The sequence below is a fragment of the Haloarcula sp. 1CSR25-25 genome (assembly GCF_032027985.1).
Classification (GTDB): Archaea; Halobacteriota; Halobacteria; order Halobacteriales; family Haloarculaceae; genus Haloarcula.
Genome location: NZ_JAHYBW010000003.1, coordinates 1 through 54496, shown reverse-complemented (window position 1 = coordinate 54496; position 54496 = coordinate 1). Strand labels below are relative to the sequence as shown.

General features: G+C 65.9%; 58 protein-coding genes. 29 read left to right on the top strand and 29 right to left on the bottom strand.

All coding sequences use genetic code 11. The annotated features are described in order from the left end of the window. Positions 1 to 20 precede the first annotated feature (20 nt). The 3 genes from KZ498_RS10050 (at position 21) to KZ498_RS10040 (ending at position 1348) form a co-directional block, all read left to right on the top strand. Entirely contained in the window at positions 21 to 569 is a 549-nt protein-coding gene (locus KZ498_RS10050) for a hypothetical protein (protein WP_312618579.1), read from the top strand. Beyond that, a complete protein-coding gene (locus KZ498_RS10045; RefSeq protein WP_312618578.1) occupies positions 569 to 1051 on the top strand; it encodes a metal-dependent hydrolase in 483 nt (160 codons plus the stop codon). The genes KZ498_RS10050 and KZ498_RS10045 overlap by 1 nt, the downstream gene beginning before the upstream one ends. An 87-nt stretch (positions 1052 to 1138) precedes the next feature. Continuing rightward, the gene (locus tag KZ498_RS10040) at positions 1139 to 1348 is read left to right on the top strand and encodes a TOBE domain-containing protein (RefSeq protein ID WP_312618577.1); all 210 of its coding nucleotides are present in this window, start codon (positions 1139 to 1141) and stop codon (positions 1346 to 1348) included. A gap of 29 nt (positions 1349 to 1377) precedes the next feature. Here the strand turns inward: KZ498_RS10040 and KZ498_RS10035 are convergent, their stop codons facing one another. From KZ498_RS10035 to KZ498_RS10025, 3 genes are all read right to left on the bottom strand, one after another. After that, on the bottom strand, positions 1378 to 2748 hold the full coding sequence (locus KZ498_RS10035) for a deoxyribodipyrimidine photo-lyase (RefSeq protein WP_312618576.1): 1371 nt from the start codon (positions 2746 to 2748) through the stop codon (positions 1378 to 1380). 293 nt (positions 2749 to 3041) lie between these two features. Continuing rightward, on the bottom strand, positions 3042 to 3905 hold the full coding sequence (locus KZ498_RS10030; RefSeq protein WP_312618575.1) for a 2-oxoacid:ferredoxin oxidoreductase subunit beta: 864 nt from the start codon (positions 3903 to 3905) through the stop codon (positions 3042 to 3044). After that, positions 3902 to 5662 carry a 2-oxoacid:acceptor oxidoreductase subunit alpha gene (locus tag KZ498_RS10025; protein WP_312618574.1) on the bottom strand — a complete coding sequence of 587 codons (1761 nt, stop codon included), beginning with the start codon at positions 5660 to 5662 and terminating at the stop codon, positions 3902 to 3904. The genes KZ498_RS10030 and KZ498_RS10025 overlap by 4 nt, the downstream gene beginning before the upstream one ends. A gap of 203 nt (positions 5663 to 5865) precedes the next feature. Here KZ498_RS10025 and KZ498_RS10020 point away from each other — a divergent pair, with 203 nt between their 5' ends. After that, the gene (locus KZ498_RS10020; protein ID WP_312618573.1) at positions 5866 to 6501 is read left to right on the top strand and encodes an FAD-dependent oxidoreductase; all 636 of its coding nucleotides are present in this window, start codon (positions 5866 to 5868) and stop codon (positions 6499 to 6501) included. A 59-nt stretch (positions 6502 to 6560) separates the two neighbouring features. On the opposite strand, the gene KZ498_RS10015 is transcribed toward KZ498_RS10020, so the two are convergent. Then, positions 6561 to 7430, bottom strand: coding sequence for a universal stress protein (locus KZ498_RS10015; RefSeq protein WP_312618572.1), 870 nt, complete (start codon positions 7428 to 7430; stop codon positions 6561 to 6563). Positions 7431 to 7561: 131 nt separating this feature from the next. On the opposite strand from KZ498_RS10015, the gene KZ498_RS10010 reads away from it, so the two are divergent. After that, positions 7562 to 7852, top strand: coding sequence for a transcriptional regulator (locus KZ498_RS10010; RefSeq protein WP_312618571.1), 291 nt, complete (start codon positions 7562 to 7564; stop codon positions 7850 to 7852). A gap of 37 nt (positions 7853 to 7889) precedes the next feature. On the opposite strand, the gene KZ498_RS10005 is transcribed toward KZ498_RS10010, so the two are convergent. From KZ498_RS10005 to KZ498_RS09980, 6 genes are all read right to left on the bottom strand, one after another. Continuing rightward, positions 7890 to 8306 carry a Rieske 2Fe-2S domain-containing protein gene (locus tag KZ498_RS10005; protein WP_312618569.1) on the bottom strand — a complete coding sequence of 139 codons (417 nt, stop codon included), beginning with the start codon at positions 8304 to 8306 and terminating at the stop codon, positions 7890 to 7892. A gap of 77 nt (positions 8307 to 8383) precedes the next feature. Then, positions 8384 to 9259 carry an aminotransferase class IV gene (locus KZ498_RS10000; RefSeq protein WP_312618567.1) on the bottom strand — a complete coding sequence of 292 codons (876 nt, stop codon included), beginning with the start codon at positions 9257 to 9259 and terminating at the stop codon, positions 8384 to 8386. Further along, positions 9244 to 9960: an aminodeoxychorismate/anthranilate synthase component II gene (locus KZ498_RS09995; RefSeq protein WP_312618565.1), complete on the bottom strand. Its 717-nt coding sequence runs from the start codon at positions 9958 to 9960 to the stop codon at positions 9244 to 9246. Before KZ498_RS09995 ends, KZ498_RS10000 begins: the two co-directional genes overlap by 16 nt. Next, positions 9957 to 11426: an aminodeoxychorismate synthase, component I gene (gene pabB, locus KZ498_RS09990; protein ID WP_312618563.1), complete on the bottom strand. Its 1470-nt coding sequence runs from the start codon at positions 11424 to 11426 to the stop codon at positions 9957 to 9959. Before pabB ends, KZ498_RS09995 begins: the two co-directional genes overlap by 4 nt. A gap of 103 nt (positions 11427 to 11529) precedes the next feature. Then, positions 11530 to 12150, bottom strand: coding sequence for a helix-hairpin-helix domain-containing protein (locus KZ498_RS09985; protein WP_312618561.1), 621 nt, complete (start codon positions 12148 to 12150; stop codon positions 11530 to 11532). A 50-nt stretch (positions 12151 to 12200) separates the two neighbouring features. Beyond that, positions 12201 to 12998, bottom strand: coding sequence for a shikimate dehydrogenase (locus KZ498_RS09980; RefSeq protein ID WP_312618559.1), 798 nt, complete (start codon positions 12996 to 12998; stop codon positions 12201 to 12203). Between the two features lie 129 nt (positions 12999 to 13127). Between KZ498_RS09980 and KZ498_RS09975 the strand changes: the two genes are divergently transcribed. From KZ498_RS09975 to KZ498_RS09955, 5 genes are all read left to right on the top strand, one after another. Continuing rightward, entirely contained in the window at positions 13128 to 14489 is a 1362-nt protein-coding gene (locus KZ498_RS09975) for a sodium:calcium antiporter (RefSeq protein ID WP_312619311.1), read from the top strand. Beyond that, a complete protein-coding gene (locus KZ498_RS09970; RefSeq protein ID WP_312618558.1) occupies positions 14489 to 15844 on the top strand; it encodes a D-aminoacyl-tRNA deacylase in 1356 nt (451 codons plus the stop codon). Before KZ498_RS09975 ends, KZ498_RS09970 begins: the two co-directional genes overlap by 1 nt. Before the next feature lie 103 nt (positions 15845 to 15947). After that, positions 15948 to 17108, top strand: a complete 1161-nt coding sequence (gene ftsZ / locus KZ498_RS09965; RefSeq protein WP_312618557.1) for a cell division protein FtsZ — start codon at positions 15948 to 15950, stop codon at positions 17106 to 17108. Between the two features lie 197 nt (positions 17109 to 17305). Next, complete coding sequence (locus KZ498_RS09960; protein WP_004592944.1) at positions 17306 to 17485, top strand: protein translocase SEC61 complex subunit gamma; 180 nt, start codon at positions 17306 to 17308, stop codon at positions 17483 to 17485. Positions 17486 to 17489: 4 nt separating this feature from the next. Next, positions 17490 to 17927, top strand: a complete 438-nt coding sequence (locus tag KZ498_RS09955) for a transcription elongation factor Spt5 (protein ID WP_312618556.1) — start codon at positions 17490 to 17492, stop codon at positions 17925 to 17927. 193 nt (positions 17928 to 18120) lie between these two features. Here the strand turns inward: KZ498_RS09955 and KZ498_RS09950 are convergent, their stop codons facing one another. Continuing rightward, the gene (locus KZ498_RS09950; RefSeq protein WP_004516837.1) at positions 18121 to 18420 is read right to left on the bottom strand and encodes a hypothetical protein; all 300 of its coding nucleotides are present in this window, start codon (positions 18418 to 18420) and stop codon (positions 18121 to 18123) included. 115 nt (positions 18421 to 18535) lie between these two features. Here KZ498_RS09950 and KZ498_RS09945 point away from each other — a divergent pair, with 115 nt between their 5' ends. Further along, a complete protein-coding gene (locus KZ498_RS09945; RefSeq protein ID WP_312618555.1) occupies positions 18536 to 19297 on the top strand; it encodes a PHP-associated domain-containing protein in 762 nt (253 codons plus the stop codon). Here the strand turns inward: KZ498_RS09945 and KZ498_RS09940 are convergent. Both KZ498_RS09940 and KZ498_RS09935 read right to left on the bottom strand, forming a co-directional pair. Beyond that, entirely contained in the window at positions 19294 to 19800 is a 507-nt protein-coding gene (locus tag KZ498_RS09940; RefSeq protein ID WP_312618554.1) for a metal-dependent hydrolase, read from the bottom strand. The genes KZ498_RS09945 and KZ498_RS09940 overlap by 4 nt on opposite strands. A gap of 36 nt (positions 19801 to 19836) precedes the next feature. Further along, entirely contained in the window at positions 19837 to 20346 is a 510-nt protein-coding gene (locus KZ498_RS09935) for a CinA family protein (RefSeq protein ID WP_312618553.1), read from the bottom strand. Positions 20347 to 20424: 78 nt separating this feature from the next. Between KZ498_RS09935 and KZ498_RS09930 the strand changes: the two genes are divergently transcribed. Both KZ498_RS09930 and KZ498_RS09925 read left to right on the top strand, forming a co-directional pair. Continuing rightward, positions 20425 to 20568, top strand: a complete 144-nt coding sequence (locus KZ498_RS09930; RefSeq protein WP_312618552.1) for a hypothetical protein — start codon at positions 20425 to 20427, stop codon at positions 20566 to 20568. 38 nt (positions 20569 to 20606) lie between these two features. Continuing rightward, positions 20607 to 21725, top strand: a complete 1119-nt coding sequence (locus tag KZ498_RS09925; RefSeq protein ID WP_312618551.1) for a pyridoxal phosphate-dependent aminotransferase — start codon at positions 20607 to 20609, stop codon at positions 21723 to 21725. Positions 21726 to 21740: 15 nt separating this feature from the next. Here the strand turns inward: KZ498_RS09925 and citE are convergent, their stop codons facing one another. Genes citE through glmS form a run of 5 tightly spaced genes read right to left on the bottom strand, consistent with a single transcriptional unit; the run spans position 21741 to position 27011 of the window. Further along, entirely contained in the window at positions 21741 to 22781 is a 1041-nt protein-coding gene (gene citE, locus KZ498_RS09920; protein ID WP_312618550.1) for an L-malyl-CoA/beta-methylmalyl-CoA lyase, read from the bottom strand. Beyond that, positions 22778 to 23854 (bottom strand): 2-methylfumaryl-CoA hydratase, encoded by a 1077-nt coding sequence (gene mch, locus KZ498_RS09915; protein ID WP_312618549.1) that lies wholly within the window; start codon positions 23852 to 23854, stop codon positions 22778 to 22780. The genes citE and mch overlap by 4 nt, the downstream gene beginning before the upstream one ends. Beyond that, positions 23847 to 25115 (bottom strand): methylaspartate ammonia-lyase, encoded by a 1269-nt coding sequence (locus KZ498_RS09910; protein ID WP_312618548.1) that lies wholly within the window; start codon positions 25113 to 25115, stop codon positions 23847 to 23849. The genes mch and KZ498_RS09910 overlap by 8 nt, the downstream gene beginning before the upstream one ends. After that, a complete protein-coding gene (locus tag KZ498_RS09905) occupies positions 25105 to 26568 on the bottom strand; it encodes a methylaspartate mutase subunit E (protein ID WP_312618547.1) in 1464 nt (487 codons plus the stop codon). Before KZ498_RS09905 ends, KZ498_RS09910 begins: the two co-directional genes overlap by 11 nt. A gap of 2 nt (positions 26569 to 26570) precedes the next feature. Further along, the gene (gene glmS, locus KZ498_RS09900) at positions 26571 to 27011 is read right to left on the bottom strand and encodes a methylaspartate mutase subunit S (protein WP_312618546.1); all 441 of its coding nucleotides are present in this window, start codon (positions 27009 to 27011) and stop codon (positions 26571 to 26573) included. A 121-nt stretch (positions 27012 to 27132) separates the two neighbouring features. On the opposite strand from glmS, the gene mct reads away from it, so the two are divergent. From mct to KZ498_RS09870, 6 genes are all read left to right on the top strand, one after another. Next, on the top strand, positions 27133 to 28323 hold the full coding sequence (gene mct, locus KZ498_RS09895) for a succinyl-CoA:mesaconate CoA-transferase (protein WP_312618545.1): 1191 nt from the start codon (positions 27133 to 27135) through the stop codon (positions 28321 to 28323). Between the two features lie 70 nt (positions 28324 to 28393). Continuing rightward, positions 28394 to 28834 carry a TRAM domain-containing protein gene (locus KZ498_RS09890; RefSeq protein WP_312618544.1) on the top strand — a complete coding sequence of 147 codons (441 nt, stop codon included), beginning with the start codon at positions 28394 to 28396 and terminating at the stop codon, positions 28832 to 28834. Between the two features lie 200 nt (positions 28835 to 29034). Further along, on the top strand, positions 29035 to 29595 hold the full coding sequence (locus tag KZ498_RS09885; protein ID WP_004516850.1) for a TATA-box-binding protein: 561 nt from the start codon (positions 29035 to 29037) through the stop codon (positions 29593 to 29595). Positions 29596 to 29735: 140 nt separating this feature from the next. After that, the gene (locus KZ498_RS09880) at positions 29736 to 32183 is read left to right on the top strand and encodes an ATP-dependent DNA helicase (RefSeq protein WP_312618543.1); all 2448 of its coding nucleotides are present in this window, start codon (positions 29736 to 29738) and stop codon (positions 32181 to 32183) included. Between the two features lie 75 nt (positions 32184 to 32258). After that, the gene (locus KZ498_RS09875; protein WP_004516852.1) at positions 32259 to 32420 is read left to right on the top strand and encodes a hypothetical protein; all 162 of its coding nucleotides are present in this window, start codon (positions 32259 to 32261) and stop codon (positions 32418 to 32420) included. Positions 32421 to 32471: 51 nt separating this feature from the next. Then, positions 32472 to 33551, top strand: coding sequence for a TRC40/GET3/ArsA family transport-energizing ATPase (locus tag KZ498_RS09870; RefSeq protein ID WP_312618542.1), 1080 nt, complete (start codon positions 32472 to 32474; stop codon positions 33549 to 33551). Positions 33552 to 33570: 19 nt separating this feature from the next. On the opposite strand, the gene KZ498_RS09865 is transcribed toward KZ498_RS09870, so the two are convergent. The 5 genes from KZ498_RS09865 to KZ498_RS09845 all read right to left on the bottom strand — a co-directional run bounded on the left by KZ498_RS09865 (position 33571) and on the right by KZ498_RS09845 (position 39993). After that, a complete protein-coding gene (locus KZ498_RS09865; RefSeq protein WP_312618541.1) occupies positions 33571 to 34395 on the bottom strand; it encodes an SDR family oxidoreductase in 825 nt (274 codons plus the stop codon). Between the two features lie 54 nt (positions 34396 to 34449). Then, positions 34450 to 35262 carry an endonuclease V gene (locus KZ498_RS09860; RefSeq protein WP_312618540.1) on the bottom strand — a complete coding sequence of 271 codons (813 nt, stop codon included), beginning with the start codon at positions 35260 to 35262 and terminating at the stop codon, positions 34450 to 34452. Between the two features lie 2 nt (positions 35263 to 35264). After that, complete coding sequence (locus KZ498_RS09855; RefSeq protein ID WP_312618539.1) at positions 35265 to 36200, bottom strand: rhomboid family intramembrane serine protease; 936 nt, start codon at positions 36198 to 36200, stop codon at positions 35265 to 35267. 131 nt (positions 36201 to 36331) lie between these two features. Further along, the gene (locus KZ498_RS09850; RefSeq protein WP_312618538.1) at positions 36332 to 37276 is read right to left on the bottom strand and encodes a response regulator; all 945 of its coding nucleotides are present in this window, start codon (positions 37274 to 37276) and stop codon (positions 36332 to 36334) included. 632 nt (positions 37277 to 37908) lie between these two features. Beyond that, positions 37909 to 39993, bottom strand: a complete 2085-nt coding sequence (locus KZ498_RS09845; protein WP_312618537.1) for a hypothetical protein — start codon at positions 39991 to 39993, stop codon at positions 37909 to 37911. A 225-nt stretch (positions 39994 to 40218) separates the two neighbouring features. On the opposite strand from KZ498_RS09845, the gene KZ498_RS09840 reads away from it, so the two are divergent. Genes KZ498_RS09840 through KZ498_RS09830 form a run of 3 tightly spaced genes read left to right on the top strand, consistent with a single transcriptional unit; the run spans position 40219 to position 42866 of the window. Then, positions 40219 to 40671 (top strand): DUF5788 family protein, encoded by a 453-nt coding sequence (locus tag KZ498_RS09840; protein ID WP_312618536.1) that lies wholly within the window; start codon positions 40219 to 40221, stop codon positions 40669 to 40671. Between the two features lies 1 nt (position 40672). Beyond that, complete coding sequence (polX, locus tag KZ498_RS09835) at positions 40673 to 42409, top strand: DNA polymerase/3'-5' exonuclease PolX (protein ID WP_312618535.1); 1737 nt, start codon at positions 40673 to 40675, stop codon at positions 42407 to 42409. Continuing rightward, positions 42402 to 42866, top strand: a complete 465-nt coding sequence (locus tag KZ498_RS09830; protein WP_312618534.1) for a Mut7-C RNAse domain-containing protein — start codon at positions 42402 to 42404, stop codon at positions 42864 to 42866. The genes polX and KZ498_RS09830 overlap by 8 nt, the downstream gene beginning before the upstream one ends. Before the next feature lie 24 nt (positions 42867 to 42890). Here the strand turns inward: KZ498_RS09830 and KZ498_RS09825 are convergent, their stop codons facing one another. After that, the gene (locus KZ498_RS09825; RefSeq protein ID WP_312618533.1) at positions 42891 to 43910 is read right to left on the bottom strand and encodes an outer membrane lipoprotein carrier protein LolA; all 1020 of its coding nucleotides are present in this window, start codon (positions 43908 to 43910) and stop codon (positions 42891 to 42893) included. A 116-nt stretch (positions 43911 to 44026) separates the two neighbouring features. On the opposite strand from KZ498_RS09825, the gene KZ498_RS09820 reads away from it, so the two are divergent. From KZ498_RS09820 to KZ498_RS09810, 3 genes are read left to right on the top strand one after another with little or no spacing between them, the layout of a single operon-like run. Further along, positions 44027 to 44734, top strand: a complete 708-nt coding sequence (locus tag KZ498_RS09820) for an ABC transporter ATP-binding protein (protein ID WP_312618532.1) — start codon at positions 44027 to 44029, stop codon at positions 44732 to 44734. After that, complete coding sequence (locus tag KZ498_RS09815) at positions 44734 to 45969, top strand: ABC transporter permease (protein ID WP_312618531.1); 1236 nt, start codon at positions 44734 to 44736, stop codon at positions 45967 to 45969. The genes KZ498_RS09820 and KZ498_RS09815 overlap by 1 nt, the downstream gene beginning before the upstream one ends. Positions 45970 to 46016: 47 nt before the next feature. Then, positions 46017 to 46496: a DUF5797 family protein gene (locus KZ498_RS09810; protein ID WP_312618530.1), complete on the top strand. Its 480-nt coding sequence runs from the start codon at positions 46017 to 46019 to the stop codon at positions 46494 to 46496. Between the two features lie 23 nt (positions 46497 to 46519). Here the strand turns inward: KZ498_RS09810 and KZ498_RS09805 are convergent, their stop codons facing one another. From KZ498_RS09805 to KZ498_RS09795, 3 genes are all read right to left on the bottom strand, one after another. Then, a complete protein-coding gene (locus KZ498_RS09805; RefSeq protein ID WP_312618529.1) occupies positions 46520 to 47566 on the bottom strand; it encodes a DUF5787 family protein in 1047 nt (348 codons plus the stop codon). A gap of 40 nt (positions 47567 to 47606) precedes the next feature. Then, a complete protein-coding gene (locus KZ498_RS09800) occupies positions 47607 to 48272 on the bottom strand; it encodes a DUF4013 domain-containing protein (protein WP_312618528.1) in 666 nt (221 codons plus the stop codon). 367 nt (positions 48273 to 48639) lie between these two features. After that, positions 48640 to 49071, bottom strand: coding sequence for an NUDIX domain-containing protein (locus KZ498_RS09795; protein WP_312618527.1), 432 nt, complete (start codon positions 49069 to 49071; stop codon positions 48640 to 48642). A gap of 95 nt (positions 49072 to 49166) precedes the next feature. Between KZ498_RS09795 and KZ498_RS09790 the strand changes: the two genes are divergently transcribed. Next, positions 49167 to 49499 (top strand): uS10/mL48 family ribosomal protein, encoded by a 333-nt coding sequence (locus KZ498_RS09790; protein WP_312618526.1) that lies wholly within the window; start codon positions 49167 to 49169, stop codon positions 49497 to 49499. 55 nt (positions 49500 to 49554) lie between these two features. Then, positions 49555 to 50826, top strand: coding sequence for an amidohydrolase (locus tag KZ498_RS09785; protein ID WP_312618525.1), 1272 nt, complete (start codon positions 49555 to 49557; stop codon positions 50824 to 50826). Between the two features lies 1 nt (position 50827). Here the strand turns inward: KZ498_RS09785 and KZ498_RS09780 are convergent, their stop codons facing one another. After that, positions 50828 to 51283, bottom strand: a complete 456-nt coding sequence (locus KZ498_RS09780; protein ID WP_312618524.1) for a type IV pilin N-terminal domain-containing protein — start codon at positions 51281 to 51283, stop codon at positions 50828 to 50830. 243 nt (positions 51284 to 51526) lie between these two features. Next, positions 51527 to 52945: a geranylgeranyl reductase family protein gene (locus KZ498_RS09775; RefSeq protein ID WP_312618523.1), complete on the bottom strand. Its 1419-nt coding sequence runs from the start codon at positions 52943 to 52945 to the stop codon at positions 51527 to 51529. A gap of 186 nt (positions 52946 to 53131) precedes the next feature. Between KZ498_RS09775 and KZ498_RS09770 the strand changes: the two genes are divergently transcribed. Together KZ498_RS09770 and KZ498_RS09765 are read left to right on the top strand one after the other, a co-directional pair. Further along, positions 53132 to 53464 (top strand): 2Fe-2S iron-sulfur cluster-binding protein, encoded by a 333-nt coding sequence (locus KZ498_RS09770; RefSeq protein WP_312618522.1) that lies wholly within the window; start codon positions 53132 to 53134, stop codon positions 53462 to 53464. 195 nt (positions 53465 to 53659) lie between these two features. Continuing rightward, the gene (locus tag KZ498_RS09765; protein ID WP_004516874.1) at positions 53660 to 54262 is read left to right on the top strand and encodes a hypothetical protein; all 603 of its coding nucleotides are present in this window, start codon (positions 53660 to 53662) and stop codon (positions 54260 to 54262) included. Positions 54263 to 54496 lie beyond the last annotated feature (234 nt).

The following is a 54496-nucleotide window of genomic DNA, read 5'->3' as shown; positions in this document are numbered from 1 at the left end:
CCGCCCGCACCGAGATTTGAATGCTTCACTCGTGGGTGGGCAGGGTCGCAGCAATCTGTGGCTTGCTGGCTGTGCTGTTCGCGCTCATGGTCGGGTTCGGGGCGGCCACGCCGGACCCCGAACTGGGAGACTACCCCGGCGGGGACGCGCTGGCCGAGGACCGCGACAGGTACGTCGGCGATTCCGTCCAGGTGACCGGCACGGTGACTGCGACTGAGCCCGTCGAGATTGCCGTCGAATACGAGTACGTTGCCGGCGGCGAGCGCCACGGCGGCACGTTCACGGTCACGGTCCGGAACGTCGACACACCCGTCGCCGAGGGCCAGTCGCTGCAGGTGTATGGCACGCTCGGCCCGGACCTGACCATCTCCGCGGAGAACAGCGTGAGCGTGCCGGCGGTGAACTACACCGCGATGTACCTCGTGTCCGCGCTCGCCGGCCTGTGGACCCTCACACGAGTGGTCTGTGGCTGGCGGCTGGACCCGCAGACTGGCGCGCTATGTCGGCGTGACGAGCCACTCCAGCCGGCACAGGCACTCCTCGGCAGGGTCCGGGAGGTGGGTTCCTGATGCCGGACCTGCTGTCACACGCCTTCATCGCCTTCACTATCTGTACTATCCTGTCACACCGGTACGACTGGCTCACCGGCGAGTACGTCACCGTGGGGATGGCCGGCGCGTTCATCCCGGATATGGCGAAGATCAAGCTTCTCGTCGATTCCGCGACCGTCGAGGCGGCACTGGGCGTACCCTTCGACTGGCTGGGCGTCCACACGCTCGGCGGCGCGTTCGTCGCCGTCCTCGTGGGCGCGGTGGTCGTGAACCGCTCCGACCGACTGCGCGTGTTCGGTCTCCTGTCGCTCGGGGCCGCCAGCCACCTGTTTGCCGATGCACTCCTGCTGAAGGCCGCTGGGCGGTCTTACGAAGTGCTGTGGCCGCTGACGCAGTACCACCCCCCATCGCCGGGGCTGTATCTGAGCACGGATATCTGGCTCACCGGCGTCACCGGGGCCGTCGCGGTGTCGACGTGGCTGGTCACTTCCAGGTCGTGACTACGCGGGAGTCCCCAGTCTGTCAGCCTTCCGGTCACACTTCCCGGGACACGAACTGTATTACTGTTAACATTCCAATTAGTTCCCATGGCACTCAGTGCTCGGAACAATCTTAGCGGGACGGTTCGCTCAGTGACGACGGACGAAGTGATGGCCGAGGTCGTCATCGAACTGGACGGCGGCGAGACGGTCACGTCGACAATCACCCGCGGGTCCGCCGACCGGCTCGACCTCTCCGAAGGCGACGAGGTGGCGGCGGTGATCAAGGCCAGCGAAGTGATGGTCGAGAAGGACTGAGAACGGCCTCGACGACGCGACCGGCCGGACTACCGCTTCCCGAGCGCCGTCTCGAACACGCGCTGGGCCCGCTCGTAGGCGGCGTTCCGGTCGACGATTGGACGTGGGTACTCAGGTGCCAGCTCCTCGCGTTCGCTATCCGAGAGGGTCGGCCAGTCGACGATCTTGTTTGCCGGAACGTCGCGAAGCTCCGGCACGTACTCGGTGACGTAGTCGGCCCCGCTGTCGTACTTGCTCATCTGTGCGACCGGGTCGAAGATACGCACGTCCACGGAGTCGGTCCCGGTCGAGGCCGTCCACTGCCAGTTCGCGGCGTTGCTGGCGGGGTCGTGGTCGACGAGCTGCCGACGGAAATAGCGCGCCCCCGTCCGCCAGTCGACGAGCAGGTGCTTCGTGAGAAACGAGGCGACGTTCTGGCGCGGGCGGTTGTGGATGTACCCCTCCTGTTCGAGCTGGCGCATCCCCGCGTCGACCAGCGGATAGCCGGTCTCGCCGCGCTTCCAGGCGTCGACGTGGGACTCCTCGTTCTCCCACTCGATAGGGTTCGGGAACGTCTTGTAGTTCTCCGACAGCAGCGTGGGGTTGTAGTACAGCAGGTGGTAGTTCTGCTCGCGCCAGGAGAGTTCGTAGCGGTACTTCTGGACGTTCCGCTGGGCGTCGCCGATGGCTCTCGTGTGTCGGTCGGACGCGTCGCCCCACATCTCGCGGATGCCGATCATCCCCGCGGCGAGATACGGCGACATGCGCGAGACAGCGCTGGTCGGCCGCTCGACGGCGGCCCGCATGTCGTCGCGGGTATCGCTGTACGTCTCGATACCCGCATCGAGAAAGCCGTCGTACCGCTGCCGTGCGCCCTCGTAGCCGGGCGTGGGCAGGTCGATGTCCGTCTCGATACTCGGGGCCGTCGTCGAGTCCGAGGCGTCGACGAGCGAGTCCGCCTCCGGCCGGCCCACGGGCGGTAGCTTGTGGTGGGCCTGCCAGTCGTCGTAGAAGCGACTGTGGTTCTCGTACCGGCTATCGAGCCCTGCCGGGTCGACGAGCACGAGGTCGGTCAGCGATTTCGTCGGGAGCGCCTCGTCGACGCGGCGCTGTCGGTTCCGCCGTGCGGGCCGGTAGTGCTCGTTGTAGTACACCCGGTCGGCGTCGTACTCCTCGACGACGTCCGAGAGCACATCGACGGCAGTACCGGTCCTGACGAGCAGGTCCCCGCCACTGTCTCGGTAGGCCCCTTTCAGCGCTCGCACACCGGCCAGCAGGAACGCCCGCTGGCGCTTCCCGACCTTCGAGAGCAGGTCCGTGTCGACGACGTACACCGGCAACACCTCGTCGTCTGCGGCGGCGGCAGTCAGCCCCCGGTTGTCCGGTATCCGGAGGTCCCGCTGGTGCCAGAAGACGTGCATACCCTTTGTTAGGGATACCCGCATATGGGTTCGGACCCGATACTATTGTGTACGGATGGCTTCTGTGACGCAGGATTGGGCGAGCAGTAAGAGACGGGGGATTTCGAACAGCGTACGGCGGCCGCAGGCCGACGTTTCACGACTTCGCGGCGACGCCGCGAAGTCGCCTTTTTCGCCACCGGGAGAGCAGAGCTCTCCCGAGCCTTGCTTCGCTTCGCTCAGCAAGACCACGTTTTTCGAGAAGTGGTACGCACGCCGCGTCGCGGCGTACGAACCTGACGAAAAAAGGTGGTCTAGTAGAACTCGCGGACGAGGTCCATCGCGCCCTCGGGGGCGCCGTCGGGAATCTCGGCCATCGAGCCGTCGACGCCTTCGCGTTCCTCGAACGGAACCGAGCTGTCGTCCTGGTAGAGGACGCCCATGTACTCCTTCTCGCTTTCGAGAATCTTGTCTTTGGCCTGGTCGCGGTCCGCCGGGTCGTGGTCGGTCTCGTCGAGGTCCACGATGGCGTCGCGGAAGTAGTCGTAGGTGTCGACATCGTTGAACGTCACACACGGCGAGTAGACGTTGACGAAGCCGAAGCCGTCGTGCTCGACGGCCTGCTTGACGATCTCGGCGTGGCGCTGTGCGTTCGAGGAAAAGGACTGGGCGATAAAGGTCGCACCGGAGGCCAGCGCGAGCGCCTTCGGGTTGACCGGCGGCTGGTTCGGGCCGTCCGGCGACGTCGAGGTCTCGAAGTCCTCGCGCGAGGTCGGCGAGGCCTGGCCCTTGGTGAGGCCGTAGATGCGGTTGTCCATCACGACGTAGCTCATGTCGACGTTCCGGCGGACGGCGTGGATGAAGTGGCCGGCACCGATGGAGTAGCCGTCGCCGTCGCCGCCCGAGACCATCACTTCGAGGTCCGGGTTGGCCATCTTCACGCCGATGCCCACCGGCAGGGCGCGGCCGTGGACGCCGTGGAGCGCGTAGCTGTGCATGTACGTCCCGATCTTGCCGGAACAGCCGATACCGGCGACGATGAAGGTGTTGTCGGGGTCGTTGCCCGTCTCCGCGAGCGCCTTCATCATGCCGTTCATCGTCCCGAAGTCACCGCAGCCGGGACACCATGTCGGTTGCTTGTCGGATTTGAAGTCTGTGAAGCGAACGTCGGAACTCATTGTGTTGCCTCCGTGGGTGTGTCAAGCGTTTGCTTGATCTCGGTCGCCAGTTCGTCTGCTTTGAACCGAACGCCGTTGTACTTGTTGATGCGCTGTACCCGTTCGAGGACGTCGTGTTCGATGATATCAGCGAACTGTCCAGTCGCGTTACACTCGACGACGATGACGTCGTCGGCCGATTCGATTTCCTCTGTGAGGTCCGGCCGCGGGAAGATGTACGGCACCGAAATGAACCGCACGTCGTAGCCGTCGTCCGCCAGCAGTGTCAGCCCCTCACGCAGGGCGCCTTCGTTGGAGCCCCAGGAGATGACGACCGTGTCTGCGTCGGGGTCGCCGAACTCGCGGTAGTCGAAGTCCTCCTGTTCGCGGGCGGTCTCGACTTTCCGCTGGCGCTTGTCGACCTGCTCGATGCGCACGTCAGTGTCCTCGGTTCGGCGGCCGAGTTCGTCGTGTTCGAGACCAGTCGTCATGTGCGCGCCGTCGGTCGTCCCGGGGAACGCGCGCGGCGAGACGCCGTCGGCGGCCGCGAAGTGGGCCTTGAAACGGCCCTTCTCGTCCAGCCAGGCGTCGATGTCGTTCTCGTCGACGACCTTCCCGCGGTCGATCTCGACTGCGTCCATGTCGAAGGTCTCGGGGGAGAAGGTCTGTTCCGTCACGGCCATCGCGAGGTCCGAGACGAGGAACACGGGCGTCTGGTACTTCTCGGCGAGGTTGAACGCCTCGACGGTCTTCCAGAAGCACTCCGAGACGGTCGTCGGGGCGACGACGAACCGCGGAATCTCGCCGTGACCGCCGTACAGCGTCATGTTGAGGTCGCCCTGCTCCTGTTTGGTCGGCATCCCGGTCGAGGGACCGGAGCGCATCACGTCACAGATGACCAGCGGCGTCTCGCTCGTGGCGACCAGCCCGAACGTTTCGGTCATCAGGTCGATGCCCGGTCCGGACGTGGCGGTCATGGCTCGGGCACCGGCGCGGGCCGCGCCCAGCGCCATGTTGATGGCGGACAGTTCGTCCTCGGCCTGGACGACTTTCCCACCGAACTGGTCGACGCGGCCGGTCATGTACTCCATCACGTCCGTCGCCGGGGTGATGGGATAGCCGGCGTAGAAGCGACAGCCGGCGGCGATAGCGCCCATGCCGATGGCCTCGTCGCCGTTGAGGAGCACGTAGTCCTCGTCGGTCGTCTCCATGTCGTAGTCGAACTCGCCGTACTCCTCCTGGACGTAGTGCTGTCCCTTCCGGGCGGCTTCCTTGTTGTTTTCGACGATGGCCTCGCCCTTGTCGCCGAAGCGCTTCTCGAGGCTTTCGTCGAGGTTCTCGATGGGGAATCCGGTAACCTCACACGCCGCGCCCAGCGCGACGACGTTGAGCATGATGGCCCCACCCGCGTCCTCCGCGAGCCGTTTCAGCGGCACTTCGAGTGCCGTCGCGTCGCCGGGAACCTCTACGTCCTGCATCGTCGAGCGCTCGCCGTCGTAGATGATGACGGAGTCCTCGTGGAGCTCGTCCTCGTTCTCGTGGATGGTGCGCTCGGTGAGCGCGATCAGGATGTCAAGGCGGTCGACGACACTCTCGACCCGGTCGACTGACGTCCGTACCTTGTAGGCAGTGTACCCGCCGCGGATGCGGGAGGCGAAGTCCTTTGAGGTGAAGACGTGTCGACCAGCCCGGGAGAGTGCCTGCGCGAAAATCTTCCCAGTGGAGTCGATTCCATCGCCGGCTTCGCCGCCGATGGCCCAGTTCAGGTCCTCTGGCATTATATCCCACGGGTAGCCAGCGTGGTAGGAAAAACCTTCCGTAACCGCCCGCATGCAGGCAACTCGTTATCGAGTGAAAACCGGTATATTTCGTGTGTTACCCGCTCTCCGTCCCCGTTTGCTCGAAAACAGCAACTGATGTGCTACCGCTGTGAGCGCGTAGCGACCGTAACCCCCTTGGCCGGCCACGGCAACTCCCAGGTATGGATGAACGCGTGCTCGACGTGGTAGGCGTCCGGGACGTCGGACCAGACACCGTGGCGATCGACTTCGAGACACCGGACGGGTTCGACGCACAGCCGGGCCAGTTCGTCAAGCTGACACTGACCGTCGACGGGGAGGACGTCTCGCGGTTCTACACTATCTCTTCGCCGACAGTCGAGGAGTCGTTCGAGATAACCGTCGGCATCGACCCCGACGGCGAGTTGGCTCCCCAGCTTGGCGCGCTCGAACCGGGCGACGGCGTCCGCATCGCCGGGCCGTTCGGCTCGGATTACTACGAAGGCGAGAGTCGCGTCGTCGTCCTCGCCGGCGGTCCCGGCGTCGGCCCGGCGGTCGGCATCGCCGAGCGTGCGCTGGACGACGGCAACGAGGCTGCCGTCGTGTATCAGGACGACGCGCCGGTCCACGAGGACCGACTTGACGCACTCGCCGAGTCAGGGGCGCTCGTTACGGTCCTCGCCAGTGGAGAGCCGCTGACCGACCCGGTCGCCGAAGCCGTCGCGGACGGCGGTCAGGTGTTCGTCTACGGCTTCGCGGACTTCCTCGATGCCGCCACGGAAGCGCTCGAAGCCACGGGTGTCAGTACCGACGACGCGAAGGTCGAGAACTTCGGATAGGCCGGCCCGAGCGCCGTCCGGCGTCGTCTCGAAGACGGGGTTTGTCGCCGCCGGCGGCGCTAGCGCCCGTCACCTGCCTCCGGCGCCCGAACGGTCATCACCGGAACCGGCGAGGTCCGGACGAGTTTCTCCGCGACGCTGCCGAGGAGATAGCGGTCGATACCGGTGCGGCCGTGAGTTCCGACGACGACGAGGTCGGCATCGGCCTCGTCGATGGCGGCGAGGATAGCCCGGTAGGGGATGCCGTGAGAGATTGCTGTCTCGATTGTCTCGACCCCCATCTCGGAGAGGCGGTCGGAGGCAGTCTCGACGGCGTCGGTCGCGACCGACTCCAGTTCGTCGACGATAACGGTGGACCCGACATCGATGCCGAGTGACCGGGTGTCCACGACCGAGACGAGATGGACCGTCGCGCCGGTCTCGCTGGCGAGCGCGCCCGCCGGTTCGATGGCTGCCGCCGCGCCGCTACTGCCGTCAGTCGGTAGCAGGATGTCGTCGAACGAGACGGTACCCGGCTCCGCGTCGGCTTTGACCGAGAGGACAGGCACCTCGGCGAGGCGGACGACCTTCTCGGTGACGCTGCCGAGGAGGAACCGCCGGACGCCGGTTCGACCGTGGGTCCCCATGACGATGAGGTCGATGTCGGCGTCGTCGGCGTAGTCCAGGACTTCGTCGTGGACGACCCCCTCGCGGACGACGGGGGTGAGAGACAGGCCATCCGTATCGACGTGGTCGGCCTGGGACTCGATGAAGGCCGCCGCTGGAGAGTCGCCGTCGTAGTCCCAGTCGTCGTCCGTGGGCCCGTGGTCGTCTACGACCGAGAGGACGTGGACGGTGGCGTCGTGGGTGCTAGCAAGCGTCGCGGCGACCTCGAAGGCCCGCTCGGAACCGGGGCTTCCGTCGGTCGGAACGAGGATGGTATCGAACATCGGTCGGTGTCGCTGTTCACCGCCGATGGTGATAAAGTATCGTGGCGGAGACAGGAACAGGGCGAGAGAGCGAGACTGCGGCGGGACGAGAGCAGAACAAAGCCTATAACGGTCGGATGCGAATGTCTCCCATGCGCGAGGCAAGTCGGACGACGCGCCAGCGCATCGCTGACCAACTGCGCGACGAAGCGATGGCCGCCGGGACAATCGCCAACGCGTTCGAAATACAGACCAGCGACGCGCTCACGCACGTAGAGCACATCGCGAAGTCCCTGGAATCGACTGACGAACAGCTCCTCGTCGCGCCACCGGAGTGTGAGGAGTGTGGCTTCACGGACTTCGACGACCTGACGAACCGACCGAGTCGGTGCCCGGAGTGTAAATGCGAGGCCGTCTCGGAGCCGGCGTACCGAATCAGCTGACGCGGGAGCGATTTCCGGCGGTGCCGATTCCGACCGTTCAGTTCCCGGAGAAGCCGATACGACCGCGCGAGGAGAGGTCGTGGTCGCCCGAGGGCCCCTGGTTCTCGAACTCGTAGCGCTCGTCGGTCAGGTAGACGGCGCCGTCCGCTGTGGTGACGGCGACCTCTTCCAGAACGGCCCCCTCGCAGGGGCCGTAGCTGCACAGTCCCGATTCCGATTCGAACGTCGCCCCGTGTTTCTCACACACCAGTTCCCCGTTGCGGACCGTCGCCCCGCTGCCCTTGTCGAGCCGGACGTCCGTCCAGTGGGGACAGTAGTTCTCGAACGCGACGACGGCGTCGGCCAACTCGACGATGATCGCTTCTTTCGTGTCGAAGCCGTCGCGAACAGTGAACAGAAAGGTTCCGTCGTCGGGCACCTCGTCCAGCGCGACGATACGGCTGTCCTCGTCCATGCTACACAGCCGTATGGGTGTCAGGCGTTTCAAACCCGCGTTTTCAGCGTGGCTTTGCTCGAATCAGGGGTGTCCGATTAGTAGTGTCGCGCCTCGATGCGCTCGTCGAACAGCCGCTGGAGGAGCTTCGTCATCGGCCCGGTCCCCACCGAGATACCGTCGACGGTCGAGATGGGGCGGATCTCCCACGTCGAGTTGGTGAGAAACGCCTCGTCGGCGTCGCGCAGGGCGTCGAGCGAGTAGTGGCCGGTCTCGACGGGGAACTCCTCGCCCCGGGCGATGTCCATCACTACGTCGCGGGTGACCCCCGGCAGCAGGTCCAGATCCGTACTCGGCGTCCGGAGGCCGTTGTCCGTGACGAAAAAGAGGTTGCTCGTCGCCCCTTCGGCCAGATTGCCGTCCATGTCCCGGATGAGACACTCGTCGGCCGGCTCGCCGCCGGCGGCGGCGGCCGTCCGGAGTTCCAGCCGGCCGAGAATCCCGTTGAGGTAGTTGTGTGTCTTCGCGTCCGCCGGGACGGCCTCGCTCGGAATCCGCCGGGTCCGGACCGTCTGGACCGACGCCGGCTCGTCCCAGACGGGCTCCCCGTCGAGCCCGCCCCGCTGAAGTCCCTTGCAGATGACGACAACCGTCGGGTCGACGTCGGGTCCGGGGGTGAGCTTCCCGGGCTGGACGCCCCGCGTGACCGACAGCCGGACGTAGGCCTCCTCCAGGTCGTTGGCCGCGAGCGTCTCGTCGACGCGCTCGCGGAGGTCCTCGGGCACGGCGTCGGCGAAGCCCAGCGTCTCGGCCGTCCGCCCGAGGCGCTCGCGGTGGGCGTCCCACTGGAACGGGTCGCCCCCGTAGGCCCGGAGCGTCTCGAACGCCGCGTCGCCGTACATGAACCCGCGGTCGTGCACCGACACCGTCGCCTCGTCCTCGGGGACGAGCGTCCCGTCTACGTGGTATTGCATAGCATGCAGAAGTTCTCGATCATGGTCTTGCCGTGGTCGGTCAGAATGCTCTCGGGATGGAACTGGACGCCGATGTGCGGTCGGTTGCTGTGGCGGACGCCCATGACCACCTCGGACTCGTCCGTGCCGTTTTCGGCGCCAGAATCGGCTGTGTCCGGCGTCGTCTCTGGTCCCACGGAATCGTCGCTGACAGTGTACGCTGTCTCGGTCAGCACGTCGGGGAGGGTCTCGCGGTCGACCGCAAGCGAGTGGTACCGGCCGACTTCGACCGGGTCCGGCAGGTCCTCGAACACGCCGGTGCCGTCGTGGGTAACCGACGAGGACTTGCCGTGGACGACGGCCTCGGCATGGCCGACGGGCGCGCCGTTGGCCGCACACAGCGCCTGGTGACCCAGACAGACCCCGAGCGTCGGATATTCCAGGTCCTCGAATATCGGCATCGACACGCCGGCCTCCTCGGGCGTCCCCGGCCCCGGCGAGACGACGATGCCGTCGGGGTCCAGGTCGCGGATTCCATCGACATCGACGGCGTCGTTGCGTCGGACGAGGACGTCGTCTTCGGTCCCGCCGAGCCGAAGGACCACCTCGCCGACGTACTGGACGAGGTTGTAGGCGAACGAATCGTAGTTGTCGACGACCAGCACTGTGGGGGCGAGCGAGTCTACTGTCGAGCCACTGCCGCCGCCCTGGGGACCGCTCATCCCTCGTCCTCCATCGCCAGGTCCAACCGTCTCCCCAGCGCCTCGTCGACGGCGGTGACGAGCGCGCGGCCCTTGTCCAGCGTCTCCTGGTACTCGCTTTCGGGGTCCGAATCGTGGACGACGCCGGCCCCGACCCGGAGGTGGTACTCCTCGGCGTACCGGACGAGGGTCCTGATGACGATATTCAGTGTCGCCCGGCCGTCGAAGCCGAACAGGCCGATGGAGCCGGTGTAGGGCCCCCGTCGCGTGGCCTCGACCTCGTCGATTATCTCCATCGTCCGGGGTTTGGGCGCGCCGGTGATGGTCCCACCGGGGAACACCGCCGCGATGGCGTCCTGCAGGGTCGCGCCCTCGCGGAGTCGGCCCTCGACGACCGAAACGAGATGCATCACCTCGGAGTAGCGGTCGACGCGGCGGTAATCGGACACCTCGACGCTCCCGAACCGACTGACTTTCCCGAGGTCGTTGCGCTCCAGGTCGACGAGCATCGCGTGCTCGGCCCGCTCCTTCCCGTCCTCGAGCAGGTCCGCCTCCAGTCGGTCGTCGGCCCCGGACGTCTCGCCCCGTGGGCGGGTGCCGGCGATGGGTTCAGTCACGAGTCTGTCGCCGTCCCGGTGCAAGAGGAGTTCGGGGCTGGCGCTGACGAGGTCGACGCCGGGGAACTCAAGCAGGGCGGAGTACGGCGCCGGGTTCACAGTTCGAAGCGCGTCGAACGCCTCGACCGGGTGGACTGCGGCGGGGGCACGGAGGCGCTGTGAGACGTTCGCCTGGAACGTGTCGCCGTCGCGGATGTACTGCTTGACCGTCCGGACCCGGTCGGCGAAGGCCTCGCGCGTGCAGTCGCTCTCGAAGGTCGCTTCGTCGGCCTCGACCGGTGGGTCCCCGACGGCCGGGTCGCCCTGCAGGGCCGCCCGGGCCAGGTCCAGCGCGTGCTGCTTGCCGAACTCGTAGGCCAGTTCGGGCGTCTCGAAGTCGCCGACCCGCGGGCAGGCCGTCACGCGCAGCGTCACCGACTCACCGCGGGGTTCGGTCCAGGCGGCAAAGCGGTCGTAGCGGGCCACCTGCAGGTTCGGGAGTGCGCGGTCGGCGTCGGCGCTGTCGGGCAGTGACTCCAACTCCCGCGCCACGTCGTAGGAGAGCCACCCAACGGCCCCGCAGGGATACGGCACGTCACAGTCACCGCGGACCAGTCGCTCGCCGTCGAGGAACTCGGTCAGTGCGGCGAGCGTCCCACCCGCATCCGGGTCGACCTCGCGGAACTCCGCCGGAGCCGTCCCGAAGTAGCCCCAGCCGGACTGGCCGCCGGTGGTCGCCAGATACACGCCGCCAGTCTCGTCGCGTGCCCGGCGGTACGCGAGAAACGGGTCGTCAACGGCCACCTGGACCTCGACGGGGACGCGCGCCGCCGAGGGCGCGTCGGCTGCGAGGTCCGTGAACGCGGTCCGGTCGGTTTCGACCGATGGCATTACAGGACGAAAGCACTGCGGCGACTAATTCCCTTGCGGTTCGGCGAGTCCGCCGAACCGTCGCCCATCGCCGGTCCGGGAAAGAAAGAGTGACTGGCAGCCGTCAGTAGTCCTCGGCCTGCCCTATCCAGCCCGAAACGCGGCTCTCGGAAAGGTCGGTGTCCGCGGCGATGTCGGCCGCATCCGCGGCGGCCAGCTCACCCACCGTCTCGATACCGACATCGGCGAGCCGGTCGGCGTAGGCGGGTCCGATACCCTTGATGTCCGTGACGGGGGCGGTGCTCCCCTCGGCGTCGGTCTCGGCAGACTCCCCGGCGTCGGTCCCTGCCGACTCCCCGTCGTCAGCCTCGACCGGTTCCTCGTCGGCGGCGTCCGATTCGGTGTCTTCGTCGGTGACCGCCGTTTCCGGTTCGGTCTCCGTGGTCGCATCTTCCGTCTCCGCCGCCGATTCGTCGTCGGTCGTGGTCGGTGGCGCCGCAGTCTCCACCTCGTCCGCGTGAGCGGGTGTGTCGCCCCCGCCCCCCGATTCGGAGGCGACCTCGCCCGCAGTGTCGGGCGTGTGTGTCTCGGTAGTCGCCGCGGTGTTCGTCCCCTTGACAGCGTCTTCGTCTTCAGTAGAGGGCTCTCGCTCGACGGTCACGTCCACGTCGCGAGTAGTCCCCGACGCGGATGACCCACTCCCGTCAAGCCCGAGGGCGGATTTCAATTTCTGAAGCAGACCCATACATGAACGTATTTATCCCCAACACAAATCTCTTGCTGGTGGCCGTTTCGCTACAACCGCTCGCGTAATCGTCCGTTCATACGGTCTACAGGCGCGTCTTCGCCGGTCCAGCGTTCAAACGCTTCGACCCCCTGATACAGGAGCATCCACGCGCCGTCAACGGTCGTCGCGCCCGCGGCCGCCGCGTCCCGTAGCAGACGGGTCTCGATCGGCGTATACACCGCATCGAGCACCGCGAGGTCGCCGTGCAACGCGCCAGCGGGGACCGGCGTCTCGTCTGCTTCCATCCCGACGCTGGTGCAGTTGACGAGGATGTCGGCGTCCGAAAGCAGGTCAGCCAGCGAGCCGAGCCCGTGGCCAGTCGCGCCCGGGACCTCATCCGCGAGCCCGAGGGCCTTCGATTCGGTGCGGTTCGCGACCCGGACCGACAGGCCCTCGTCGGCGAGGCCGAAGGCGACCGCTCGTCCCGCGCCGCCGGCACCGACGACGACCGCCGTGCCGGACAGCGACACGTCGTGGTGCTCCAGCGCCCGGACCGCGCCGACGGCATCGGTGTTGTAGCCCGTCGGTGTCCCGCCGGCGAAGTCGACGGTGTTGACGGCGCCGATGCGCTCGGCGAGCGGGGCGGGGTCGACGGCGGCCAGCACGTCCTGCTTGAACGGGATGGTGACGTTGAGGCCGGCGATGCCGAGCGTCGCTGCCGCGTCGATGGCTTCGGCGCCGGCGTCAGCCGGCGGCTCGAACGTGACATAGCGCGCGTCGAGTCCCAGTGCCTCGTAGCCCGCCTCGTGCATCGGCGGCGACAGCGAGTGGCCGACCGGGTTCCCGATGAGACCGTAGACGTCCATATCAACGCCAGCGCGCCCCGGGAGTATGAACGCCACGCTCTTTCGCGCGGCGCACAGTCGACGCTTTCGCAAGCTTTTCAGCCGAACCCAGTCTCATCTCTGGTAGTGAGTCGTTTTCGCCATCCACTGATGCAGGTCGCAGTCGCGCTCGCCCTGACTGTCGGCTGGATCTATCTGTTTCTTTCCGGGACCGAAGTCGGGAACGTGACCACTGTCGCGGTCAGCGGGCTCGCCGTCCTCGGGGCGTCGTTCCTCCTGGCCTGGGGCGCTGAAACGGCCGAGAAAGACGTTCCGAGGGCGTTCGCTATCGCCGTCCTCGCCATCCTCGCCGTGGCTCCGGAGTACGCGGTCGACGCGCTGTATGCCTGGAACGCCGGGGCGGGTGGCGCGACGACAGAGGCCTGTAGCCAGCTCTCCGCACAGGCCATCGAGGCAAGCGAGACATCGCTGGCTCGGGCCTGCCACGACGCAAATCTGGCCATCGCCAACATGACCGGCGCGAACCGCATCCTCATCGGTCTCGGCTGGGCTGGCATCGCCGTCTTCACCGTCTGGCGTGCCGCGAAAACGCGGGACCCGGCAGTCCAGAAGCGCGACGGGTTCCTGAAAGACACCGTCCAACTGGACACCGACATCGCGACCGAGATCTCCTTTCTCTTCCTGGCGACGATGTGGGCGTTTCTCGTCCCCTTCGGCGGCGGTATCGGCATCCTCGATACGCTGTTCCTGGTCGGCCTCTACGTCACGTACATCGGTCTCGTGCTCAAATCCGACATCGAGCACAGTGAACACACCGTCGGCGTGCCGAAGTACTTCCAGGAGTGGTCACTGCCCTGGCGGCCGCTGGTCGTCCTCGCGCTGTTTAGCTACTCCGGGGCGATGATTTTCACGGCCGTCGAACCGTTCGCACACGGCCTCGAAGAGATCGGCGTCGCGAACGGGATTCCCGAGTTCTTCATGATCCAGTGGGTCGCCCCGCTGGCCAGCGAGTCACCGGAACTCATCGTCGTCGCCGTGCTCGTCAACAAGGCCCGGTCCACGGCGGGGTTCAACGCGCTCATCTCCTCGAAGCTCAACCAGTGGACGCTGCTCATCGGTACCATCGCAGTGGTGTACTCCATCGCCCTCGGCGGGTACGGCGTCCTGCCGTTCGACGCCAGACAGGGGGCAGAGATATGGATCACAGCGGCCCAGTCGTTCTTCGCGCTCGCCATTCTGGTCAACTTCGAGATCAGTATCCGCGAAGCGATCGCGCTGTTCGCGCTGTTCATCTCGCAGGTGATCCTGGAGTTCGCGCTCATCAGGGACCTCATCGCCCTGCCGATAACGAGTCACGACCTCCTGCTGGCGTACACAGGGCTGTACCTCGCTGTCGGGGTCGGTCTGTTCGTCCTGCGCCGGGAGGCGCTGAAACACCTGTTCGGGCTGGCCGGTGACGCCGTCCGGACCGCGATGGGTCGTGAGCCGGCCAACCCGGAGAACGCCGACTGATGCTCGGTGTCGTTGTCTCGCACGCGGACGCGGCGTCGACACATATCGGCGAGCGGCTGCGTTCCCTGCGGGACTGGGACGAAAGCGTCGACGAGACGCGACCCGATGCCGAGGGCGGTGGAACGGTGTACCGGACTGACGGCGTGGAGCTCCGCGAGTTCGAGGCCTTGCATCTGGACATCGAGGACGCTGCGGCGGCCTTCCCCGACCCGGACCTGCTCGTGTTCGCCTCGAAACACGCCGGCGAGACCGACGAACTCCTGACGGCCCACCACACCGGGAACTTCGGCGTCGCGGAGTTCGGCGGCGAGGACGGGCAGTTCGCACGCGCCTGCCCCGGCGCGCACGCGACCGTGGTTTCGGCGCTCCGGCGCCACGCCCCGCCGGTGTACGAGGTCGGCATGGAGTGTACCCATCACGGGCCGACGGCCGTCGGCGTCCCGTCGATGTTCGTCGAGGTCGGCAGCGCGGAGGCCCAGTGGAAGGACCCCGAGGCCGCCGAGGCCGTCGCCAGGGCGATACTGGACCTCGCTGATGAGCCAGCGGACAAACCCCGAGAGAACGGGACGCGCCGCCACCTCCTCGGCGTCGGCGGCGGCCACTACGCCCCGCGGTTCGAGCGAGTCGTCCGGGAGACGGACTGGGCGGTCGGCCACATCGCCGCCGACTGGTCGCTGGATGCGCTTGCCGAGTGGGCCGACAGCGACGCGGAGCGCGACGCCGTCCTCGAACGCGCCCTCCGGGCCAGTGCGGCCGACTACGCGCTCATGGAGGGCGACCGGCCGGCCATCCAGGCGGCTATCGAGTCGCTCGGCTACCGGGTCGTCAGCGAGACGTTCGTTCAGGAGACCACCGGTGTCGACCTCGGCCTCGTCGAGGCGCTCGAAGACGCTGTCCAACCGGTCGACGACGGGCTCAGGTTCGGCGCCTTCGCGCCCGGATACGACGGCGAGTGGACGGTGGTCGACCTTCCGGACGACCTCCTGTCGGACGCGCAGGGCATCGACAGCGAGGCACTGCGTGAGACGATCGACCGCCAGTCCATCGCGTACGCGACCGAGCAGAACGGGACTGTTCTCACCGGGCCGATAGTCTGTCCGGCGACGACGGACCTGACAGCGGTCGTCGACTCGCTCGTCGGGATTCTCGAACGACGCTTCGACAGCGTCGAGCGGACCGCGGGCGAACTCGTCGCCCGGGAGACGGCGTTCGACCCGGACCTCGCGCGGACTGCTGACATCCCTGAAGGACCGAAGTTCGGGAAACTCGCCTCGGGACAGTCCATCGAGGTCGACGGAGAAGAGATCGACCCGGAGCGGTTCCAGCGCGAGCGTATACGTCGATACACGCTGTGAACACTGGCGTGTCAGCCGCCGACACCGGGACCGAACACGTCAGACGAGCGTCAGACACAGGGGGAAAACTAATAACTATTCGTCTGCAAGGACGCTTTAAATTATGGATTCGATAATTGACGACGCTATCGACGAGGCAGAACAAGACGGGGAGGACGCGGCCGGCGGAACTGACAACGGAACGACATCATCGCCGTCACAGGACGTGTCCACGTCGGGGACGATGTCCGACGAAGAACTGGCAAGCGTCGTCAAAGACCTCGAGACGAAGATCACAGTCGTCGGCTGTGGCGGCGCTGGCGGGAACACGGTCACCCGGATGATGGAGGAGGGCATCCACGGGGCCAAACTCGTCGCCGCAAACACCGACGCACAGCACCTCGCCGACGAGGTGGCCGCCGACACCAAGATCCTCATCGGTCGCAAGCGCACCGGCGGCCGCGGCGCGGGTTCCGTCCCGAAGATCGGCGAGGAGGCCGCACAGGAGGATATTGAGGACATCCAGCAGTCCATCGACGGCTCCGACATGGTGTTCGTCACTGCGGGTCTCGGCGGCGGGACCGGGACCGGCGCGGCACCGGTCGTCGCACAGGCCGCTCAGGAAGCGGGCGCGCTCACCATCTCTATCGTCACTATTCCCTTTACCGCGGAGGGTGAGCGCCGCCGTGCCAACGCCGACGCCGGCCTCGAACGGCTCCGTTCGGTCTCCGATACGGTCATCGTCGTCCCGAACGACCGCCTGCTGGACTACGCGCCCTCGATGCCGCTGCAGGACGCGTTCAAGATCTGCGACCGCGTGCTGATGCGCTCGGTCAAGGGCATGACCGAACTGATCACCAAGCCCGGACTCGTCAACGTGGACTTCGCCGACGTTCGGACCATCATGGAGAACGGCGGCGTCGCGATGATCGGCCTCGGCGAGTCAGACTCCGAGAACAAGGCCCAGGACTCCATCCGCTCGGCACTTCGCTCGCCGTTGCTCGACGTGGAGTTCGACGGCGCGAACTCCGCGCTGGTCAACGTCGTCGGCGGCCCCGACATGAGCATCGAGGAGGCCGAGGGCGTCGTCGAGGAGATATACGACCGCATCGACCCCGACGCCCGCATCATCTGGGGCGCGTCGGTCAACAACGAGTTCGAGGGCAAGATGGAGACGATGATCGTCGTCACCGGCGTCGAGAGCCCACAGATCTACGGCCAGAGCGAGGCCGAACAGGAGAAGGCCGCCCAGCAGCTCGGCGAAGACATCGACTACGTCGACTGACGCCGGGTTCTCCCGACCCACTCTTTCGGAGCTTTCACCGGCTCCGCTGTCTTGTTTGTCGCGGTTAGTCGGCGTTGCCCACCCGTGCCGTGCGGGTACACGGCCGGTTGGGCTCGGCGCCTCCACAGCCCGTATCCGAGAGACACGCGGAATCGTGCACCACAATATAGAAAAGCCACCAGTGGGTACGACCCGCTATGGACGTTCCATACGACCTCACCTCCTACATCCGCGTACTCAAGCTGGCGAGTACGCCGTCGTGGGAGGAGTTCTCCCAGATCGCGAAAATCGCCGGCGCGGGCATCGCGCTGGTCGGACTGCTCGGGTTCATCATCTTCGCCGTCATGACCTTCATCCCTGGCAGCAAGCCGGTGTAAACAGATGGGGATCTACGCAGTCAAAACCACGGCCAGCCAGGAACGCACCGTCGCGGACATGATCATCTCCCGCGAAGAGGACGAGATTCACGCCGCGCTCGCGCCCGATTCGCTGACGAGTTACGTGATGGTCGAAGCGGACGACGCCGCGGTGTTCGACCGCATCTTAGACGAGATTCCCCACGCCAACGGCGTCGTGCAGGGGGAGTCCTCGATGGCGGAGGTCGAGCACTTCCTCTCCCCGAAGCCGGACGTGGAAGGCATCGCGGAAGGCGACATCGTCGAACTCATCGCCGGCCCGTTCAAGGGCGAGAAGGCGCAGGTCCAGCGCATCGACGAGAGCAAGGACCAGGTCACCGTCGAGCTGTACGAGGCGACGGTCCCGATTCCGGTTACCGTGCGCGGTGACCAGATCCGGGTTCTCGACTCCGAGGAGCGGTAAGCAGCGTCCGGCGGCGAAGCCACCCGCGAGTGCAGCGAGTCGTCGCCTTTTCGCCCGCGTTTTTCACCGCAGTGAGCACCGCCCCTCGTTCTACTCGAACGGGTCGCTTTGCGCCCGGTGAGAGGGCAGCACAGTCCCGCTTCAGGGACAGAACAGTCGATACCGCGCCTCCCCATCAAAAAAGTGCCAGTCGCTACGCTTCGCCGCCTTCCAGTCGGTCGATGACTTCGCTCATGTTGGCCGCGGCCTCGACGGACTCCTTGATCTGTTCGCGGCGGCGCACCTCGGCGGCGGAGGCGTCGTAGGCGCGGACGTACTCGGCGCGGGAGTGTTCGTCGAACGCGTGCTTGATAGCGAAGTAGCCGTCGGGGACGACGGCACCGCAGACCTTGCACTCGATGCGGTCGTGTTCGACCGACTGGTGGATGATGAGCTCCTCGACGCGGTCGAACTGCCTGTCGTCCCCTTCGATGTCGCACTCCCAGCGTGGCATTTGCTCAGTGGCATGCGACGCGGGGGTAAAAACCTTGGCTGACATCTGTCAGCTGCCTATCTCCCAGGCTGCCGAAACGGAAACCCCTAATGCCAGTACGGAGATAGCGTTCATCGTGCAACCCGAGGGGTACGCCGTCGACCTACACGTGAAGGTGCTCGACGACGGGGTCGTCGAGCGGGCGAAGGCACGTGGACTCGACGCGCTGGTGTACGCGCCGCATTTCACGCGGCTGCCGGAGATACGGCGGCAAGCTGCGGCGTTTTCCGACGAAGAGCTGACTGTGTTCCCGGGCAGAGAGATATTCACCGGAACCTGGCACCAGCGCCGGCACGTGCTGGCGCTCGGCCTCGATGAACCGATTCCGGATTTCATCACCTTCGACGGCGCGATGCGGGAGCTCGACCGCCAGGACGCGGCCGTGCTCGTCCCCCATCCCGGCTTTCTCAACGTGAGCCTGGGACTTGACGACATCAAAGCGTACGAGAATGTAATTGATGCGCTGGAAGTGTACAATCCCAAGCAGCTGTCACACCACCGGGACCGCGCACAGTCGTTCGCGTCGGAGACCGGCCACGAGCCGTTCGCATCGTCGTATGCCCACGTCCGCGGCACCGTCGGCGAGGCGTACGTGACCTTCGCCGAGGCGTTCGAGGACGTCGCGGCGCTCAGTGCGGGGCTGCAGAACGACTTGGAACGGTCGCTGTTCCACCGCGACGGCGCCTCACACGACTTCCGCCGGGCGGTCGAGTGGGCGCACCTGGGGCTGGAAAACACCTGGGGCAAGTTCGACCGACTGATGTTACAGGGGACCGAGCCGACCCATCCGGACCACGTCGCGTACGGCGGCCGGTTCGACGACGTGCGGGTGTACTAAACCAGGAACGCGCTGTTCTCGACGACGAAGGTCCTGACCGACGGCGGCAGGTACTGCGGCAGAACGTGTATCAACAGCCCGACCGCGGCCAGTTCGAGGATGGTAATCGCGACGGTGACGACTTCGGCGTGCTCGCTGGTGGTCGTCACGCCCGTCGGTGAGCCGTACTCCCTGTCCGAGAAAGGATAAAACAGCGCGATACCCCGGCGGGAGCCGAAGTAGTCAAGCACGTAATGCGTGAGGACCCCGAGCCACACCCACTGGAGATTGCCGCCGTGATACAGCGGATGGGCGAGGAAGATTACGAGGACCGGGATGTTGTGCAGGGTCTTGCGATGTTTGCCGAAAGCGGTGTCGACGTCGGGGAACAGCGCGCCCAGGACGACCGGAAGGAACACTTCCGTGATTGTCGCAAAGGTCGTCACGTCGCCCGATGGATCGAGAACGTATCCCAGTCCGATGCTCAGAAGGACGGCGTTCAGGACGTGCCCGCGTTTGTTCATCTACCGGACCGTCCGTGTCCCGACTGAAAGAGCTTACTACTCCTGTAAGGCGGTTTCCAGGTCCCGGAGCGCCCGTGTCGCGATGGCCGCTTTGACCTCGCGACGGTCGCCGTCGAACTGGTAGCGGGACACAGTCACGCCGGACTCGTTGGTCCCCCAGGGCGCGGCCTCGGCGACGGCGATGTAGACCGTCCCGACGGGCGTCTCTGGCGAACCGCCGCTCGGCCCGGCCACGCCCGTCGTGGCGACGCCCCAGTCGGTTCTGGCCGTATCGCGGACGCCCTGGGCCATCTCCGCCGCGACCGGTTCGGAGACCGCGCCGTGGGCGTCCAGCGATTCCCGCGAGACGGCCAGCAGTTCTCGCTTGGCCTCGTACGAGTAGGTGACCAGCGAGCGGTCGAAGTAGTCGCTGGAGCCGGGCACGTCCGTTATCTTCGACCCGACGAGCCCGCCGGTACAGGACTCCGCAATAGCGACCGTCTGGTCGACCGCTCGGAGGTCCTCCCCGACACGCTTCTCGACCGGGTCCGTTGTATCGTCTGCCATTGCCGGTCGTTGGCGGGACGGGCGAATAAGCGTTCAGGGGAGCGGGGATGCTTTCAGTTCAGAGACACAACGGTGCGTATGACCTATCAGACGACGCTCGGCTGGTCACTCGTTACCTCGGGTATCGTGACGCTACTCCTCTGGGTCCTGCCGGGGTCGGACCTCCTGTGGGGGGTGCTGTTGCTGGTCCTCGGCGGGGTGACGCTGTACATCCGCCAGTAGACAGAAAAGCAGACGGGGCCGGCAGCCAGAGGGCCCGTATGGACTACACGGAACCCCAGTTCTTCAGGGTCATGCAGTACGCGGCTCGGGCCGACCGGGACGTGGTGGACATGGTGTCGGGCAACCCCGACTGGGACCCGCCCGAAGGGCTTCGCGACGGGCTCAGAGACTACGCCGAGGCCCCGGCCGACGACTACCAGTATCCGCCCAGCGTGGGGCTCACGCCCCTCCGCGACGAAATCGCCGCCCGCCGGGACGTGGACCGGGACAGAGTGGTCGTCACGAACGGCGCCGGCGAGGCGAACCACCTCGCGATGACGGGCGGCCTCCACCACTTCGACGGCAACGAAATCATCCTGACGGACCCCGTCTACCCCTACTACGCCGGCCGGGCCAACTTCATCGGCGCGGACGTCTCTTTCGTCCCGGTCGACGGGACCAACCGACTGGACCCCGCGGAGGTTCGGGCGGCCGCGAGCGAGGAGACGGCCGTCATCGTCGTCAACTCGCCGAACAACCCCACCGGCGCGGTGTACGACGCCGACGCGATGGCCGAGTTCGCAGCCATCGCCGAGGAGCACGACGCCTTGCTGCTCAGCGACGAGGTGTACGACCACTTCGACTACGCGGGTCGGTTCAGCTCGGCGCTACACGCCGACTCCGACCACGTCGTCGCCACCAACTCCTTCTCGAAGACGATGGCGATCACCGGTTTCCGGGTCGGCTACGCTGTCTTTCCGCCGGAGGACGGCCCCACCGGCTCACTCTTGGAGCGCGCTCGCACCCAGCACATGCTCACGAACGTCACCGGGAGCCGACCGGCCCAATACGCCGTCCTGCGGGCGCTGGAGACGACGAGCCCCGATTACTACGCCGCCTGCCGACGGCGACTCGAAGAGCGCGTCGACGACTTTTGTGCCGCACTGGCCGAAGCCGGTGCCGAGTACAACCGTCCCGACGGCGGCTTCTACGTGATGGCGCGGTTCCCCGGCTTCCCCGGGTCCTTCGAGAACGTCTACGAACTCATCGACGAGGCCGGCGTCGCCGGGATGCCCGGCGAAGCCTTCGGCGACTCACGGAGCGACTGGGTCCGGTTCGCGCTCGTGACACCACGCGTCGACGAGGCGGCCGAGCGACTGGCGAGCTATTTCGAATAAGAAGCGGTCGCCGACTCAGCCGAAGATCAGTTCGACATCTCTCGCCCGCGCCAGCAGGTCGTCGTCGTAGTACTCCCCGGTCTGGGCCGGGTGGGTCTCGTCGATAGCCCGCACCGTTTTGACCGTGTTCGCGAAGTTCTTGTACGTCGCCTCGTCGACCATCTGGCCGTCGACGACGACCGCGCCGGTCCCCTCGCGTTTGGCCTCGTTGAACGACTCTATCTTGTGGAGGTCCCCCTCCAGTTCCTCGGTCGTGGGCATGTGGATGCGGTTGGCCTGTTCGGTCTGCTTGGGGTGGAGCGACCACGAGCCGTCGATGCCGATGGTCGCCTCGTACTCCACCTGGTCGGCGTACCCCTCGGCGTTGTAGTAGGTGACCCCGGCGCGCTCGTGGAACAACTGGTCGAAGGGGCCGCCGATGGCGACGGCACCGGCGGCGCTCGTCTCGTTCGAGAGCGCTTCGAGCAGGCCGTCCCAGCGGGGCCGCTCGCCGTCGAGCGCGCGGCCGCCGAGTTCCGCAGTGTAATCGACCGGACCGAACACGAGCCCGGAGAGCCGGGAGTCGGCCGCGTACTGGCAGATCTCACGGAGGTCCGAGCGGCCGGGGGCCGTCTCTAAGATGATGGCCATCTCCAGTGTCCCCTCGGGGAGCCCGGCATCGCGCTCCGCGTCGGCGATGACGCCCGCGGCGTCGCGCACGTCGTCTATGCGGCCGACCTTCGGGAAGACGAAGCCGTCCAGTTCCGCGCCGACCGCATCGGCCAGCCGGGTCACCTGCTCGATACCGCGCTCGCGGGCGTCGGCGTCGTCGTAGGCCCACTCGACCCGTGGGAGGATTTCCCCGGCGAACTCGTCAGCGTGGTCGGGGACGTGCTCGACGATGTTGTCGACGGCCTCGTCTTTCATCGACGGCGCGGTGCCGTCCTCGATGTCGGGGACGAGCCAGTCCGGGGTCTGGAACCCCTCGCTCGTGAGTCCCGAGACGAGGAACTTCGCGCTGTTGTCGTTCGGTATCGCGGCCGGTGCGGTCTGGAATGTGCGACAGAGTCGTGTCATGTATCTCGCTGGATGAGTGCGGTTCGCCGGCCCGAGTAGACCGGGGTCTGCTCCTGGTTGAACGCGACGTGTTCGAACGTGACCGCGCCGGCCCGCTCCGGTCCGGCATCGGGGTCGCAGTCGAGGACGCGGGTGAAGCCGTAGACGGTGTCACCCAGCGTGACGAAGTCGTGGAAGCGCTCGTCGGCGAACCGCTGCTCGCGGTAGGTCGCCTCGTCGGAGCGGGCGTGGGCCAGCGCGATAGAGCGGGTCACGTCGCCGTAGGCCACGATGTCACCCGACGGCGAGTCGGCCATCCCGTCGCGGTTGTGGTGTTGGCGGGCGGTGTTGAGCGTCGCCAGCGGCAGCCCGGCGACGAGCTGGTCGTCCATCGTCCGGCCGCGTTCGTGGCGGTAGGCCACGGCGGCGTGTTCCTCGCGGGCGGTGTCCAGGGCCCGCCGGAAGTCCTCGAAGTATTCGCCGTCGGGCGAGAGGAGGGTGTCAGGGAGCGCCGGCCCACCCTCGTCCTGCTCACCCATCGCACCGCCGTCGGTGGCCGCCGGTTCGCGGCGCGGTATCATGTTCGTCCGCCGATACGACACCAGCGTCTCGCCGGTCCTGCGGTTCCGGCCCTCCGTCTCCCACGTGACGATGCCGTACGCCGGTCGGGAGGAGGAGGTTCGGGTGTCGACGACGGTCGAGGTGACCGACAGCGGCGTCCCGGCCGTCGCCGGCTGGTGGAATACCACGTCGTCGCGCCCGAGGAAGTACCCGCCCTTCTCCGAGAGGTCCTCGACGGTGATGCCCATGACGCAGGCGAGCAGGTAGTCCGGGTGGACCGGGCGCTCCGCGAAGCCGCGTTCGCGGGCGGTGTCGGCCCGCCAGTACGCCGGGTCGTGGTTGAGCGTCTGGCCCATCCACTGCTCGCTGCCGTGCTGGGAGAGCCGCAGGCCGGGGTCGTGGACGAGCTCGTCGCCCTCCCCGAAGAACTCGAAGAAGTGGCCCTTCTCCCGGGTGTCGGCCCGGTCGAGCAGTCTGTCGAACGTCTCGGCGTCCGAGAGGTCCATGGCGTCGGGGTCGGCCCAGTCAGTCATCGGCCGGCACCTCCCGTGTGGCTGCCCGGCGCGCAAGCGCCCGCCGCATCTCGTTCGTGACCACCATGAACCCCTCGTCGAAGCCCATCCCTGGTTTCGCCAGCACCTGCGCGGCGTCGGTCGCCAGCGCGACGTGGGCACAGGCCCGCGCCGAGGTCACGGTCTCGTTGCACGTCCCGCCGACGTAGGCACGGGTATCCGTCCCATCGCAGTACAGCACCGCCTCGGCCGACCGCTGGATGCCGCCGAGGTCCGGCGTCTTTATCTGGACCAAGTCGGCGGCCTCCGCGTCGACGAACGCCTGCACGTCCTCGAAGGTGTTGCACCACTCGTCGGCGACGATGTCCACGTCGACGCCGGCGTCGGCCAGCCCCTCGCGGAGTTCGGCCATCCGTGATATCTGCGCCGTGCGACCGCCGGCGTCCATCGGCCCCTCGACCTGGAGGGGGTACGGCGCGGCGGCTCTTCGGAGCGTCTCGAAGTAGTCCGTCACCTCGGTCCGGTCGTACGGCGGGCCGAACACCTTCCCGAGGATGCCGTACACGTCGACGTGGAAGCGCGGCGAGTACGGCTCCGGCCCGAGCGCCGTCGCCCGGTCGGAGAGCCAGGCCAGGTAGTCACGCAGCCCCTCGCCGTTCTCGCCGACCTTCTCGACGCTGTTGAACAGGCCGTGGGGCAGGACCGGGACGCCCTTGATGAGCATCTTCTCGGCGTTGATGCGGCGCTCGTCGCCCGACTGGCCGAACACCGGGACCGGCGAGGTCGCCGGCTCGGTGTCGTAGGTGTCCGCGAGCACGTCCGTCGGCGTCACTCCCCTCGCCTGTGCGGCGGCGTTCAGCAGTGCCTGCGAGACGCCGTAGCGGACCGCGGTGTGGAGCCGGTCGCCGCCCGAGCGGACAGCGTCCATCTCCTCCAGCAGCGTCGCGTTGGCCCCGAACCGGGTCGCGTCCTGCCCGCGGAGCGCGTCGGCGACGGGTCCCTCGACGACGGGACGGTACTTCTCAGCCCGGAACAGCGGGTCGCGGCCGCCGGCCCCGGAGTACTGAACCGCGGCGCAGTCGCCGGTCGCGACGGAGCCGTCGGCGAGTTCGAGCTCCACGATGAGCGCCTCGCCGGCCTCGCGGATGCGGTCGAACCCCTCCGTGACCGGCTGGCCGTCGTAGGCGAACCCGGTCTGGGTCGCCCCGTCCTTGATGGCCTGCTGGTCGTCGAAGAAGAACCCGGAGAGGCCGGGAACCGTTCGAACGTCCTCAATCCGCATCGCTGGCACCCCCTGCGGGCCTGTTGTCGCCGGTCGGACGCCCGATGAGCTTCCCGTCGCTGATGGCGTCCACGTCGTCGGCGACCATCCGGAACGACTGGTCGCGGCCCTCGGTCTCGGCCCGTTCGCCCAGCCGCGCGGCGTGGATCTCCTTGATATCGTCCGGGAGCGCGAGGTCCGCGAACTCGAAGATGCGGACCCGCCCGTCGTCGTCTCTGGCCGGCAGCACCGCGCCCTCGGCGGCGTCGCTCGGCGCGAACGGCACGTCCAGCGCGCCGCTGTCGAAGGCGTTGATGACCCCCTGTGCAACGTCGCCGTCGCCGGCCTCGTAGATAGCGTCCATCAGGTGGCGCGTCTCCCGCTCGATGAGCGCCTGTTCCTCTTCGATACCCCCGAGGTCGATATCCTGTTCGATCATCATATCGATAAGCTGTCTCGTCGTTCGCAGTCCGGCCGCGTTAGCCTCCTTCGTCGGCACGCCCTGGAACTCCTGTGCGGACTTCGTGATGACTTTGTCCGGCCGGGCGACGGCCGCCGTCGCGCCGCCGAGACTGATGACGCCGTTTGCCCGCGCCTCGTCGGGCGGGAAGCCGCCCATCCACTCGTGGAAGACGGTCGTGACCGTCACCTCGTCGCGGAGGTACTCGTTGCCGAGCTTCCGCAGCGCGCGCAGCGCCGCCACGTCCTGCACGAGATTCCCGACCTGCCCGTAGCCCAGCGTGAGCGACCGAACCCCCTGTGTCGCGGCTAGCTCGCCCTCGACGAGCATCACCGCGATTGCGATGCTGGGCGGGACGAGCGTGCCGGTCAGCGGGCCGAAGGGCTCGCGGTTGATGGTCACGCCGCGCTCGGTGTAGGCCCCACAGAGCCGGTCGACGAACTGCCAGTGCTCGATGGTCGTCGCGAGGTCGTGCCGTTTCGTATAGGGAATGTTGTAGGAAATCGGCCCGCCCTCGAAGCTCTGGAAGCCGCCGGCGAGTGTGACCATCGCCAGCAGTCTGGCGTCCGGCGTCCCGTGCCGGACCTCGACTGGCGCGTCCAGCGCCCGGACCAGGCGGCGGCAGTCCTCCACGCCGTGATTGACCGCCGGAAAGCCGTTCAGTTCGTTCTCGTCGCTGCCGCGGGAGGCGGCCAGTCCCTCCTCGGCTTTCTCGTACTCGTTGTCGCGCGTGTACGAGTCGATGGTCGTCGGCAGGAGGTCCGCATCGCCTTCGTCCTGTAGATACCGCAGCAGGTCGATCTGTTCTTCGAGACAGGGGACGCCCGCTCGCGGCTGGAGGAGCGGCTGGTCGCTCGACTCCAACACCGTGGCGAACTGCTTTGTGTCCGGCAGCGATTCGTGGAAGGCGATGGCCTCCTCGAAGTCGACTTCCCGGCCCGTGTGCCAGTTGTCCCTGAGGTCGTTTGCGATGCGCTGTAGCTGGTCGTCGCTGAGTCGCTCGTCAGTTGGCATGGTCACCCGTCAACCCTGATCTGCTCCGCCTCTGTTGTCGACAGCTGCAGGTCTTCGCGGAGCGTCCTGATGGCCTCTTCCGGGTCGGTCTCCGCGTCGAAGACGCGGTCGAAACCCATCTGCCGGAAGGTGGTCCGCGTCTCCTCGAAGTCGGACTGTCCGACGGCGAGGTTTCCGCCGACGTAGGTGAGCACGTCGAGCCCGGCGTCGTCGAGCTCGTCGTGAAGCCCCTCGCAGTCCTGGCGGGCGTGCCCGTACAGCGAGGATACCAGTACTGCCTCGGCGTCGTGAGATTTCGCGGCGGAGACGAACTCGTCCTGTGACGTCTGGACACCGAGGTTGATGACCTCGAAGCCAGCGGCCGAGAGCGCCTGCTCTAGAATCGTGATGCCGACGACGTGCGCGTCGGAGCCAATCACGCCGAGGATAACGGTCCGGGGCATGTACTACCTCGTCATCGGCGGGTACTGATAAACCTAATGGTCTTTCATGATAATATGCCCTTAAACAATTTATAATGGTCGTTCAGGAAGGTTTATGCGGCCGCCCCATCGTGGTTTTCTCATGGGTGCGCTTGACGACTTGCGTGTGCTCGACCTGACACAGGTCCTCGCCGGACCGTACTGTACGATGTTGCTCGCGGACATGGGCGCGGACGTGGTAAAGGTCGAGCGCCCCGGCGGCGACCTTATCAGGTCGAACCCGCCGTTCGTGGCCGACGGGGACAGGGAGGCCTACGGCGGCTACTTCCAGAGCGTCAACCGCGGGAAACGCTCGCTCGAACTCGACCTCGGAACGGTGGAGGACCGCGAGGCGTTCCTCTCGCTCGTCGAGCGCGCGGACGTGGTGGTGGAGAACTTCAAGGCCGGCACGATGGAGAAGTTCGACTGTGGCTACGAGACGCTCCGGGAGCACAACCAGGAACTCATCTACTCCTCGATCCGGGGCTTTGGCGACCCGCGGACGGGCGAAACCCACCGGCAGGGACAGCCCTCCTTCGACCTCATCGCGCAGGCACTGGGCGGCGTGATGGAGATAACCGGTCAGCCCGACGGCCCGCCGACGAAGGTCGGTCCCGGCGTCGGCGACATCTTCACCGCCGCGCTGAACGCCGTCGGCATCCTCGCGGCCGTGCATCACCGCGAGCGCACGGGTGAGGGCCAGTACGTGGACACGGCGATGTACGACTCGATGGTGTCGCTCTGTGAGCGAACCGTGTACCAGTACTCCTGTGACGGCGAGTCGCCGACCCGACAGGGCAACTCCCACCCCACGCTGTTCCCCTACGACTCCTTCGAGGCCGCCGACGGCCACGTCGTCATCGCGGCGTTCTCCGACGGCCACTGGGAGGCGCTGTGTGACGCGATGGACCGCCCGGACCTCGCCGCGGACTACCCCGACGCCGGCAGCCGGATCTCGAACCGCGAGTCCCTGCGTCGAGAAATCGCCGACTGGACGGCTTCCGTCGACTCCGAGACGATTCTCGACCTGCTCGAGGGGCGCGTGCCGGCCGCACCGGTCCAGAACACCGCCGACATCTTCGAGGACCCACACGTCCGCAGTCGGGAGATGCTCGCGGACGTCGATCAGCCCGGGGCCGACGAGCGGATGACCATCGCCGGCAGTCCGATAAAGATGACCGAGACGATGCCCTCGCCGGGCGGTCGTGCGCCGCTCCTGGACGAGCACAGGGCGGAACTGCTCGATGAGGCCGGGGTCGGCGCGGAGACCAACCGCGTCGAAAGCGACGACTGACCGGCAACTGCCGGCAAATTTCACCACAACAGGGCAGGACCATTATCTATCATGAGCCGTAGAATAGGCTATGGTCGAAGTTCCAGATGCGCTCAGTTCACTGTTCAGTGCGCGAGTAGAGACAGACGGCGACCGATATATCGTCGAGGTTCCGAAAAGCGAAGTGTCCCACGGCGCGATTTCACCGGGCGATACCTACCGCGTAGGCCTGCTCTCGCAGGTCACTACCGGTTCGTCGACGCCGGCCCAGCCACAGGAGCCCGAACAGGACACCGACCCGGCGCGGGCCGACACCGGCGTCCCGCAACCGCCGGTCGACGAAGGCGAAATCAGAAACGTGACCATCGAATCGCTCGGCGACCAGGGCGACGGCATCGCCAAGGTCGAACGGGGATACGTCGTCATCGTCCCCGACGGCGAACCGGGTGACTCGCCGACCGTCGAGATAGAGACCGTACAGGAAAACGTCGCGTTCGCGAGCGTCGTCGACAACGACGGCCGGACCGCGTAGGGTTCTGCCGCGTTTTCTGTGGCTACCGTGGTCGGATTCCAATCGGTGGGGTTCCGGACCAAACAGCCACAGCAGGGTCGCTCGTACGATTTACCCCCACTTGAATGGAATTTGTCGGACGCAGTAGAGGTCTAAGAACGACTAGTAATCACAGCATCACAAACGTTTATATGATTTAAATCCGGTATTTAAAACACTACATGGTCGACCCAAAAGAGAGCATTGACATCGAAAATGTCGTTGCTTCGACCGGTATCGGACAAGAACTCGACCTTGAGAGCGTCGCGATGGACCTGGAGGGGGCCGACTACGACCCCGAACAGTTTCCGGGCCTGGTCTATCGGACACAGGACCCCAAATCCGCCGCGCTCATCTTCCGGTCGGGCAAGATCGTCTGCACAGGTGCGAAGTCGACGGACGACGTCCACCAGAGCCTGCGTATCGTCTTCGACAAGCTCCGCGACCTGAACATCCAGGTCGACGACGACCCGGAGATCGTCGTCCAGAACATCGTGAGCTCCGCGGACCTCGGGAGTTCGCTCAACCTCAACGCCATCGCCATCGGCCTCGGACTCGAGAACATCGAGTACGAGCCCGAGCAGTTCCCGGGCCTCGTCTACCGACTCGACGAACCCGATGTGGTCGCGCTGCTGTTCGGGTCGGGCAAACTCGTCGTCACCGGCGGGAAGCGAAAGGAGGACGCGGAGGAAGCCGTCGACACCATCGTCGAGCGACTCAGCGACCTCGGCCTGCTGGACTGACGGCGCGGTGCCAGTGACTGGGCGGCGGTCAGTCACAGCCCGTTTTTCGGTTCACTGCGGTCCCGACGCTGTTCCCACAGAGCGATTGCGATGGACAGGAACCCCGCGGTTCAAATACCGGGACGACTAATCCCGTCTCGATGGCAGACCCCGCCTCGACGGGCACGGAGTCCTGGCGCACGTACTTCGGCTTCGACGAGCCCTACGAGAACCAGGCCGACGCGGTCGAGCGAGCTATCGAGGCGGGCAAGGCACGCGGCTTTCTCGCGATGGAGGGCCCCTGCGGGACCGGGAAGACGATGGCCGCGCTCACCGCCGGCGCGACGCTAGTCCGCGATACGGACCTGTACGAGCGGATGGTCGTCGTCACCCCGGTCAAACAGCAGCTCCAGCAGTTCGTCGACGACCTGCGAACACTCAACGCGGGCATCGAGGAGCCCTTCGACGGCATCTCGCTCGTCGGCAAGCGCGACCTCTGCCCGTACGGCCGTGAGGGGCAGTTCCCGGACGACGTGGGGACACACGACCGCTGTGAGGACCTCAGGGAGGCGACGGCGCGGCTGGTCGAGGACGACGGCCGCTCGGACGGGGCGGCCGTCGCGGACGCCGCAATCGCCGGTGAGACCGACGACGACCAGTGGTGGGACCCGCGGAAGGGCCAGGACCTGGCGGCCGCTGCTCGCCCCGACGCCGCCGAGCAGGCGACGCTGGGCGAGGACAGGCTCTCGACCGCGGGCGCGGCCTCGCCGTACCGGCAGGCCCAGCCAACGGCTCCGGAGTCGATGGCGGAAGGGTCGGACCCGCCGCTTTACTGCCCGTTCGAGGCCGACTGGTACGCCCGCAACAAGGGCTCGCCCGTCGACTTCTCGGCTGGAGAGGGGCACGTGGTGACGATGGACGACTACCTCCCGGCGGCGACGGAACGCGGGACCTGTCCCCACCGGGTGATGAGCGTGATGCTCTCCGAGGCCGACGTCATCGTCGGAAACTACAACCACCTGTTCGACCCCGGCTCCCGCCCGCTGCTGGCGGACGTGCTCGACGACCAGACGCTGGTCGTCGTGGACGAGGCCCACCGCCTCGAAGAGCGCGTCCGGGACCTCCTGTCGGACCGTCTCGGCCGCCAGACCATCGTGCAGGCGCGAAACGACTGCACGACGCTCATCCAGCGCGCCCAGCAGAGCGCCGACCACAAGGCCCAGGTCCGCGAGGTGCTGTCCGCCCGGGAGGTCCCGCTGGACGCGGTCGACCAGGCCCGGAAGTTCTACGACGACCTGGTTCGGTGGCTCGACGACCGCATCGAGACGTTTCTGGACGCCGAACACGAGGGCTGGCGCGCGGACCCGGCAGTCCTGCCCGACCACGACCGCGAAATCCCGCTCCGGGACCCCGACACGGTCGAGCAGGACGAACTGACCGAGTGGGCCGAGCGGAAGGGCTATGACGGCTCGCTCTGGCGGTCGCTGTCGAAGGTCGGGGCCGCCGTCGAGGACGCGATTGACCAGCTCGGGCTGACCCGGCAGCCGGTGTGTGCCGCCGTCGGCGTGCTGGCCAGGCAGTGGTGGGAACGCGACCACGCGACGTTCCTCCGGGAGATCGAACTGGAACACTCGCCGAATCACGGACAGAGCCTCGACGCCGATTACCAGGCCGTCTACACGCCGGGCCTGCTGTGTTACAACTGCATGCCCGCGACGGCCCTGCGGAACGTCTTCGACGACCTCGGCGGCGGAATCCTGATGAGCGCGACCCTGGAGCCACTCGACGTGTTCACCCGGGTGTCGGGGCTGGACTCGATGGCCGAAACGGGGTCGACGGCCCCCGACGGGGAGTCCGGCGACGGGCGGCCGGTCCGCACGACCACGTACGACCTGCCGTTCCCGGCGGAGAACCGGGCGTCGTACCTCGTCGACGCGACGCCGTTTACCGCGCGCAACCGCGGCGACCCCGGGACGATGCGGCCGCTCGGCGAGGGCTGGAACCCCACCCGCGACGAGTACGCACAGGCCCTGCGCGCGCTGGCCCGCTCGCCGGGCAACGTCATGGTGGCGATGCCGAACTACCGGGAGGCCCGTTGGGCCGGCGCATACCTGCAAGAAGCCGTCGAGAAGCCGGTCCTCGTGGACGAGTCGTCCAGCAACGAGGAGACCGAACGGCTGAAACGCGAGTTCTTCAGCGGCGGCGGAACGGTCATGGTCACGTCGACGCGGGGGACCCTGACTGAAGGCGTCGACTACGACGGCGAGAAACTGTCGACCTGCGCAGTCGTCGGGGTTCCGCTCGTCAACATCGGGTCGCCCCGCGTCCGGGGCGTCCAGCGCGCGTACGGCGACGCGTTCGGGGCGGACAACGCCTTCGAGTACGCCCTGACAGTTCCGGCCGTCCGGCGCGCGCGCCAGGCCATCGGCCGCGTCATCCGCGGTGTCGACGAGGTCGGGGTGCGAGCGCTGGTCGGCCGCCGGTACACGCCGGACGCACGGCATTCGGTGTACCCATACCTGCCCGCTGGCGAGCGCGAGGAGTTCACCCGGATGACACCGGACTTCCTCGCGGGTCAACTGGATTCGTTCTGGGCCGACCACCAGTAGCGCCCCGTGTTGATTAACCGGAACATATCGTTGGCAGCGGAAGGCATATACATCGTGGAACGAGTGTACCTATAGATGCCCGAGTGTCAGAACTGCGGCGAGTTCGTTACCGAGCAGTACGTACGGGTTTTTACACCAGAAGCCGTCGAAGGCCATGGCCCCCGGGTCTGTCCGAACTGTGAGGACAAACTCCGGGACGGCGCGGACGTCCGTGAAGCGCGGTCCTCGAGGCAGTAGGACACCTCCTTTTCGGGAAGTACTCAAGTCCGGAGGAGCGTAGCTCCTGTCATGAGCGAACTCGACGTCGAGGCGGTCGACGACATCGACGCACCCGCGGGAATCGACGCGGCGGAGTACGTCCTCTACGGCGGGAAAGGCGGCGTCGGCAAGACGACGTGTGCCGCGGCCACGGCGCTTGCCTCCGCGCGTGACGACACAACGACACTCGTTGTCTCCACGGACCCCGCACACTCCCTGTCGGACACGCTGGAGGCGGACATCCCGGCGACGCCGACGCGCATCCGCGAGGACGTCCCGCTGTACGCCGCGGAGATCGACCCGGAGGCCGCCGTCGGCGAGGGGCCGCTCGGCGTCGAGGAGGACGCACTGGGCGGCGTGGGCGAACTCCTCGGCGGCGACGGGATGTTCGGCGGGGGCGGGGCAGGCGGGGGCCAGGCCCAGGACCCCATCGGCGGCGAGGAGGGACTGCTCGGCGGGTCGATGCCCGGGGCCGACGAGGCCGCGGCGCTCCGGCTCCTGCTGGATTACGTCGACGACGACCGGTTCGACCGCGTCGTCATCGACACCGCCCCGACCGGCCACACCCTCCGCCTGCTGGAGCTCCCCGAGACGATGGATTCGATGGTCGGGAAGGTGCTGCAGCTCCGCGAGCGCTTCTCCGGGATGATGGACAACCTCACCGGGATGTTCGGTGACGACCAGGACGTCGACGCCGAAGCCGGTATCGAGGACCTGCAGGAACTGTCCGCCCGAATCGAGCACTTGCGGTCGATCCTGCAGGACCCACGGAAGACTGACTTCCGTATCGTGATGGTGCCAGAGGAGCTTTCGGTCGTCGAGTCCGAGCGCTTGCTCGCCCAGCTCGGCGAGTTCAACATCCCCGTCAGCACGGTCGTGGTCAATCGGGTGATGCAGGACCCCAGCGAAGTCCTGGGCGAAGACGTGGACATCGCCGGCCCGAACCACGCCGACTGCGAGTTCTGTGCGCGGCGCTGGCAGGTCCAGCAGGACGCGCTGGCCCGGTCACAGGACATGTTCCGCGGCCACGACGTGCGCCGCGTGCCGCTGTTCGCGGAGGAAGTGCGGGGCGAGCGACTGCTGTCGGTCGTTGCGGCCTGTCTGGACTGATATCGGCCACAGTCGTAGGTTAGCTCGTCAGCTTCCGAATGACGCCAAAGGCCGCGTCGCGCCACCGCGCCGGCAAGTAGTCGAGCATGAGCAGCAGTTGCGCGCCCTGCCCGACGGGATACCGCGGCTCGGGGTCGCTGGCGCTGGCGGCGTCGCGGATGGTCAGCGCGACCGTCCCGGGTGTGACAGACAGCGCGTCCTGAATGCCGACGAGGCTGGAATCCTCGTGGGCCTGATACAGCCAGTCGTACGCGCCGGACTTCTCGAGGTTGTTGAGTTCCTCGTCTGCGCGGTCGTCGAAGTTGGTCTCGACCGGGCCGGGTTCGACGAGCACCACGTCGATGCCGAACTCCTCGACTTCCATCCGGAGCGCGTCGCTGAGCCCCTCCAGGGCGAACTTCGAGGCGGCGTAGCTGCCCTGGTTCGGGAACGCGATACGGCCCGCGACGCTGGAGACGTTGACGATGGTCCCGTTCTCGCGGGCCCGCATGTGCGGGAGCGCCTCGCGGATGAGTCGATGCGGACCGTAGAGGTTGACGTCGAACTGCTCGTGCAGCGCCGCCGTCGACACGTCCTCGACCGCGCCGAACTGCGGGTAGCCGGCGTTGTTCACCAGGCAGTCGAGCCGCCCCTCGGAATCGACGAGCGCCTCGACGACCCGCTCGCATTCGCGCGGGTTCGTCACGTCGAGCTCGGCGGTCTCACAGCCGCTCTCGGCGAGGTCGTCGATGTCCGATTCCTCGCGGGCGGTCGCCCAGACAGTCCAGTCGTCGGCCAGGAACGCCTCGGCACTCGCCCGCCCGATACCCGAGGACGCTCCGGTAATCAGCACCGTCTTCGCCATGTGTTGGCCGGGAGAACACACCCCGGGAAGTTAACTGTCGGTTATCCGGACGAGTTACTCGACCCCTGCCTTCGCCTCGTCGGCGTAGCTGTCGGCCAGCCGGGTCGGCTCGGGGAGCTTGTAGCCGTCGGCGGTGGCCTCGACGACGTCCGCCGCAGTACCTGCACTGACGCGATGGCCGGGGCTGACGATGAGCGGATTGATGGACCGGTTCGGCGAGTCGTACTGGCGGGTCTGGACCGCGTGCCCGATGAGTGTCCCGTTCGGACAGGTTTCGACGGCGTCGTTGGCCGTAATCGGAATCCGCGTCCCTTCCGGGTACCTCTCCTCGAGGGACCGCTCCGGCGTACCACAGAGGAGGCTCTTGGCGACGCCGACGGCCGGCACGTCGAGCGTGACCCCGATGTGTGTCGCCAGCCCGGCTTCCCGGAAGTGGATGCGGCCGCTACCGTCGACGAGTACCACGTCGGGGTCGGTCTCCAGCTCCGCGAACGCGGCCAGGATTGCGCCGCCCTCGCGGAACGACAGCAGACCGGGAATGTACGGAATCTCGGTTCGCTCGACAGCGCTGACCCGCTCGATTACCTCGCCGTTTCGGAACACGACGACGGCGGAGACGGCCCTGTCGTCGACGAACGCCTGGTCGACGCCGGCGACGACCGGCGGGTCCGTTTCCGTTGTCTCGTCGCCAGCACTCAGCGTCGTCTGGTCGCCGTCAAGGGCGTCTCCGGTGCGCGTGATTGTTTTGGGCGAAAAATCCAGGTCGTCCTCGAACCGCGCGACAGCGGCGATATCCCGTTGCAGTGCTTCCATCTCCGGCCGTGAAAGGGACGGGTCGGGGACGAACTCGGGGCGAACCGGGTGCATCGTCACGGGCGACGCCGGCCGGGGCCGCCCGGTCCACCTGGACCGCCGGGGCCGCCGCCACCGCCGAACTGTATCTGGCCGGGTATCCGGGCCCGGCCCTTTACCTTCTGGCCGTACCAGAGCCCGATGACGAGGCCGATGAGGTGGGCGAGGTGCGCGATGTTCCCGCCGAGCAGTCCGGCCCCCATCGGATTGAGCGACCCGAAGATGCTCAACAGGAAGTAAAAGCCGGTGATCGCCCATATCGGGACGGGAATCAGGAAGTACAGGTACACCCGGAGGTCGGGTTTCAGGACGGTCAGGAACGCCATGATAGCCAGCGCCGCGCCGCTGGCTCCGAGAACGCCGGCGGACGTTCCCTGTACCGTCTGAATAGCGATCTGTCCGAGGCCCGCCAGCGCGCCGGAGACGAGGAAGAAGACCGCGAACTTCTTCGACCCGATCTGTTGCTCGACGAGCCGGCCGAAGAAGTAGATGATAATCCCGTTGCCGAGGATGTGATAGAACCCGAAGGGGGCGTGTGAGAACACCGACGTGACCCAGGTCCAGACGTATTCGGGATTGTCCGGATGGAGGACGAACAGCGTCTGGAACGCGTCGCTGCCCAGAGAGAGGATGACGACGTGTTCGAGGATGAAGACGATCCCCATAATCGCCAGGAACAGGTACGTGACGTTCCCCCGGAAGTACGCCAGCGGCCCGCCGGGCCCGGTGTCGATGCCGAGCCGGTCGGCGACGCCGCCGCCCCCTGCTGTCTGGCCGGTGTTTACGCTCTCGTCGAACCCGCTGTCGAACACGCCGCCCGGATCGCTCCAGTTGTCCAGCCCGGGGCAATCGTGGGCCTCGGGCAGTCTGTGTTCCGCACAGTAGGTCCCGCCACAGTGCCCACACTGGTACGGCATGTTCTCCTGCTTTCCACAGGCATCGCACTCCGACATTGCGCTACAGTAGGAGAGGGCCGTGGAAAGGGATTGTGCTTACAGTGGACCAGCCGCCGAGCGGTCGGGACGATACCGGGACACGAGAGTCACACAAGTCAGAAGGCGGCACACGTTAGCAACGCAGTGGCTTACTCGCCGCTTTCGGGCTCGTTTTCTGCGTCCCGAAGCACGCCGATCCACGCCGGGTCGCCATCGTACTCTATCGACCCGCCTGACACCTCGATGGTCCGCGTATCGCCGTCGGCCTGTTGCCCCTCGAACTCCGAGTGGAACGTGTCAAGCTCGTCTGACTCTGCCGGTCGGAGCGTGTCGGGGAACCGGTCACCCTCGCCCTCCGTTGTGAGGATTGCCGGGGATTCGTCGATGAGGTCGCTCTGGTCGTACCCGAAAATGTCCGCAAGCTTCTGGTTCACGTAGACAAACCTCCCGTCCTGAATGATACAGACGCCCGCGAGCTCCTGTTCGACGAGCCGTTGGTACCACGAGAGCGCGTTCCAGAACCGCTGTTCGGTGCGATGTTGCTCGACGGCGTTCTGGATTCGGTTGGCGAGGACGTCGTACGTATCCGACCCGGCTCCCTTCTGCATGTAGTCCGTCACGCCCGACGCAATCGCCTCACTGGCGATCTCCTCGCTGCCTTTGCCAGTGAACAGAATAAACGGGATGTCCTGGTACTGCTCGCGGACGAGCTCCAGAAGCTCCAGCCCATCGGTGTTTGGCATGTCGTAATCGCTGACGATACAGTCGACCTGCTCCGTCCGGAGGACATCGAGCGCCCCGACGGCGCTCGTCCTCGTCACGACCTCGAAATCGTCGTTGATACGTTCGAGATACACCGCGACCAGCTCACCCACCTGTGGGTCGTCGTCGACGTGCAACACGGTGCACTGCTGGGACTGCTCGACTTTCGCCAGCGGAATCGGCACCTCCGCCCGCATCTCGTCGCGGCGACCCGCTGATTCGGTTCGGAGAAGCGGCTCGCGTCGCGTCGCCGCACGACGGCTTCCGCTGATGGCCCCACTGGAGAGTTCCACTGTCGCTTCTCCGAGCTGCCACTGCTTCTCAGTATTCATCGTTCCCCCCGGTGCTGTCGATAGCACTGAACTCGAAAGCACTCGTCCGTCCAGTCACACTGGCAGCGCTCGTGGCACACGTCGTCGGACCCCCTACGTCCGTGCCGTGGCGGTAGCCAGCGGGGATGGTATATCCCGGATGGACGCCAGGCAATTTCCTTTCGAACATCAATACCCAATCCTGCTCACTAGTTACGTACCAGTCTACTAAATGCTACTGATGGGGGTATCGCCGAACCTCCCCTGTGAGTACACGGGTCAGGCGCGCAATCTGCCCCCCAGAAACGCGGATAGAGCCTGGTCTGTTGGTTGCTGGATTTATCTTTTAATTCTATGCTTAATACAATATATAATATGTAGGTACTTTTCAAATAAATTTAATTATCTCCCTCCCATCATCTAATCTGTATCATGTCCGATACCACCATGCGCGAATACCTCGCAGAGCACCCGAAAATGGCCGGCGCACTGTTCACCCTCCTGATGCTACTGTCTCAGGCAGGGACTGCAGCAGCCGGGAACGGCTCAACTTACTTTGGACCGTAAACAGAAGTAATAAACGAAGAGCTTTTCTGAATCGTCTATTAGAAGGACTGGAGGTCAAGAGTTGACCCCACAAGTTGTAATCCAATTTAATAGAGATTGCTTACGCTAATGGACGAACTCCAAGTCAAGTCCCCATTAAGTCTAATAGGAACTTCCTCCATATTAAGAAATTGAGTTAATTGCTGTTCTGATAATTTAAACGGCCCTATTTTTCCAGAAGTTAAGAAATGTTCGTTGTTATCCTCAATATATGGCATAAATATGCTTCCAATTCCTTTGTCATCTGTAGAATATGTATGTATCTCCATATTACAATATCCGCTCTCAGGTTCGATTTCAAGCATGTTCGGTGTTCCACTTCCTGCTTGGGTAACAGTCACCCCACCGTCACCGACGACAATGTACTGTCCACCGAGGATACTCTCGCCACGGGCGATGGTAAGCGCCGCTCGAAGCGGGAACCCGCAGTTCAACAGTCGTGCGACAGACTCACCGATTCGGACCGCGCCGTCGTTCAGGACTTCGTTGAGCGTGACGATGCCGCCGATCGCGCCCTTTTCGACGAGACCGAGTCCCTGATTGTAGGAGTTGCAGGCGTTCAGCAGGAACGTGTCGACGCCGACCGAATCGAGCGTCGTCACGTCGAGCTTACCGTCGCGGCAGACGAAGCCGTCGTGTTCGGTGTGGCCGATGTAGTGGAAGAACTCCGCGTCTGTCGTGAGCACGGTCCTGAGTTCCGCCGTCGTCAGGTCGTCGTGGACTGTGACGTCGAACGGCAGGTCGTCGCGGGTGCCGTACACCTCGTCGACGAGCTGGCGCTCCTCGTCCATCCGGGCGTCGTTCTGGACGACGCGGATGGTGATGTCCTCGGCGTTCGTGTCGCGGTCGAGGCGGTGTTCGAACGCCGCTTTGGTCAGCTTGCTCGCGCCGATCGGGATGCTGTCCCCGATCCAGGCCTGTTCGAGCGAGTCCTCGGCCTGCGGTTCGACGTAGTCCGTCTCGGGTGGGGCGGTGGCAGTGTCGGAACTCGCGGCGCGGGTGATGACGTCGTCTCGGGTGAACTCGGCTTCGACCTCCGCCGGAACGCTCGCCTGGTTCAGCCGCTGTTGCTGGTGTGTGCGGACAATAGCCAGGTCGTCGACGACGTACGGCAGTTGTTCCGCGTTTGCGGACACAGGGTCGATATGCGTCGTCAGCCGCCACTTCGGGATGTGGTCTTCGATAACGTCGTACGGGACCTGCAGGTAGGCGGCGACCTGCTCCGCCAGCGGTTGCTGATACAGCGATTCGAAGTCGAGGTCCACGTACGGCTCTATCGCCGCTCGCTCGTGCAGGTCGATCTGGTGGAACCCCTCTGTGCGCGTGACACAATCGAGGAAGAACAGGCGTTTGAGCGTGCGGCCGACCTCTGATTCGAAGCCTCGGGCGGTATCGAGCGAGTAGGTAAACCCCGTATCGGTCGTGAGCCGCGGGGTGGACGCGGGGACGATCGAGGCGCCGAGATAGTACGAAAGCGGTGCGGCGACGAAGACCGACGCGAGGTCGGGCGGCAGTTCGAGCGTGACACCGGTGTCCGGCTTTTCGATATCCCCGGGGATGTCCAGACTGTCTCCGATTTCGATCGCCGGAGGATGGCCGCGGAGCGTCGGGTAGGAGCGCTCGGGGTCGTGGGCCTTGAGCGCCGACCCGAACGTCTCGACGGCGGCCATCACGTCAGCCGGGCGCTCGGTCGTCGTGACCGTGGCTGCCGGCCGGTCGTGCTGGGACCGAGCGCCGATGAGCACCTCTGTCGGGGCGTCGAACTCGATCCGGGTCCGGTCCGAGTCGACGGTGACCTCCATCGCCGCGTCCTCGACTCGCATGTACGTCTTGATCTGTGTCAGCGGGTCCAGCACGTAGTCATCCGCCGGGAGCGTCTCCGACTCGAACTGCGCGACCTCTGCAGCTATCGCCCCGTCGTCGTCACGGACGTACACCATGACGACTGTCGGCAGTTCGATAGCGCGTGTCTGTATCCGCACAGCGTCCCCGACCGGATACTGGAACACGTCGGTCGCCGCCTCCCTGAGCGCGATGGGTGTCGGCGTGTGTATCCGGTACCGCTGGCGCTCGATCTGGTCTATGACCGCGAGCCCGGGACAGTCCTCGAGCGGTTCGAAAGTTAGAGTCATGTAGTAAACGAGCGGGACGGTGTTACTCTTGTACAGTGAGAAGGAGAGAGAGAATAAAAAAGATATCGCCGACGCCGTTCCGTCCCGGTCAGGACTGTTCACAGCGCAACGAGACAGAGAGGCGGGACAGGGACACGGGAGTGGGGCCAAGCGGGCCGCTTTGAGCAAATCGAGTTGTGTCTGTGGGCGAAGCGAGTAAGGGCGACCCGCTCTAACACTGGCGTAGTGAAAGAGTTCGAGCGCAAACAGTTGCTGGAGCGCATCGAACGCGACAGCGCGACCGTCGGTGCGGACATCCCCGACGAGATCAACATCCAGGGCGAGGAGATCGAACTCCGGTCGTTCGTCTTCGAGATAAAGCGTCGGGAGACGGTGCCGCGTGGTGAACGCGAACGCGTAAAGCAGGCCAAGAAGAACCTGCGTCGCGAGCGCCTCCAGCGCAAGCAACGCATCGAGGACAACGAAGTGAGCTACGAGCGCGGCGAGGAACTCGCTACGGCCATCATCGGCATCGACCGGGCGCTTAACGCCCTCGAACAGCTCGGTGCGGCGAACATCGAACAGGAAGCGCAGGCACAGGAGGCCGCCGACAGGAAGCGCTGGATGAAGTTCCTCCAGAAGGCACTGGGACACGAGGACGCGGACTCCGGCACTGGTCGTGCCGGTCGGAGCTACTAACATGAGTCGGAACGACGAAGTCGCGACACTGCTCGAGGAGTTCGCCGACCTGCTGGACGCGAGAGGCGTGGAGTACAAGCCCCGAGCCTACCGCCGGGCGGCCGAGAACATCAGGGACTTCCCCGGAGCAATCGAGGGGCTGGCCGCCGAGGGCGAGGACAGCGTCGGTGAGATAGACGGCGTCGGCGACGCTATCTCCGCGAAGGTCGTCGAGTACTTCGAAACCGGCGAAATCGAGGAACTGACCGAGCTCCGGGAGGAGCTTCCCGTCGAGATGGACGCCCTCACGGCGGTCGAGGGCGTGGGGCCGAAATCCGTCGGCACGCTGTACGAGGCGCTGGGCATCACTACTCTCGACGAACTGGAGGCGGCTGCCGAGGCCGGCGAGATACAGGAGGTCTCGGGCTTCGGCGCCAAAACGGAGCAGAACATCCTCGACAACATCGACTTCGCCCGCGAGGCCCACGAGCGGTCGCTGCTGGGCGAGGCCCGGCCACGCGGTGACCGGATCCGGAGCTACATGGCCGCCGGCGACGCCGTAGACGAGTGCGCGCTCGGCGGGTCAATCCGGCGCTGGCGACCGACCATCGGCGACGTGGACGTGCTCGTCGGGAGCACCGACCCCGAGGCCGTCCGCAAGCGGTTCGCCGACTGGGAGGGACTGGACCGGGTCATCGAGTCAGGCGAGACGAAAGCGAGCGCCTACGCGGACGACGTTCGGGTCGATTTGCGCATCGTCGACCCGTCGGAGTTCGGCGCGGCGCTCCAGTATTTCACCGGGAGCAAGGACCACAACGTGGCGGTCCGCAACCGCGCCATCGAGCGGGACCTGAAAGTCAACGAGTACGGCGTGTTTGATGTCGAAGGCGTCGAGGACGACGGCCAGCGGGCCGGCGAACTGGTGGCCAGCGAAACCGAGGACGCAGTGTACGACGCGCTGGGCATGGACTGGGTGCCGCCGGAACTCCGCGAGAACCGCGGCGAGGTTGAGGCTGCCGCCGAAGGGGCGCTCCCGGACCTCCTCGCCGAGGGCGAGCTCCGGGGCGACATCCACATCCACACGAACTGGTCGGACGGCCGCAACACCATCGCGGAGATGGTGGAGGGCGCAGCCGCGTTCGGCCACGACTACCTCGCCGTCACGGACCACGCGACCGGACCGGGGATGGTCGGCGGCGTCGGCGTCCCCGACGAGAAGCTCCGCGAGCAGATAGCAGAAGTCGAGTCGGTCGCGGCGGACGCCGACATCGACGTGTTCACCGGCGTCGAGGCCAACATCGCCGCAGACGGGGGGATCTCGGTCGCTGACGACTTGCTGGCGGAACTGGACGTGGTCGTCGCCTCGCCACACGCCGCGCTGGACGGGGACGGCACGGACCGCCTCGTCGCCGCCGCGGAACACCCCGACGTGAACGTCATCGGGCATCCGACGGGCCGCTATCTGAACCGCCGGGAAGGCCTGGACGTCGACATCGAACGCCTCGCGGCGGTCGCCGCAGACAGCGACACCGCGCTGGAGATAAACGCCAACCCCACCCGGCTGGACCTCCGCGGCGGGGCGGTCAAGCAGGCAATCGAGGCCGGCGCGACAATCGCCATCAACACGGACGCACACAGCCCGGGCAACTTCGACCTCCTGCGCTACGGCGTCCACACGGCCCGGCGGGGATGGGCCGAAACGGACGACGTGTTGAACACCCGCGACGCCGAGGGGCTCCGCGAGTTCCTCGATGTCTGAGGACACCCCCAGCGACCGGCTCGCCCTCGATGCGATGCTCGGCAAACTCGCCACCTATCTGCGGATGTGTGGCTACGACACGGCCTACGCGCTGGACCGGGACGCCGAGGCCGACGACGACCTCCTCGCCCTGGCGGAACACGAAGACCGGTTAGTGATTACTCGGGACCAGGACCTCGCCGCCCGCGCGTCCGACAGTCTGTTACTCAGCGAGCGGGCGGTCGAGGACCAGTTGCGGGAACTCGCCGACGCCGGCTTCCACCTCTCGCTCGCCTCCGAGCCGGCCCACTGTGGCGTCTGCAACGGGCCGGTCGAACAGGTCGACCCGGTAGAACCGACGCCGGAGTACGCGCCGAGTGCGAGCGACGAGCCGGTCTGGCGCTGTACCGACTGCGGGCAGCACTTCTGGAAAGGGAGCCACTGGGCGTCAGTCCAGGCGACGCTGGGCGGCCTGTAGAACGCAGAAAACCCTCGGACGTCGCTACAGTTCTTCGGCCACAGCGACGGCCTCCTCGGTCGTCCCCTCGACGACCACACCAGTCGTGACGCCGTCTTCGGTCCAGTAGACGACGGCCCTGTCCTCGCGCTCGATTGCGGTGGCGTCCTGCCCGTTCACCTGTACCGCCGTCCCGTTCTCCACGTCGTCCAGATAGCTCGATGCGCCGGTGGCGGTCAAGACCGTCACGTTCTCCCCGTCGGCGTCGTACTGCTGGGCCACGGCCGTACTCTCGGGCCGGCTGATGTACCGGGCTTCCTGGAAGGTCCCGTCTTCGTATGCCGGCAGGTCCAGGTCCGTCGCGGACTGGGCCGCGTCGTAGGAGTCGTACGTCTCGGTGGTCGTGACGGCGACCCGGTCAGCCGGCGGGGCGAACTGGCTGTCGTCGATGCTGACGTTGAACGTCGTCTCCTCGACGGTGACCTCCGTCCGGTTCGTCCCGTCGTCGGTGGTCAGCTTGTGGACGCGGTAGTCGTCTGTGTCGACCCACAGCGTGGTGTCCGGCGCGTCGATGCTCTCGTTTGCCGGTTCGAGGTCCAGCACGTACGTCGACTCGCCGTCGACTTCAGCGGTCCCGCGAAGCGTCGCGGTGACGTTCTCCTCTGGAACCGGGTCCGTAGTGTCGTTCATGGCCACCGATTTCTCGGACAGCTCGCGGGCGTACGACTGGTTCTCTCCGACGGCCCAGACGACGGTCCCGTTCGTCCCCATCTCGTAGGACCGGTCCTCGCTCGTGACGGCGGCCCACGCCTTGTTCGGTTCGGCAGCGGCGTACTCGACCGTGGCAGTCCTTGACGCCGAATCGTTCGCGACGGTCACCGTCGCGGTTCCGGTAATCGTCTCAGCTGCGTCGTAGCGCTGCTCGGTTTGCTCGAGCACGTCGTCGCCGGACGGCTGTCCCATCTCGCTGAGGCCGGACACGCCGGCGACCGCCCCGGCAGCCAGTAGTCCAACGGTGACAAACACCGCGACGATTGCCAGTCTCCGTCCGGTATCGGCTGTCATTGTCTGGCCTTAGGACTGGAGTGGTAAGTGGGTTGCTCCTCTCACAACGCGAACTACTATCCCCGAGCGTTCCTGCGGTCGAACCCCTCATTGCCGTCGAGTCCGTACGCGGGACCGTGAGCGAGTCAGCGAACACGACCGTCCGCGTCGACGGCGTCAGCAAGGAGTACGACCTCGGCGGGACGGTGACGGCGCTGGACGACGTGAGCCTGGACCTGTCGGCCGGGTCCTACACCGCGGTGATGGGCCCGAGCGGCTCCGGCAAGAGCACCCTGTTGAACCTCATCGGCGGGCTGGACACGCCGTCGTCGGGGCGGGTCGTCGTCAACGGACAGGACGTCTCGGCGGCCAGCGAGGCCGAGCGGGCCGACATCCGCGGGACGGAGGTCGGGTTCGTCTTCCAGACGTTCAACCTCATGCCGCGACTGAGCGCGGTGGAGAACGTCGCCTTGCCGCTCGTCTTCGACGGCTGGGACCGGGACCGCCGCCGCGAGCGGGCGGCGTCGCTGCTCTCCGAGGTGGGCCTCGCCGACCGCACCGGCCACGTCCCCGCGGAGCTCAGCGGCGGCCAGCGCCAGCGGGTCGCCATCGCCCGCGCGCTGTCGACCGACCCGGCGCTGATTCTGGCCGACGAGCCGACCGGTAACGTCGACACCGACACCGGCGCACAGATACTCGACCTGTTCGACGACCTGCACGCGGCGGGCAACACGTTCCTGCTGGTGACCCACGAGCGCCACGTCGCCGAGCGGGCGGAACGAATCGTCCACGTCGAGGACGGGCACATCCAGTCCGTCGAGGACGTCTCCGGAGGCGAGCACTGATGGACACGGGCGAGAGCGTGCGCATCACGCTCCGGTCGATCAGGGCCCACAAGCTCCGGTCGGCGCTGACGGTCGTCGGCGTCGTCATCGGCATCGCCTCGGTCATCACCTTCGCCACGTTCGGGGCCAGCGTCGAGGCCGAAATCGTCGGCGACATCGAGACGTCGAACGCGGGCAACATCTACGTGTTCGGGACGCCGTCGGGCGACGACGACTTCGACCGGACGCTCCAGCCGGTGTTTACGGAGTACGACATTCAGCAGCTAGAGGGGATTCCGGGGGTACAAGCGGTGCTCCCGCGGGGTATCGTCCAGACGCAGTCGGTACGACACGGGAACCAGACGCTCGCCAGGCAGCAGGTCACGGCGACGAGACCGGCCAGTATCAACGACGGCGTCCTCGTCGAGGGGCGCTCCTTCGAGGCCGACGAGGAGGCCGTCGTCGTCAACGAGCGCATGGCCGGGTCGTTCTCCGAGAACCTCACGACCGGCGAGCGCCTCACGATGACGATGCCCGACGGTGGCGAGCGTAACGTCACCGTCGTCGGCGTGGTCAACGGGACGCGTGGCGAAGTCCCGGTCAGCGAGTTCGCCCGCCAGCCGCGGGTGTACGTCCCCATCGACCCGTTCTACGACTCCGTCGTCGAGAGCCCGTCAGCGGGCGTGCGACAGCGCGCGTACCCGCAGGTGACCCTGGTCGTCGACCCGCGGGAGATTCCGGAGACGCAGTCGGCGATTCAGACGTACATCTCCGGCGACGCGGACGCGCGGTCGCTGTCGGCCGACGACACGGAACTGGTCGCCCGGTCGGGCAACGACTTCGTCGAGGAGATCAGCGACGTCATCGAGCGCATCACGCGCTTTGTCACCGGTATCGCCGTCATCGCGCTCGTCGTCGGCGCTATCGGCATCGCCAACGTGATGCTCGTCAGCGTCACCGAGCGGACCCGCGAGATCGGCATCATGAAAGCCGTCGGGGCGCGCAACCGCGACGTGATGCAGGTGTTCCTCGTCGAGGCCGCACTGCTGGGGACGTTCGGCTCGCTGCTCGGCGTCCCGCTCGGGCTCGCTGTCGGCTACGGTGCGACCCGCTACGCCGAGGTCACGTTCTCGCTTGCGCCGCTGTGGATGGGACTGGCTGTCGGCGTCGGCGTACTCGTCGGCGTCGTCGCCGGCCTCTACCCGGCGTGGCGTGCGGCGCGGGTCGACCCTATCGACGCGCTGAGACACGAGTGAGCGGGATTCAGAAACACCGAAATACGTGGTCGCCGTACCGCCGTCCGATGACCCTCTCGGAGGAGGCCCGCGAACGGCTCGCCGACATCGTCGAACTCCAGCCGACCAAAAACGGCGAGTTACAGGAGCGCTGGGACATGGACAGCGGGAGCGAGGTACACCAGTACCTCGAATCCGAACTCAAGGAGTACTACTACCGCAACGACAACAGCCTCATCTGTGCGACGCCGGAGGCGACGACGCTCATCGACGGGGAGGACTCCGACCGGATTCAGACGGTGACAGTCACCCCGCTCCAGCAGGCTATCGTGGACGTTATCGCCGGCCCCGACGAGGAGAGCCAGAGCGTCGTCGCCGTGTTACACGCCCTCCGCGAGGTCGGCGAGGACCGCGACACCGACGAGGTTCGCTCCGCGCTTCGCAGCCTCGCGGACAAGGGTATCGTGGAGACAGTCGAAAAGACCGTGCCGACGTTCAGACTGGCGGTTCCGCGCGACGAGTTGGACATCGAGCTGTCCGAAGAGTGAGTCCGGACCGCGGTGTAACGCCGTCACTCCGGCAGCCCCGGCCGCTGACGGCGTCGTCGCCGCGCTAACAACCGCTTTATTGCGTTCCCCGGCCCGCCGTCGAGCGGCCAGTCAACCGACCGCCAGGCCGGTGGCTCCGGTTCGTAGGCGGGACATTGCCCCCGACACTCCGCCGCCGTCGGCAGACACTCTTTGGCCGCGCAGTGGGGATACACGCCGGTCTCGTCCGCAGTGAGCTGGAAGTGTCGGCAGTCGGGGCGCATCGTGTCCGCGTAGGCGCGCCACCCGCGGGCGTAGGCTCGCTCGGCGATTGCGAGCCGCCGTTCCCGTTTCCACTCGGTGTCGACGTACTCGAACCGCGCCGCGCTGGTGTCGTCAGCCGGTCGGTCGAGGATGCGCGTTCCGGGGTCGTCGACCGACAGCGACCGCGGCTGCCAGACCGCCTCGGCCGTGCCGGACTCGGGGTCGACGGTCAGCACCCCGGCGGCCGCGGGCAGGTCCGCCAGCAGGACCGGCTCCACGCGCTCGTCGGTCGCCGCCGTCGCGACCCACACTTCGTCGGCCAGCGACAGCGCGATGTCCCGCTGTAGCTGCGGGACGAGGTTCCTGGCGGCGCTGGCAGTGAGGTCGGGCTTGTTCTCGATGGCGACGACCCGCCGGAGCCAGTCCGGATAGGGACGCACCCGACGAATCTGGATTCGGTTGCCCCGCTTGCGCGTTTCCAGGGCGCCCCGGTCGGCCGCCTCGTGGATCGACTCCCGGACGTATCGCCACGGGTATCCCGGGTCGGGCAGCGCGTCGCGGTAGTACGCCCAGTCGGTCGGGGCGTGCCGGAGGACGTGCAGGAGGTCAAAATCGAACGAGTCTCCGCCGAACTTCGCCCGTTCCCGGAGTCCCTCGGGGTCACACTCCAGGACGATGGTGTCCCAGCGGCGGTGTTTCGTCCCGAACTGTCTGGCGACCAGCACCGCGGCGTCGTCGGCCGGCGACCACGCTCGCTCGGCCCACTGACAGACAGACAGCTCGAAGGCGAACTCGGAGTCCGAATCGGCTCCACCACTCGAAGTCACGTATCTCGAAAAAACAGCCGGGCGCGTAAGAACTGATGGGTTAGATTGACGTGGTCGGCCCGGTCACCTGCTGTGCGTTCTGGTTAGTCTGATTGGCGAAAGCCGTACCGAACATCCGGAAGACGGCGACCTGCCCGTAGTAGGAGACGAACGGGACGAGAATCAGGCCGATGACGGTAAACGCCAGAATATTGCTGATGATGTTCGTGATGATGCCGACGACGATGGGCATGAGAACTGCAATGAAGTAGTCGGTCGTGAGGACGACGTTTTTCAGCAACGAGAAGTCGAACGCCGCGCCGAGGCTCCCCTCGACCGCCATGTTCGCCAGTGCTGCGGGGACGATGTAGTAGATCAGGAACAACACCGGAATCAGTAGGAGAAACGCCATCAGCCCGAATCCGGCGATGAGTCCACCACCCGAGTTCCCGGCTGCTCCGCCCAGTCCGATGAGTGCGCCGCCGACACCGAAGATGACGACCATGGGAACGATAGAGTACACTAGCCCGACAATAGTGAACTTGATTCCGTCGACGATGAGCTCTCCCCAGTCGTCCCAGGCAGGTGGCTGGGACTCCCCCCGGACGGTCGTTCCGATCACGCGAAGCAGGTACCCGTTGAACGCGAGCAGTGGTATCAGGAGAAAGAAGAACGTCAGCAGTACGCCGCCGATAAGCATCTGTGCTATCCAACTGTCGCCTTGCATAGGATACGATAGTCCATCTTCTAACATTTTGAACGCCTCTTTGCAAAGTGCAATCTTATCTTATTTAAAAATACTGTTAGAATCGACGTGTACGTTGCGTATAAACGTTTTAAACCGCAAGCACCCGTCTCGAGCGCTGTCCGCAGCCGAAGTATTGTTTATCCATCATATCCACGCTCAGCTGAATTTGCCATCCCGAGAAACACTCTCAAAATGACAAATTCTGTATTGGATTGGTATCTACGGTTCTACGTTGGCAGGCCCTTCGGAGCGCTCGGTGCAGTGGCTTACCGGCCAAAGCCAGAGCTATCCAGAGTACCCCACCCGGGCTGCTGTACCGATACGGCCGAGTGCCGCCCGTACTCACCTACTCCTCTTCGTCCTCCCGGTCGTCGAGGAACTCGTGTGCCTGTTCGAGTATCTCGCGCGGGCCGTCCTGCGTGACAGTGTTGATGGCCTGTTCGTAGTCGCGCCACTGCAGGTCGCGGTGTTCTGTGGACAGTTCGGCTGACGCTTCGAACGACTTCGCGACGAACAGGTGGACCGTCTTGTGGATGGTGTTGCCGTTCGCCTCGAACACGTAGTCGTAGTCTTCGCGGAACCCGTCTAAAAGCCGGAAATCACCGATTCCGGCCTCCTCTTTCACTTCGCGTATGGCGGTCTGCTGGAGCTCTTCCTCGCCCTCGACGCCGCCCTTGGGGAACTCCCAATCGCCGGGTCGGCTCTTGAGCAGGAGGTACTCCCGCCGGCCACGCGTATCGCGAAAGAGGATGGCTCCCGCGCTCGTGGCCTCTATCATTATCGGATTTTATGACACCGCTACTTAAGAGAATATCGGAGACACAGCGAAAACAGATGACCTTTTGTCACTCGCGGCTGAGTCTTTGGCTATAGATGCCCTTCGTCACGACGCTGACGTTCACGAGCGGGGACCGACACCGCCTCGACGACGTTGTCACAGAGATCAAAGAGAACGCCGAGCAGAAAGGAGTCGAGTTGAAAGGCCCGCACCCGAAGCAGCCACGGGAGTTGCGGATTCCGCAGTCGAAGTCCCTGGGACCGAGCGGCGGCCGGTTCCAGTCCTGGAACCACACCGTCTACACCCGGACGATAGAGATTGTCGGCTACGAGGAGTTCGCACGTACAGTCACTCAGCGGACCTTCCCGAGCGCCATCCACGTCGAGGCCGGCGTCGAACAGCGGACGCAGGTCGGCAGCGGGTCGTAGAGCCGCCGTCCGCTTCCGTGGATTCTTATAAGTAACTGTGTCCCGTTTCGCCGGCATGAACGAGGCCCAACAGGAGCGGCTCAGGTCCGTCCGACGTGACCTGCATAGCTACCCGGAACCCGCGTGGCGGGAGTTCTACACCACCAGTCGCATCGTCGACGAACTCGAGCGCATCGGCGTCGACGAGTTGTATCTCGGTCAGGACGTCGTAGACGGCGGCGCACGGATGGCAGTGCCCGACGACGACGAACTCGGAGACTGGCAGAGGAAGGCCCGCGAGGCCGGTGCCCGCGAGGACGTGCTGGAGGCCGCCGACGGCGGGTTCACTGGTGCGCTGGCCGTGCTTGAACAGGGCGAGGGACCGACCGTCGCGCTCCGGGTCGACATCGACGCGCTTCCGATACGGGAGTCAGACAGCGCGGCCCACGCCCCGACAGCAGCGGGGTTCCGCTCGGGGAACGACGGATACATGCACGCCTGCGGGCACGACGCCCACGCAACTATCGGTCTCGGCGTGCTGGAGGCCGTGAAAGGGAGCGATTTCCGTGGAACGTTCAAACTCGTCTTCCAGCCCGCCGAGGAGGTCATCGGCGGCGGAAAGGCCGTCGCCGAGAGCGGCCACCTCGACGACGTGGACCACTTGCTAGCGATACACATCGGCCTCGACCACCCGACCGGCGAAATCGTCGCCGGCGTCGGCGGCTTCCTCGCGGTGCGGCAGTTCGAAGCGACGTTCACCGGTGAGACGGCCCACGCCGGAGGGCATCCGGCACAGGGACGGGACGCCGTCCAGGCGCTTGCGACCGCCGTACAGAACCTCCACGCGATCCGCCGGCACGGCGACGGCGCGACGCGGGTCAACGCCGGGGTCGTCGAGGGCGGCACGGCGACGAACATCGTCCCCGAAGAAGCGACACTGCAGGGAGAGGTCCGCGGTGAGACGACCCCGCTCAAGGAGTACATGAGCGAGCGCGCCGACACCGTCATGTCCTCCGCAGCCGAGATGCACGACTGCGAAGTCACCATCGAGACGTCCGCAGAAGCGCCGAGCGCGGTCAGCGACGACGCGCTCGCGGGCGTGGTGTACGACGCGGCGGAATCCGTTACCGGCGTCACCAGCCGCCTCCGGACCGACGACCTCGGCGGGAGCGAGGACGCGACCTACCTAATGGACCGCGTGCAGGCCCACGGCGGAACGGCGACCTTCGTCGGCATCGGGACCGACCATCCCGGCGGTCACCACACACCCACGTTCGATGTCGACGAGGACTCGCTGACTATCGGTATCGACGTCGTCAGCGAGGCCATCCGCCGGCTGAGCGAGTGAGCTATGGCGCTTCCCACCTGGCGAGCCGGATTGACTGGTCACGGTCCGGCGGTTTCCAGTTCAGCGTGACCGTCGCATCTGAGAGGTCCAGTGACCCTCTCGAAAACGTGACTCGTGATCCGGCAGTGATTTCCGAGCCGGCCGCCGGTGCGCCGCCGAGGCTCGTGAACCCGTGCTGTCCGTTGGCAGTCGAAGCCCCGCTGACGGCGATGTACAGGTCCCCGGCCCGGACCGGGTCGCCGCTCCGGTGCTCGATTGCCAGACTGTCGGGACTCCCGGCGTCGTAGTCGAACGTAAACGCGGCTTGCGGCGCGCTTTCGCCGAGGCCGGCGGAGCCGAGATCGAGAAAGAAGGTCGCTGCTGTCGCCGCCAGCAGCACCGTTATTGCGACCATCAGGATAACACCCACAACTGGTGAGACTGCGCTGTCGTCGGATCGGAACGCGTTCCCTGGCATAATCTACCCCCACTCGGGCGACGGCAGACACGCTGTCTCCGTCTCGGTGACCCCCCGGTCAACCGACCCTAGAGTGACCTCATTTAGATATCATATTGTCAAATAATAAAACTTGTTGTTCAAGCGTATGGTTTACATTGTACTCGGTTACTATCCAGACAGCGAGTAACACCGCTGTACCAGCCGCCGGAAAAAAACCGAACCAGACGGCGACACCGACCGAAAACACATTGACCCGTCGAATCAGTACTTCGGCTCTGCGCCGGTGACCTCGTAGATGTCGTCCATAATCGAGTCGCGCTCGCGCTGCCAGGCCTCGAAGCCGCTGCGGTCACTGGGGTAGGACTCGTAGTGTTCCAGCAGTCGGTCGGCGGCCTTCTTCGTCTGGTAGAGGTCCCGGATGGTCCCGAGGTGGCCGATGCTCTTGACGGCCATCTTGAGTTTGAGGCCGAGCCCGATGCTGGTCGAACCGCCGTACAGCGCCTCGGCGAGCTTCTCGCCGGGGAGCGCGGCCAGCAGGGCCATCAGGTCGTCGACGTCGTAGGCGGTGGTGAAGATGTTGTACACGTCAAGCGCCGCGTAGCGGGCCCCGAAGTGGTCCATCACGCGCTCGTTGTACTCCCAGAGCGCGGCTTCGTCGTCCGTTCGGCCGGATTCGATGGCCTCGATGGCCTGTTCGGCGGCGTATGTCCCGGCGTAGGCCGCACCGGCGATACCGCCGCCGGTCGTCGGGTTGACGTGTCCGGCGGCGTCGCCGACAGCCATGAATCCGGGCGCGACGGCGGAGTCGTACGGCCGGCGGGTCGGCAGCGCGGCGCCGAGTTTGTCCTGTACCTCCGCGCCCTCGAACTCGCTTCGGCCACGGAGGTCGCGTTTGAGGTCGTCGACCAGTTCCATCGGCTCCTCGTTCATCTGGAAGCCGAGGCCGGCGTTGATCTCCGTGTCCGTGCGCGGGAAGTACCAGAGGTAGCCGGCGGAGCGCTCGGTCGGCTTGAACACGAGCGCGTCGTCCCACTCGACGGGCTCGTCCACCTCGATAATCTCCCGGTAGGCCGAGCAGAATTGCGAGTACCGGACGTTCGTATCGAAGGTCGCGTCTTCGAGGTCGGTCTTGTCCTGCAGGAGCGACAGCGCGCCGGCCCCGTCGATGACGATGTCACCCTCGTAGGTGACCGGGTCGCCCTTCCGCATGGCTTGTACGCCAGTCACGCGGCCGCTGTCGTCCTGGAGCACGTCCTGGACGACCGTATCGTAATGGAACGTGACGCCGCTGTCGACTGCCCCCTCGATGAGACAGCGACCGTACTCCCAGCGGTCGATGACGGCGAGCTCGCCCGGGACCGGGATTTCGAGGACGGTGTCCTCCTGCGGTATCTCGAACCGACCGTGGTCGACGTCCGTGTTGGTAAACGCCGGTTCGAGCTGGGACTTCGGAATCGCGTCGGGGAAGTCGCTGGCTCCTTTCAGCGCGTCCCCGCAGGCGATGTGGCCGGCCTCGGTCTCGTTTTTGCGCTCCACGACGACGACGTCGTAGCCCGCGTCCGCGATGGTCGCGGCGGCGTAACAGCCGGATGTCCCGGCCCCGACGACGACAACGTCCACGGACACGGTCCGTGCGTTCGCCGACGCTCCGCCGGCGTTGCCGTCCTGGTGTGTGGTCATGCACTCCCATCCTGCCCGGAGAGAGAAAATTATTCCGACTATCGGTTTCATGCGGACTGCTGTCCCTGTTTCCCGCGACGACCGGCAGACGGGGGGCGACCGGTGGGGCAGTGAGTTCCAGCAGTCCGTCTCACTCCGGGACAGCGGTGATAAAGAGTTTTGCTGGGGGGTGTCAAAGGGCCGAACATGACCGAGTACACGGTGACGTTCGTGGGGACGGGCGAGGAAATCACCGTCTCCGAGAAAGAGACGATTCTCTCGCGGTGTATCGAGGAGGGTATCGCCCAGGAGTACTCCTGCCGCGTGGGGATGTGCCTGGCCTGTTCGGCGGAGATCGTCGAGGGGTCGGTCACACAACCCGCCGCCCGCGGACTGACCGACCGGGAGCGGGAGACGTACGCACTGACCTGCATGGCGCGGCCGCAGTCGGACCTGACACTCGACCGCGGCAAGTACCCGCCCAGTATCGAGGGGGATGTCAGCCCGCAGGACGGCGAGCCCACACCTGCGGACGACTAGTAGGCAGTGAATACCGCTAACATATGTCCTGCTAGAAGGTCTGTAAATACCTTTAATATGTGCCTCAGATGGTGCCTGATAGAGAGCGGTGAAACCGCGAATGAAGGACAGGTCATATAAGCAAGTGGCCCCTATGTAGTAGTGACTACAGCGTCAGCGGACGGCCTTCGACGACTGATACACGCTTCCCCAACCATGACCAGCCGCGTATACAGACTTCACTCGACACTTGAACTGCCACTGGAAGACGCCTACGATTTCTTCGAGGATCCGGATCTTCCACCCGAGATCGCTGACATCGACATCACCCGTCGGAACAATACGCTCATCGTCAGCGCTGTCGCCAAGGACGACTCCATGAGCAAGTACACCCCGACGGCACAGCTCAAAGCCAGCGTCACGGAGAACCGGGTGTACGAGGAGGACCCCGACGAGATGGGGCCGCCCGGAGCCGCGAGTACCGGCAGCTCCGGCGGCGGGCCCCAGTGGGGCGCGCTCGAAGAGGAGGAGGAAGAAATCGAGTCCGAACTCGTCGAATACGCCTGTTTCAAGGGCGACCGCGAGACCGTGCTCCAGAACACCGCGCTCCAGTACGCGATGTTCGAAGTCCTGTGTGACATCGCGAAAGTCGCCGAAAAGGGGACGCTGACGGCGATTGCAGCGGTCGACGAGGAACTCGAAGCCGTCCGCATCGTCGATGGGGAAGAGCGACCCGCTGCGATAAACGTTGCAGAGGAGCCCCGCGACGGCGAGGAGGAAGAGGGCGTCAACTGGCGCGACAACGAGTTCATCTCGTAAGCCTGTCTCCGGTCGGTTTCTGTTTGCTATCCTGTTGTACGAGCTGGTGCCGTGAGTCGCCGGACTGCTCGCTTATCAGTGTCCTAACCGGCAATTGCAGGCAGGCTAGTGAACTACCCTACCCTACTCGCTCACGGCTTGCGCCGTTCGCTCCTTGAGGGTAGGGCTTCCTGCTTCCACGACGCGCTTTGCAGATACGGGTGTATCCACAGGGAGCGCAGTCTCCACAGGCGT

What these genes read in the sequence shown, in the direction of transcription:
- KZ498_RS09770 (WP_312618522.1), top strand. Translation starts at nt 53,132, where the DNA reads ATGACCGAGTACACGGTGACGTTCGTGGGGACGGGCGAGGAAATCACC.
- KZ498_RS10010 (WP_312618571.1), top strand. Translation starts at nt 7,562, where the DNA reads ATGCGCGAGGCAAGTCGGACGACGCGCCAGCGCATCGCTGACCAACTG.
- KZ498_RS10005 (WP_312618569.1), bottom strand. Translation starts at nt 8,306, where the DNA reads ATGGACGAGGACAGCCGTATCGTCGCGCTGGACGAGGTGCCCGACGAC.
- mct (WP_312618545.1), top strand. Translation starts at nt 27,133, where the DNA reads ATGGGTGCGCTTGACGACTTGCGTGTGCTCGACCTGACACAGGTCCTC.
- KZ498_RS09795 (WP_312618527.1), bottom strand. Translation starts at nt 49,071, where the DNA reads ATGATAGAGGCCACGAGCGCGGGAGCCATCCTCTTTCGCGATACGCGT.
- KZ498_RS10040 (WP_312618577.1), top strand. Translation starts at nt 1,139, where the DNA reads ATGGCACTCAGTGCTCGGAACAATCTTAGCGGGACGGTTCGCTCAGTG.
- ftsZ (WP_312618557.1), top strand. Translation starts at nt 15,948, where the DNA reads ATGGATTCGATAATTGACGACGCTATCGACGAGGCAGAACAAGACGGG.
- KZ498_RS09960 (WP_004592944.1), top strand. Translation starts at nt 17,306, where the DNA reads ATGGACGTTCCATACGACCTCACCTCCTACATCCGCGTACTCAAGCTG.
- KZ498_RS09830 (WP_312618534.1), top strand. Translation starts at nt 42,402, where the DNA reads ATGTCTGAGGACACCCCCAGCGACCGGCTCGCCCTCGATGCGATGCTC.
- mch (WP_312618549.1), bottom strand. Translation starts at nt 23,854, where the DNA reads ATGACTGACTGGGCCGACCCCGACGCCATGGACCTCTCGGACGCCGAG.
- KZ498_RS09850 (WP_312618538.1), bottom strand. Translation starts at nt 37,276, where the DNA reads ATGAATACTGAGAAGCAGTGGCAGCTCGGAGAAGCGACAGTGGAACTC.
- KZ498_RS09975 (WP_312619311.1), top strand. Translation starts at nt 13,128, where the DNA reads ATGCAGGTCGCAGTCGCGCTCGCCCTGACTGTCGGCTGGATCTATCTG.
- glmS (WP_312618546.1), bottom strand. Translation starts at nt 27,011, where the DNA reads ATGCCCCGGACCGTTATCCTCGGCGTGATTGGCTCCGACGCGCACGTC.
- KZ498_RS09880 (WP_312618543.1), top strand. Translation starts at nt 29,736, where the DNA reads ATGGCAGACCCCGCCTCGACGGGCACGGAGTCCTGGCGCACGTACTTC.
- KZ498_RS09815 (WP_312618531.1), top strand. Translation starts at nt 44,734, where the DNA reads ATGGACACGGGCGAGAGCGTGCGCATCACGCTCCGGTCGATCAGGGCC.
- KZ498_RS09905 (WP_312618547.1), bottom strand. Translation starts at nt 26,568, where the DNA reads ATGCCAACTGACGAGCGACTCAGCGACGACCAGCTACAGCGCATCGCA.
- KZ498_RS09940 (WP_312618554.1), bottom strand. Translation starts at nt 19,800, where the DNA reads ATGAACAAACGCGGGCACGTCCTGAACGCCGTCCTTCTGAGCATCGGA.
- KZ498_RS09825 (WP_312618533.1), bottom strand. Translation starts at nt 43,910, where the DNA reads ATGACAGCCGATACCGGACGGAGACTGGCAATCGTCGCGGTGTTTGTC.
- KZ498_RS10020 (WP_312618573.1), top strand. Translation starts at nt 5,866, where the DNA reads ATGGATGAACGCGTGCTCGACGTGGTAGGCGTCCGGGACGTCGGACCA.
- KZ498_RS09995 (WP_312618565.1), bottom strand. Translation starts at nt 9,960, where the DNA reads ATGAGCGGTCCCCAGGGCGGCGGCAGTGGCTCGACAGTAGACTCGCTC.
- KZ498_RS09785 (WP_312618525.1), top strand. Translation starts at nt 49,555, where the DNA reads ATGAACGAGGCCCAACAGGAGCGGCTCAGGTCCGTCCGACGTGACCTG.
- KZ498_RS09890 (WP_312618544.1), top strand. Translation starts at nt 28,394, where the DNA reads ATGGTCGAAGTTCCAGATGCGCTCAGTTCACTGTTCAGTGCGCGAGTA.
- KZ498_RS10050 (WP_312618579.1), top strand. Translation starts at nt 21, where the DNA reads ATGCTTCACTCGTGGGTGGGCAGGGTCGCAGCAATCTGTGGCTTGCTG.
- KZ498_RS09810 (WP_312618530.1), top strand. Translation starts at nt 46,017, where the DNA reads ATGACCCTCTCGGAGGAGGCCCGCGAACGGCTCGCCGACATCGTCGAA.
- KZ498_RS10025 (WP_312618574.1), bottom strand. Translation starts at nt 5,662, where the DNA reads ATGCCAGAGGACCTGAACTGGGCCATCGGCGGCGAAGCCGGCGATGGA.
- KZ498_RS10045 (WP_312618578.1), top strand. Translation starts at nt 569, where the DNA reads ATGCCGGACCTGCTGTCACACGCCTTCATCGCCTTCACTATCTGTACT.
- KZ498_RS09875 (WP_004516852.1), top strand. Translation starts at nt 32,259, where the DNA reads ATGCCCGAGTGTCAGAACTGCGGCGAGTTCGTTACCGAGCAGTACGTA.
- KZ498_RS09935 (WP_312618553.1), bottom strand. Translation starts at nt 20,346, where the DNA reads ATGGCAGACGATACAACGGACCCGGTCGAGAAGCGTGTCGGGGAGGAC.
- pabB (WP_312618563.1), bottom strand. Translation starts at nt 11,426, where the DNA reads ATGCCATCGGTCGAAACCGACCGGACCGCGTTCACGGACCTCGCAGCC.
- KZ498_RS09845 (WP_312618537.1), bottom strand. Translation starts at nt 39,993, where the DNA reads ATGACTCTAACTTTCGAACCGCTCGAGGACTGTCCCGGGCTCGCGGTC.
- KZ498_RS09930 (WP_312618552.1), top strand. Translation starts at nt 20,425, where the DNA reads ATGACCTATCAGACGACGCTCGGCTGGTCACTCGTTACCTCGGGTATC.
- KZ498_RS09955 (WP_312618556.1), top strand. Translation starts at nt 17,490, where the DNA reads ATGGGGATCTACGCAGTCAAAACCACGGCCAGCCAGGAACGCACCGTC.
- KZ498_RS09855 (WP_312618539.1), bottom strand. Translation starts at nt 36,200, where the DNA reads ATGTCGGAGTGCGATGCCTGTGGAAAGCAGGAGAACATGCCGTACCAG.
- citE (WP_312618550.1), bottom strand. Translation starts at nt 22,781, where the DNA reads ATGACACGACTCTGTCGCACATTCCAGACCGCACCGGCCGCGATACCG.
- KZ498_RS09985 (WP_312618561.1), bottom strand. Translation starts at nt 12,150, where the DNA reads ATGGGTCTGCTTCAGAAATTGAAATCCGCCCTCGGGCTTGACGGGAGT.
- KZ498_RS09870 (WP_312618542.1), top strand. Translation starts at nt 32,472, where the DNA reads ATGAGCGAACTCGACGTCGAGGCGGTCGACGACATCGACGCACCCGCG.
- KZ498_RS09885 (WP_004516850.1), top strand. Translation starts at nt 29,035, where the DNA reads ATGGTCGACCCAAAAGAGAGCATTGACATCGAAAATGTCGTTGCTTCG.
- KZ498_RS10000 (WP_312618567.1), bottom strand. Translation starts at nt 9,259, where the DNA reads ATGCAATACCACGTAGACGGGACGCTCGTCCCCGAGGACGAGGCGACG.
- KZ498_RS09765 (WP_004516874.1), top strand. Translation starts at nt 53,660, where the DNA reads ATGACCAGCCGCGTATACAGACTTCACTCGACACTTGAACTGCCACTG.
- KZ498_RS09775 (WP_312618523.1), bottom strand. Translation starts at nt 52,945, where the DNA reads ATGACCACACACCAGGACGGCAACGCCGGCGGAGCGTCGGCGAACGCA.
- KZ498_RS09950 (WP_004516837.1), bottom strand. Translation starts at nt 18,420, where the DNA reads ATGCCACGCTGGGAGTGCGACATCGAAGGGGACGACAGGCAGTTCGAC.
- KZ498_RS09860 (WP_312618540.1), bottom strand. Translation starts at nt 35,262, where the DNA reads ATGCACCCGGTTCGCCCCGAGTTCGTCCCCGACCCGTCCCTTTCACGG.
- KZ498_RS09910 (WP_312618548.1), bottom strand. Translation starts at nt 25,115, where the DNA reads ATGCGGATTGAGGACGTTCGAACGGTTCCCGGCCTCTCCGGGTTCTTC.
- KZ498_RS09865 (WP_312618541.1), bottom strand. Translation starts at nt 34,395, where the DNA reads ATGGCGAAGACGGTGCTGATTACCGGAGCGTCCTCGGGTATCGGGCGG.
- KZ498_RS09925 (WP_312618551.1), top strand. Translation starts at nt 20,607, where the DNA reads ATGGACTACACGGAACCCCAGTTCTTCAGGGTCATGCAGTACGCGGCT.
- KZ498_RS09980 (WP_312618559.1), bottom strand. Translation starts at nt 12,998, where the DNA reads ATGGACGTCTACGGTCTCATCGGGAACCCGGTCGGCCACTCGCTGTCG.
- KZ498_RS10015 (WP_312618572.1), bottom strand. Translation starts at nt 7,430, where the DNA reads ATGTTCGATACCATCCTCGTTCCGACCGACGGAAGCCCCGGTTCCGAG.
- KZ498_RS09800 (WP_312618528.1), bottom strand. Translation starts at nt 48,272, where the DNA reads ATGCAAGGCGACAGTTGGATAGCACAGATGCTTATCGGCGGCGTACTG.
- KZ498_RS10035 (WP_312618576.1), bottom strand. Translation starts at nt 2,748, where the DNA reads ATGCACGTCTTCTGGCACCAGCGGGACCTCCGGATACCGGACAACCGG.
- KZ498_RS10030 (WP_312618575.1), bottom strand. Translation starts at nt 3,905, where the DNA reads ATGAGTTCCGACGTTCGCTTCACAGACTTCAAATCCGACAAGCAACCG.
- KZ498_RS09780 (WP_312618524.1), bottom strand. Translation starts at nt 51,283, where the DNA reads ATGCCAGGGAACGCGTTCCGATCCGACGACAGCGCAGTCTCACCAGTT.
- KZ498_RS09790 (WP_312618526.1), top strand. Translation starts at nt 49,167, where the DNA reads ATGCCCTTCGTCACGACGCTGACGTTCACGAGCGGGGACCGACACCGC.
- polX (WP_312618535.1), top strand. Translation starts at nt 40,673, where the DNA reads ATGAGTCGGAACGACGAAGTCGCGACACTGCTCGAGGAGTTCGCCGAC.
- KZ498_RS09970 (WP_312618558.1), top strand. Translation starts at nt 14,489, where the DNA reads ATGCTCGGTGTCGTTGTCTCGCACGCGGACGCGGCGTCGACACATATC.